The 57,003-nt window shown below is 53.6% G+C and carries 55 protein-coding genes (2 of these 55 only partly in view); 35 read left to right on the plus strand and 20 right to left on the minus strand.

Annotated elements, in window-relative coordinates:
* On the minus strand, nt 1–1,248 hold the 5' portion of the coding sequence (tolC, locus tag ACFX4U_RS10025; RefSeq protein ID WP_017457454.1) for an outer membrane channel protein TolC. 183 nt of this gene lie to the left of the window's left edge; 1,248 of the gene's 1,431 nt are visible here — the first part of the coding sequence; the start codon lies at nt 1,246–1,248; the stop codon falls past the left edge of the window.
* A gap of 206 nt (nt 1,249–1,454) precedes the next feature.
* Here tolC and nudF point away from each other — a divergent pair, with 206 nt between their 5' ends.
* The 7 genes from nudF (at nt 1,455) to ACFX4U_RS10060 (ending at nt 7,952) form a co-directional block, all read left to right on the plus strand.
* On the plus strand, nt 1,455–2,087 hold the full coding sequence (gene nudF / locus ACFX4U_RS10030) for an ADP-ribose diphosphatase (protein ID WP_313509809.1): 633 nt from the start codon (nt 1,455–1,457) through the stop codon (nt 2,085–2,087).
* Complete coding sequence (locus tag ACFX4U_RS10035) at nt 2,084–2,506, plus strand: DUF1249 family protein (RefSeq protein ID WP_017457456.1); 423 nt, start codon at nt 2,084–2,086, stop codon at nt 2,504–2,506. The genes nudF and ACFX4U_RS10035 overlap by 4 nt, the downstream gene beginning before the upstream one ends.
* A gap of 24 nt (nt 2,507–2,530) precedes the next feature.
* Nucleotides 2,531–3,358 (plus strand): 3',5'-cyclic-AMP phosphodiesterase, encoded by an 828-nt coding sequence (gene cpdA / locus ACFX4U_RS10040; protein ID WP_017457457.1) that lies wholly within the window; start codon nt 2,531–2,533, stop codon nt 3,356–3,358.
* Complete coding sequence (gene yqiA / locus ACFX4U_RS10045; protein ID WP_020455283.1) at nt 3,358–3,933, plus strand: esterase YqiA; 576 nt, start codon at nt 3,358–3,360, stop codon at nt 3,931–3,933. The genes cpdA and yqiA overlap by 1 nt, the downstream gene beginning before the upstream one ends.
* A 41-nt stretch (nt 3,934–3,974) precedes the next feature.
* Entirely contained in the window at nt 3,975–5,867 is a 1,893-nt protein-coding gene (gene parE / locus ACFX4U_RS10050) for a DNA topoisomerase IV subunit B (protein WP_017457459.1), read from the plus strand.
* A gap of 134 nt (nt 5,868–6,001) precedes the next feature.
* Nucleotides 6,002–7,222 (plus strand): AAA family ATPase, encoded by a 1,221-nt coding sequence (locus ACFX4U_RS10055; protein ID WP_313509811.1) that lies wholly within the window; start codon nt 6,002–6,004, stop codon nt 7,220–7,222.
* Entirely contained in the window at nt 7,212–7,952 is a 741-nt protein-coding gene (locus ACFX4U_RS10060) for an HNH endonuclease (RefSeq protein ID WP_313509813.1), read from the plus strand. Before ACFX4U_RS10055 ends, ACFX4U_RS10060 begins: the two co-directional genes overlap by 11 nt.
* A gap of 111 nt (nt 7,953–8,063) precedes the next feature.
* Here ACFX4U_RS10060 and ACFX4U_RS10065 read toward each other — a convergent pair whose 3' ends face one another.
* On the minus strand, nt 8,064–8,915 hold the full coding sequence (locus ACFX4U_RS10065) for an AraC family transcriptional regulator (RefSeq protein ID WP_313509815.1): 852 nt from the start codon (nt 8,913–8,915) through the stop codon (nt 8,064–8,066).
* 165 nt (nt 8,916–9,080) lie between these two features.
* Here ACFX4U_RS10065 and ACFX4U_RS10070 point away from each other — a divergent pair, with 165 nt between their 5' ends.
* From ACFX4U_RS10070 to ACFX4U_RS10080, 3 genes are read left to right on the plus strand one after another with little or no spacing between them, the layout of a single operon-like run.
* The gene (locus ACFX4U_RS10070; protein WP_313509816.1) at nt 9,081–10,907 is read left to right on the plus strand and encodes a DUF2264 domain-containing protein; all 1,827 of its coding nucleotides are present in this window, start codon (nt 9,081–9,083) and stop codon (nt 10,905–10,907) included.
* A gap of 58 nt (nt 10,908–10,965) precedes the next feature.
* Nucleotides 10,966–12,225, plus strand: coding sequence for an oligosaccharide MFS transporter (locus ACFX4U_RS10075; RefSeq protein WP_313509818.1), 1,260 nt, complete (start codon nt 10,966–10,968; stop codon nt 12,223–12,225).
* Nucleotides 12,226–12,271: 46 nt separating this feature from the next.
* The gene (locus ACFX4U_RS10080; RefSeq protein WP_313509820.1) at nt 12,272–13,462 is read left to right on the plus strand and encodes a glycoside hydrolase family 88 protein; all 1,191 of its coding nucleotides are present in this window, start codon (nt 12,272–12,274) and stop codon (nt 13,460–13,462) included.
* Nucleotides 13,463–13,501: 39 nt separating this feature from the next.
* Here ACFX4U_RS10080 and ACFX4U_RS10085 read toward each other — a convergent pair whose 3' ends face one another.
* From ACFX4U_RS10085 to qseB, 4 genes are all read right to left on the minus strand, one after another.
* Entirely contained in the window at nt 13,502–13,816 is a 315-nt protein-coding gene (locus ACFX4U_RS10085) for a putative quinol monooxygenase (protein WP_200552272.1), read from the minus strand.
* Between the two features lie 34 nt (nt 13,817–13,850).
* Nucleotides 13,851–14,432 (minus strand): NAD(P)H-dependent oxidoreductase, encoded by a 582-nt coding sequence (locus ACFX4U_RS10090; RefSeq protein ID WP_017457467.1) that lies wholly within the window; start codon nt 14,430–14,432, stop codon nt 13,851–13,853.
* Nucleotides 14,433–14,539: 107 nt separating this feature from the next.
* Nucleotides 14,540–15,886 (minus strand): quorum sensing histidine kinase QseC, encoded by a 1,347-nt coding sequence (gene qseC / locus ACFX4U_RS10095; protein ID WP_349350408.1) that lies wholly within the window; start codon nt 15,884–15,886, stop codon nt 14,540–14,542.
* On the minus strand, nt 15,883–16,542 hold the full coding sequence (qseB, locus tag ACFX4U_RS10100) for a quorum sensing response regulator transcription factor QseB (RefSeq protein WP_313509826.1): 660 nt from the start codon (nt 16,540–16,542) through the stop codon (nt 15,883–15,885). The genes qseC and qseB overlap by 4 nt, the downstream gene beginning before the upstream one ends.
* A gap of 144 nt (nt 16,543–16,686) precedes the next feature.
* On the opposite strand from qseB, the gene ACFX4U_RS10105 reads away from it, so the two are divergent.
* The 5 genes from ACFX4U_RS10105 (at nt 16,687) to ACFX4U_RS10125 (ending at nt 24,222) form a co-directional block, all read left to right on the plus strand.
* A complete protein-coding gene (locus ACFX4U_RS10105; RefSeq protein WP_200552268.1) occupies nt 16,687–17,076 on the plus strand; it encodes a YgiW/YdeI family stress tolerance OB fold protein in 390 nt (129 codons plus the stop codon).
* A gap of 118 nt (nt 17,077–17,194) precedes the next feature.
* Complete coding sequence (parC, locus tag ACFX4U_RS10110) at nt 17,195–19,453, plus strand: DNA topoisomerase IV subunit A (protein ID WP_305734967.1); 2,259 nt, start codon at nt 17,195–17,197, stop codon at nt 19,451–19,453.
* 242 nt (nt 19,454–19,695) lie between these two features.
* Nucleotides 19,696–20,433 (plus strand): 1-acylglycerol-3-phosphate O-acyltransferase, encoded by a 738-nt coding sequence (gene plsC, locus ACFX4U_RS10115; protein ID WP_200552266.1) that lies wholly within the window; start codon nt 19,696–19,698, stop codon nt 20,431–20,433.
* A gap of 71 nt (nt 20,434–20,504) precedes the next feature.
* Nucleotides 20,505–21,917, plus strand: coding sequence for a cell division protein FtsP (gene ftsP / locus ACFX4U_RS10120; protein ID WP_305734968.1), 1,413 nt, complete (start codon nt 20,505–20,507; stop codon nt 21,915–21,917).
* Nucleotides 21,918–22,038: 121 nt separating this feature from the next.
* Complete coding sequence (locus tag ACFX4U_RS10125) at nt 22,039–24,222, plus strand: YgiQ family radical SAM protein (RefSeq protein ID WP_200552264.1); 2,184 nt, start codon at nt 22,039–22,041, stop codon at nt 24,220–24,222.
* 88 nt (nt 24,223–24,310) lie between these two features.
* Here the strand turns inward: ACFX4U_RS10125 and dkgA are convergent, their stop codons facing one another.
* Together dkgA and yqhD are read right to left on the minus strand one after the other, a co-directional pair.
* A complete protein-coding gene (dkgA, locus tag ACFX4U_RS10130) occupies nt 24,311–25,138 on the minus strand; it encodes a 2,5-didehydrogluconate reductase DkgA (protein WP_305734970.1) in 828 nt (275 codons plus the stop codon).
* Between the two features lie 101 nt (nt 25,139–25,239).
* Nucleotides 25,240–26,403: an alcohol dehydrogenase gene (gene yqhD / locus ACFX4U_RS10135; protein WP_313509832.1), complete on the minus strand. Its 1,164-nt coding sequence runs from the start codon at nt 26,401–26,403 to the stop codon at nt 25,240–25,242.
* A 196-nt stretch (nt 26,404–26,599) separates the two neighbouring features.
* Between yqhD and ACFX4U_RS10140 the strand changes: the two genes are divergently transcribed.
* Complete coding sequence (locus tag ACFX4U_RS10140; protein ID WP_349350409.1) at nt 26,600–27,499, plus strand: AraC family transcriptional regulator; 900 nt, start codon at nt 26,600–26,602, stop codon at nt 27,497–27,499.
* Nucleotides 27,500–27,534: 35 nt separating this feature from the next.
* Here the strand turns inward: ACFX4U_RS10140 and ACFX4U_RS10145 are convergent, their stop codons facing one another.
* A complete protein-coding gene (locus ACFX4U_RS10145; RefSeq protein WP_020455265.1) occupies nt 27,535–28,194 on the minus strand; it encodes a DedA family protein in 660 nt (219 codons plus the stop codon).
* A 117-nt stretch (nt 28,195–28,311) separates the two neighbouring features.
* The gene (gene metC, locus ACFX4U_RS10150) at nt 28,312–29,499 is read right to left on the minus strand and encodes a cystathionine beta-lyase (protein WP_305734973.1); all 1,188 of its coding nucleotides are present in this window, start codon (nt 29,497–29,499) and stop codon (nt 28,312–28,314) included.
* Nucleotides 29,500–29,750: 251 nt separating this feature from the next.
* Here metC and exbB point away from each other — a divergent pair, with 251 nt between their 5' ends.
* Together exbB and exbD are read left to right on the plus strand one after the other, a co-directional pair.
* Complete coding sequence (gene exbB / locus ACFX4U_RS10155; protein ID WP_305734974.1) at nt 29,751–30,482, plus strand: tol-pal system-associated acyl-CoA thioesterase; 732 nt, start codon at nt 29,751–29,753, stop codon at nt 30,480–30,482.
* Between the two features lie 6 nt (nt 30,483–30,488).
* Nucleotides 30,489–30,914, plus strand: a complete 426-nt coding sequence (gene exbD / locus ACFX4U_RS10160) for a TonB system transport protein ExbD (RefSeq protein ID WP_017457481.1) — start codon at nt 30,489–30,491, stop codon at nt 30,912–30,914.
* 48 nt (nt 30,915–30,962) lie between these two features.
* Here the strand turns inward: exbD and ACFX4U_RS10165 are convergent, their stop codons facing one another.
* The 3 genes from ACFX4U_RS10165 to ACFX4U_RS10175 form a co-directional block, all read right to left on the minus strand.
* Nucleotides 30,963–31,859 (minus strand): SDR family oxidoreductase, encoded by an 897-nt coding sequence (locus ACFX4U_RS10165; RefSeq protein ID WP_380218638.1) that lies wholly within the window; start codon nt 31,857–31,859, stop codon nt 30,963–30,965.
* Nucleotides 31,860–31,974: 115 nt separating this feature from the next.
* Nucleotides 31,975–32,418 (minus strand): cytoplasmic protein, encoded by a 444-nt coding sequence (locus tag ACFX4U_RS10170; RefSeq protein ID WP_305737550.1) that lies wholly within the window; start codon nt 32,416–32,418, stop codon nt 31,975–31,977.
* Entirely contained in the window at nt 32,411–32,815 is a 405-nt protein-coding gene (locus ACFX4U_RS10175) for a hypothetical protein (protein ID WP_200552259.1), read from the minus strand. Before ACFX4U_RS10175 ends, ACFX4U_RS10170 begins: the two co-directional genes overlap by 8 nt.
* A gap of 102 nt (nt 32,816–32,917) precedes the next feature.
* Here ACFX4U_RS10175 and ACFX4U_RS10180 point away from each other — a divergent pair, with 102 nt between their 5' ends.
* Nucleotides 32,918–33,424 (plus strand): ESA_00282 family adhesion-associated protein, encoded by a 507-nt coding sequence (locus tag ACFX4U_RS10180; RefSeq protein ID WP_305734976.1) that lies wholly within the window; start codon nt 32,918–32,920, stop codon nt 33,422–33,424.
* An 87-nt stretch (nt 33,425–33,511) separates the two neighbouring features.
* The gene (locus ACFX4U_RS10185; protein WP_017457486.1) at nt 33,512–34,006 is read left to right on the plus strand and encodes a TIGR00645 family protein; all 495 of its coding nucleotides are present in this window, start codon (nt 33,512–33,514) and stop codon (nt 34,004–34,006) included.
* A 41-nt stretch (nt 34,007–34,047) separates the two neighbouring features.
* Here the strand turns inward: ACFX4U_RS10185 and ACFX4U_RS10190 are convergent, their stop codons facing one another.
* Nucleotides 34,048–35,088, minus strand: coding sequence for an aldo/keto reductase (locus tag ACFX4U_RS10190; RefSeq protein ID WP_313508060.1), 1,041 nt, complete (start codon nt 35,086–35,088; stop codon nt 34,048–34,050).
* A 166-nt stretch (nt 35,089–35,254) separates the two neighbouring features.
* Here ACFX4U_RS10190 and yghX point away from each other — a divergent pair, with 166 nt between their 5' ends.
* From yghX to hybG, 11 genes are all read left to right on the plus strand, one after another.
* Nucleotides 35,255–36,142, plus strand: a complete 888-nt coding sequence (yghX, locus tag ACFX4U_RS10195) for a YghX family hydrolase (RefSeq protein ID WP_313508061.1) — start codon at nt 35,255–35,257, stop codon at nt 36,140–36,142.
* A 990-nt stretch (nt 36,143–37,132) separates the two neighbouring features.
* Complete coding sequence (locus ACFX4U_RS10200) at nt 37,133–38,782, plus strand: methyl-accepting chemotaxis protein (protein WP_313508062.1); 1,650 nt, start codon at nt 37,133–37,135, stop codon at nt 38,780–38,782.
* Nucleotides 38,783–38,850: 68 nt separating this feature from the next.
* Nucleotides 38,851–39,138, plus strand: coding sequence for a DUF2623 family protein (locus tag ACFX4U_RS10205; protein WP_313508063.1), 288 nt, complete (start codon nt 38,851–38,853; stop codon nt 39,136–39,138).
* A gap of 241 nt (nt 39,139–39,379) precedes the next feature.
* A complete protein-coding gene (gene hybO, locus ACFX4U_RS10210) occupies nt 39,380–40,498 on the plus strand; it encodes a hydrogenase 2 small subunit (RefSeq protein ID WP_305734980.1) in 1,119 nt (372 codons plus the stop codon).
* Nucleotides 40,499–40,500: 2 nt separating this feature from the next.
* Entirely contained in the window at nt 40,501–41,478 is a 978-nt protein-coding gene (gene hybA / locus ACFX4U_RS10215) for a hydrogenase 2 operon protein HybA (RefSeq protein ID WP_313508064.1), read from the plus strand.
* Nucleotides 41,468–42,640 carry a Ni/Fe-hydrogenase cytochrome b subunit gene (hybB, locus tag ACFX4U_RS10220; protein WP_313508065.1) on the plus strand — a complete coding sequence of 391 codons (1,173 nt, stop codon included), beginning with the start codon at nt 41,468–41,470 and terminating at the stop codon, nt 42,638–42,640. Before hybA ends, hybB begins: the two co-directional genes overlap by 11 nt.
* The gene (hybC, locus tag ACFX4U_RS10225; protein ID WP_313508066.1) at nt 42,637–44,340 is read left to right on the plus strand and encodes a hydrogenase 2 large subunit; all 1,704 of its coding nucleotides are present in this window, start codon (nt 42,637–42,639) and stop codon (nt 44,338–44,340) included. The genes hybB and hybC overlap by 4 nt, the downstream gene beginning before the upstream one ends.
* Nucleotides 44,340–44,837 (plus strand): HyaD/HybD family hydrogenase maturation endopeptidase, encoded by a 498-nt coding sequence (locus ACFX4U_RS10230; protein WP_313508067.1) that lies wholly within the window; start codon nt 44,340–44,342, stop codon nt 44,835–44,837. The genes hybC and ACFX4U_RS10230 overlap by 1 nt, the downstream gene beginning before the upstream one ends.
* Entirely contained in the window at nt 44,827–45,306 is a 480-nt protein-coding gene (gene hybE, locus ACFX4U_RS10235; RefSeq protein WP_313508068.1) for a hydrogenase-2 assembly chaperone, read from the plus strand. Before ACFX4U_RS10230 ends, hybE begins: the two co-directional genes overlap by 11 nt.
* A complete protein-coding gene (hypA, locus tag ACFX4U_RS10240; RefSeq protein ID WP_313508069.1) occupies nt 45,299–45,637 on the plus strand; it encodes a hydrogenase maturation nickel metallochaperone HypA in 339 nt (112 codons plus the stop codon). Before hybE ends, hypA begins: the two co-directional genes overlap by 8 nt.
* 7 nt (nt 45,638–45,644) lie before the next feature.
* Complete coding sequence (gene hybG, locus ACFX4U_RS10245; RefSeq protein WP_017457498.1) at nt 45,645–45,899, plus strand: hydrogenase maturation factor HybG; 255 nt, start codon at nt 45,645–45,647, stop codon at nt 45,897–45,899.
* On the opposite strand, the gene fucR is transcribed toward hybG, so the two are convergent.
* From fucR to ACFX4U_RS10265, 4 genes are all read right to left on the minus strand, one after another.
* Entirely contained in the window at nt 45,890–46,600 is a 711-nt protein-coding gene (gene fucR, locus ACFX4U_RS10250; protein WP_313508070.1) for an L-fucose operon activator, read from the minus strand. The genes hybG and fucR overlap by 10 nt on opposite strands.
* Nucleotides 46,597–47,586, minus strand: a complete 990-nt coding sequence (locus ACFX4U_RS10255) for a sensor domain-containing diguanylate cyclase (RefSeq protein ID WP_313508071.1) — start codon at nt 47,584–47,586, stop codon at nt 46,597–46,599. Before ACFX4U_RS10255 ends, fucR begins: the two co-directional genes overlap by 4 nt.
* 132 nt (nt 47,587–47,718) lie before the next feature.
* Nucleotides 47,719–48,582 (minus strand): glutathione-dependent disulfide-bond oxidoreductase, encoded by an 864-nt coding sequence (gene yghU, locus ACFX4U_RS10260; protein WP_313508072.1) that lies wholly within the window; start codon nt 48,580–48,582, stop codon nt 47,719–47,721.
* A 66-nt stretch (nt 48,583–48,648) separates the two neighbouring features.
* On the minus strand, nt 48,649–49,206 hold the full coding sequence (locus ACFX4U_RS10265; protein WP_313508073.1) for a thioredoxin domain-containing protein: 558 nt from the start codon (nt 49,204–49,206) through the stop codon (nt 48,649–48,651).
* Nucleotides 49,207–49,642: 436 nt separating this feature from the next.
* On the opposite strand from ACFX4U_RS10265, the gene ACFX4U_RS10270 reads away from it, so the two are divergent.
* A complete protein-coding gene (locus ACFX4U_RS10270) occupies nt 49,643–50,122 on the plus strand; it encodes a hypothetical protein (RefSeq protein ID WP_313508074.1) in 480 nt (159 codons plus the stop codon).
* 285 nt (nt 50,123–50,407) lie between these two features.
* On the opposite strand, the gene ACFX4U_RS10275 is transcribed toward ACFX4U_RS10270, so the two are convergent.
* Entirely contained in the window at nt 50,408–52,597 is a 2,190-nt protein-coding gene (locus ACFX4U_RS10275; RefSeq protein ID WP_313508075.1) for a TonB-dependent siderophore receptor, read from the minus strand.
* Nucleotides 52,598–52,908: 311 nt separating this feature from the next.
* Nucleotides 52,909–53,136 carry a hypothetical protein gene (locus tag ACFX4U_RS10280; protein ID WP_305734993.1) on the minus strand — a complete coding sequence of 76 codons (228 nt, stop codon included), beginning with the start codon at nt 53,134–53,136 and terminating at the stop codon, nt 52,909–52,911.
* A 341-nt stretch (nt 53,137–53,477) separates the two neighbouring features.
* Between ACFX4U_RS10280 and ACFX4U_RS10285 the strand changes: the two genes are divergently transcribed.
* The 3 genes in view from ACFX4U_RS10285 to ACFX4U_RS10295 are tightly spaced (at most 21 nt apart) and all read left to right on the plus strand, a layout consistent with a single transcriptional unit that may run on beyond the window.
* On the plus strand, nt 53,478–54,494 hold the full coding sequence (locus ACFX4U_RS10285; RefSeq protein WP_313508076.1) for an iron ABC transporter substrate-binding protein: 1,017 nt from the start codon (nt 53,478–53,480) through the stop codon (nt 54,492–54,494).
* Between the two features lie 21 nt (nt 54,495–54,515).
* The gene (locus ACFX4U_RS10290; RefSeq protein WP_313508077.1) at nt 54,516–56,090 is read left to right on the plus strand and encodes an iron ABC transporter permease; all 1,575 of its coding nucleotides are present in this window, start codon (nt 54,516–54,518) and stop codon (nt 56,088–56,090) included.
* A 1-nt stretch (nt 56,091) separates the two neighbouring features.
* A protein-coding gene (locus ACFX4U_RS10295; protein ID WP_313508078.1) for an ABC transporter ATP-binding protein crosses the window boundary here: on the plus strand, nt 56,092–57,003 show its 5' portion. The gene runs 123 nt beyond the window's last position; the window shows 912 of its 1,035 coding nt (coding positions 1–912); the start codon lies at nt 56,092–56,094; its stop codon lies beyond the right edge, outside the window.

Consider the following 57,003-nt stretch of genomic DNA (forward strand, 5'->3'; position numbering starts at 1 on the left):
ATTCAATTGGTTGATCAGGTAATTGTAACGCGCGCTGGAGAGCTGCTGCTTGGCGTTATACAACGTGGTGGTCGCGTCCAGCACATCGACGATAGTACGCGTACCCACGGAGTAACCCGCTTCCATCGCATCCAGAGAACTCTGGGCAGAAACCACCGCCTGTTTGTAGGCGTTGATGCTGCTGATAGAGGCGTTCACGTTGTTAAAAGAGGAACGCACGGTCTGCACCACGTTGCGGTGCGCGCTTTCCAGTTGTTCGCTCGCGCCAACAAAGTTGTACTGCGCCTGTTTCACCTGCGAACTTACCTGGCCACCCTGATACAGCGGCAGGGAGAAGCTCAGACCCACTTTATTCTGGCCGGCGTCAACATCCGGGTTTTGCGCGCTTTTTGAACCGCTGTAAGAGGTGTTAGAGACACCTGTTGAGGCGGTTAAATTGAGCGTTGGCAAATGACCATCTTGCGCCTGGCGAATTTGCTCGCGGGCCAGATCCTGGCTCAAACGCGCCTGCAGCAGCGTCAGGTTACGGTTTTCCGCTTCCTTCAGCAGCGCATTAACGGCTTGCGGTTTATCGGTCTTGAAGTTGTCGACGTTCAGCGAAGCCAGTTGCGGGTAGTAATTACCGGTGACCTGACGCAGCGCTTCCACCATATTGTCGAGGTTGTTGCGCGCGGTCACTTCGTTCGCCAGTACGGTGTCGTACTGCGAGCGGGCGTTTTGCACATCGGTGATGGCGACCAGGCCGACGTTAAAGCGTTGGGTTGTTTGATCCAACTGACGGTAGATCGACTGTTTCTGTGCTTCGGTGTAGGAAAGCGTATCAATGGCGCTCAGTACGTTGAAATAGGCGGTAGCCGTATTCAAAATCAACGTTTGCTGATCGGTCTGCCAGGTGACGTCCTGAATACCGGCGGTTTTTTCCTGCAGCGTCAGGGCGCGCCATTTCGACATATCAAAAATGGTTTGCGTTAACTGCAAGGATGCGCTGGTGACATTCGAATTGACGCCTTTGCTGTCACGGTAGCCATTGGAATAGTCATAATCTGCACCCAAACCAAGCTGAGGCAGTAACGGGCTACGCGCTTCGTTAATCTTTTCAAAAGCAGCATCGCGGTCAGCGGCGGATTTACGCAGATCCGGGTTGCTTAAACGCGCCTGCTGATAAACCTGTAACAGGTTTTCTGCCTGGCTCATGGCGCTGAAGCCGGTCAGGCTCAGGCCGATAAGGAGGGGGAGCAATTTCTTCATTTGCATTCCTTGTTGTGAAGCAGTATTAGCGCTGGTCTAAATTAGAAAAAATAATCGCCGATTCTACCAGATAGTGGCACCGCTTAAGCTTGGCGTAACGTGCCATCGGCGTAAATATGCATCAATCTATCACATAGCACTTGAAACGATAGCTATACAGGCTTGAAATCTACTGTTTTGTCATTATTTCAAAAGAGATGCCGCCCATGAGTAAGCCAGTAACATCCGCAGTGACTTTCACAAAAAACGATGTAGAAATTATTGCACGGGAAACACTCTATAGCGGTTTTTTTTCGCTCGATCTATACCGCTTTCGCCACCGTTTATTCAATGGCGAAATGAGCGGTGAAGTTCGCCGTGAAATTTTTGAACGCGGTCATGCCGCAGTCTTGCTACCCTTTGACCCAGTGCGCGACGAAGTTGTGCTGATCGAACAGATCCGCATTGCGGCGTTTGATACCAGCGAAACCCCATGGTTACTCGAAATGGTGGCCGGCATGATTGAAGAGGGCGAAAGCGATGAAGATGTTGTGCGTCGCGAAGCCATCGAAGAGGCCGGTCTGCACGTTGGTCGTGTGAAAAGAATGTTGAGTTATTTGGCAAGCCCCGGCGGCACCAGCGAGCGTTCTGCCGTGTTGGTGGGCGAAGTGGATGCCACGCAGGCCTCGGGTATTCATGGTCTGGTGGATGAAAACGAAGATATTCGTGTTCATGTGGTGAGCCGGGAACAGGCTTACCAGTGGGTAGAAGAGGGGAAAATCGACAACGCAGCGTCTGTCATTGCCCTGCAATGGCTGCAACTGCATCATGGGAGCTTACGAAACGAGTGGAAAAAATGAAGCGTTATACACCTGACTTCCCAGAAATGATGCGCCTGTGCGAAACCAATTTCGCCCAGTTGCGCCGCTTGCTGCCGCGTAATGACGTAGCGGGCGAAACGGTGAGCTATCAGGTGACCAACGCGCAGTACCGGTTAACGATAGTCGAGTCCACCCGCTACACCACGCTTGTGGAAATTGAGCAGACCGCGCCATCGATTAGTTACTGGAGCTTGCCGTCAATGACGGTGCGCCTTTATCACGACGCGATGGTGGCTGAAGTGTGTTCGAGTCAGCAGATCTTTCGTTTCAAAGCGCGTTATGATTATCCGAATAAAAAGTTGCATCAACGCGACGAAAAGCATCAAATTAACCAGTTTCTGGCCGATTGGCTGCGTTACTGTTTAGCACATGGAGCAATGGCGATTCCGGTTTGTTAGCGTCGTGAAACCTAAGGACACCATTTGGAAAGCCTGTTAAACCTCTCTCTGGCGGGTGAGCCCAGAGTGAGGGTATTACAAATAACTGATTCTCACCTGTTTGCCGAAAAGCATGAAACGTTGTTAGGGGTGAATACCTGGGAAAGCTATCAGGCAGTACTGGAGGCTATCCGCTCTCAGCAGCGTGAATGCGATCTTATTGTCGCCACCGGCGACCTGGCACAGGACCATACCGCTGCGGCTTATCAGCTTTTCGCTGATGGTATCGCAAGCTTTGACGCGCCTTGCGTTTGGCTGCCTGGTAACCACGATTTCCAGCCCGCCATGTACAGCGCGCTGCAGGATGCGGGGATCTCGCCGGCGAAACGCGTTTTTATCGGCGATCACTGGCAAATTCTGCTGCTGGATAGCCAGGTCTTTGGCGTACCACACGGTGAATTGAGCGAGTTCCAGCTCGACTGGCTGGAGAAGAAACTCACCGACAGCCCGCAGCGCCACACCTTATTGCTGCTCCATCACCATCCACTCCCTTCCGGCTGCAGTTGGCTCGATCAACACAGCCTGCGTAACGCGGGTGAGCTGGATAACGTATTACAGCGTTTTCCGCAGGTGCGGTATCTGTTGTGCGGGCATATTCACCAGGAGCTGGATCTCGACTGGAACGGCCGCCGTCTGCTGGCGACGCCATCAACCTGCGTCCAGTTTAAACCGCACTGCGCTAACTTCACGCTTGATACCATCGCGCCCGGCTGGCGCTGGCTGGATCTCTACCCGGACGGAACGTTGCACACAGAAGTTTGCCGTCTGGAAAGCACCCAGTTCAGGCCGGATACCGCTTCAGAAGGTTACTGATGTCCACGCTTCTTTATCTGCACGGGTTTAATAGTTCGCCGCGTTCCGCTAAGGCGACGCTGCTTTCGCAATGGCTGGCGCAGCATCACCCGGAGATCAACGTGATTGTGCCGCAACTGCCGCCTTACCCCGCTGCGGCGGCAGAATTGCTGGAGTCACTGGTGCTGGCGCAGGGCGGAAAACAGCTTGGTATCGTCGGCTCTTCGCTCGGGGGCTATTACGCCACCTGGCTTTCGCAATGTTTCATGTTGCCTGCGGTGGTGGTGAATCCGGCGGTGCGACCGTTTGAATTGCTGGCAGATTATCTTGGCAATAACGAGAACCCCTACACAGGGCAGCAATATGTGCTAGAGTCTCGCCATATTTACGAGCTCAAAGTGATGCAAGTTGACCCGCTCGAAGCGCCGGATTTAATCTGGCTGCTACAACAAACCGGGGACGAAGTGCTGGATTACCGCCAGGCGGTGGCATATTACGATGCCTGCCGTCAGACAGTGGAAGAGGGCGGAAACCATGCCTTTGTGGGCTTTGAGAATCATTTCACACAGATTATCGATTTCCTTGGGCTGCATTGAGCCATCAAGGAAACGATGCGGTCACTATCTACGAACAAACCATGACGCAATCCTATAACGCTGATGCCATAGAGGTACTCACCGGGCTTGAGCCGGTTCGCCGCCGTCCGGGGATGTACACCGATACCACGCGCCCTAACCACCTGGGCCAGGAAGTTATTGATAACAGCGTCGATGAAGCGCTGGCGGGCCACGCTAAGCGCGTGGACGTGATCCTGCACGCCGATCAGTCGCTGGAAGTTATCGATGACGGGCGCGGTATGCCGGTGGATATCCACCCGGAAGAGGGTGTTCCGGCCGTTGAGCTGATCCTCTGTCGTCTGCACGCCGGCGGTAAATTCTCCAATAAAAACTACCAGTTCTCTGGTGGTTTGCACGGCGTTGGCATCTCGGTGGTTAACGCCTTGTCCCGCCGCGTGGAAGTGACTGTCAAACGTGACGGCCAGGTCTATAGCATCGCGTTTGAAAACGGTGAAAAAGTGCAGGATCTGCAAGTGATCGGCACCTGCGGTAAACGCAATACCGGCACCAGTGTGCATTTCTGGCCGGATGAATCCTTCTTTGATAGCCCGCGTTTTTCCGTTTCCCGTTTGACGCATCTGCTGAAAGCCAAAGCCGTTCTTTGCCCGGGGGTTGAGATCACCTTTAAAGATGAGGTGAACAACGCCGAGCAGCGCTGGTGCTACCAGGACGGCCTGAACGATTATTTGTGCGAAGCGGTTAATGGCCTGCCGACGCTGCCGGAGAAACCGTTTATCGGCAATTTCTCTGCTGAAACGGAAGCGGTAGATTGGGCCCTGCTGTGGCTGCCGGAAGGCGGCGAGCTGCTGACGGAAAGCTATGTCAACCTGATCCCCACCATGCAAGGCGGCACGCACGTTAACGGCCTGCGTCAGGGGTTGCTGGACGCAATGCGCGAATTCTGCGAATACCGCAATATTCTGCCGCGCGGCGTGAAGCTTTCAGCGGAAGATATCTGGGATCGCTGCGCTTATGTGCTGTCGGTGAAGATGCAGGATCCGCAGTTCGCCGGGCAGACCAAAGAGCGATTATCTTCTCGTCAGTGCGCCGCGTTTGTTTCTGGCGTGGTGAAAGACGCATTCAGCCTGTGGCTGAACCAGAATATTCAAACGGCGGAACTGCTGGCGGAGATGGCCATCTCCAGCGCCCAGCGGCGTATGCGGGCCGCCAAAAAAGTGGTGCGCAAAAAGCTGACCAGCGGCCCGGCGTTGCCTGGTAAGCTGGCGGATTGTACCGCGCAGGATCTGAGCCGCACCGAACTGTTCCTCGTGGAAGGTGACTCGGCGGGCGGCTCCGCGAAACAGGCGCGCGATCGTGAATACCAGGCGATCATGCCGCTAAAAGGCAAGATCCTGAACACCTGGGAAGTCTCTTCCGATGAAGTGCTGGCCTCGCAAGAAGTACACGACATTTCGGTGGCGATCGGTATCGATCCAGACAGCGACGATCTGAGCCAACTGCGTTACGGCAAGATCTGTATTCTCGCGGATGCGGATTCCGATGGCTTGCACATCGCCACACTGCTTTGCGCATTGTTTGTAAAGCACTTCCGCGCGCTGGTGAAAAACGGCCACGTTCATGTGGCGCTGCCGCCGTTGTACCGTATCGACCTCGGCAAAGAGGTTTATTACGCGCTCACGGAAGAGGAAAAAACCGGTGTGCTGGAGCAGTTAAAACGCAAAAAGGGCAAACCGAACGTGCAGCGCTTTAAAGGGCTGGGCGAAATGAACCCGATGCAGTTGCGTGAAACCACGCTTGATCCGAATACCCGCCGCCTTGTGCAACTGGTGATCAGCGACGAAGACGAACAGCAGACCAACGCAATGATGGATATGTTGCTGGCGAAGAAGCGTTCAGAAGATCGCCGCAACTGGCTACAAGAAAAAGGCGACATGGCGGATATTGAAGCCTGATAAGCACCGTTGCAAAACAAAAAAGGGATGCTTAATGCATCCTTTTTTGTTTTGGTGCTATCAGCGACTTGCGATGACCTAAGAATTATCTTAAGGTTTTTGTTAGTCGATAGGGCAGCGATGAAGGACGCAATATGAACCATATGGATGAGTTAATTCTCAAGTTAAAAGATAATGTTAAACAAGCCAACAGCAGCCAGCAAAATAGCTTTGCGTATATCATCGGTAATAATGGTTCGGGGAAAAGCCGGGCATTAAGAGATATTGCAAAAAAAATAGCAGCAGACCATGGTGACGCAAAAATATTGTGTGTTGCCAATACAGTTTATGACAGGTTTCAAGGTCTTAAAGATAAGCGTATTATTTATCTTGGTATGAGGAACGTCAACAACGCTATCTTTTATGCGAGTATCGGCCGGCAGTTAGCTACCTATTTGACTGCGCCAACGCTTGTGAAAGAACAGCTTGAGAAAATTGAAAAAAATATGCAATTAAAATTCAAGCTTTCAATCACAGAGCAAGGTAAGAAGTATACTGAAGTATTAGATCGCAGGAGAGAGAAAACCAGCATTGATAAAATTATATCCGCTGAGGATGGGAAAAATGTTGAAGCACTTTTTGGCAGTGAACATTTTATTTCTGATTTAAAGCCAGAGCAATCAAAATTCTTGAATACTTTCTTATCGTTAAGGCCAAAAAATATTAAAGTGTTGCTAGAGATGCAACATGGGCAGTACGATTTTGGTGAGTTGAGCAGCGGTGAACAAACCAAGATTTTGACCAGTTTGAAGATCGCACTCAATGCGGAAGATAATTGTGTCATCTTAATTGATGAACCTGAAATCAGTTATCATCTGCACTGGCAAATGACTTTTCACAACGATCTGGAAGAGCTTCTTTCCCGGAATAAAGGTATCTACTGTATTATCGCAACACACTCCCCGGTTGTGGTATCAGAAGCTATGCGACAGAAAAAAACCGATGCAGTTATTATAATGGATAAAGGAAATGAAACATCACCGATTATCTATAAAGATTCCCATGAAATTGCCAAAGAATCTTATGATCGAGTCATTCTCGATTATTTTTATACTTCGCCCTATCGCTCTACTTTTGTGGAGGAGGAAATTGCCAGAACTGTGACAAGCTTGACTCCCGATTCAAGTTCTGCACAGGTTAATGAGGCGGTTGCCAGTCTGAAAAAAATAAAAGAAAAGGTGCAAGGCCTTGGAGGGAAAGAGGGATTAATAAAACAGGCTATTGATATAATTGAAAATATGAAAGAGTGGAATGACTCTATTGCTAATAGGGTGGTAAGCGATAGAGAGAGTCGAGGTGATGATTATGTTGAATAATATAGCGATCACTCAGGATGAGAAAGATATAATAATAAGATTGCAGGCGCTGTTAGCCAGTAATACTCTGAAGCCTTCTGAGGTTTGGACTTGTTTTTCTCTCCCTAAGCGTGAACAATCTTTTTTTTCTGGGCGTCAAAAAAACAAAGTCCAAAAGAAAGAAATATTCACGACGCAGGAGATTAACTGTTTAAAAGAGTTAAAGAAACGTCTGGTTGCCGACTTGCTAAAACATAGTAATAAGCGATGCTGTTATTGCAAGCGTAGTGTTGGCCGTTACGGGAGAAGTTTGCAAATTGAGCATATACGAGGAAAAACATTAAACCCTTCGCAGATGTTTGTCCTCGATAATCTGACCATGGCATGTGTGGATTGTAATCAAACTAAAAGCCATGCCATCGATAAGAATAATATTTCTCACACTATTATTGACCCAAAATCAGCCAATTTTGTTTACACCAATCATTTAAATTATATTCAGATCTCCAGCGCTGATTTTCATTATTTAAAATATAAATGGGTTGATAACTCACTCGGCAAAAACACCTATGAAAAACTCGATTTCCCGTTTCTTGAAAATATGGAAGTACTGGCCAATATTAGCCCCAGAACGGGCGAGTTGATTGACCGGCTGGATCAGAGTATTGCAGAATTTATTGGGCGACCTGAAGCTGAAGACGTTGCTGAATTTATGATGGTGTTAAAGAGAAGAATAATCAGGCAACCCTGATACCTACCTGCTCCAGTTTATCGTGGTGAAGCCGGTATCCAGTTCGCTTCCCGGATGGCGTGACAGAACCATACCTTAGTAAAAAACACAGTCGGTAAAAGTCAGCGCGGTTTAGCGCGAAGAGTTTTTCCTGTATTGCAGCGGCGTTTCGCCAATGCCTTTCTTAAACGCGCTGATAAAGTAAGTCACATCTGAAAAGCCCACTTCGCTGGCGATATGATGAATGGCCAGCGCACTATGCAGTAGCAAGTCGCACGCTTTGCGCAAGCGCAAAGTGTTCAGATACTGGTGAATAGGTTCGCCGGTCTCAAAATGGAAACGGCGCGAGACATAGCTGCGGGATTTGCCCAACTCCTGCGCCAGCCGCGCAAGGCTGAATTTCTGCCGGTAGTTCTCCTCCAGCCAGAACATCACCGGGGTAGCAATGCCGTTGCGTTCATCCGGCAATTTCTGCTTGTCTTCCGGCAACATACTCAACAGATTAAGCAACAAACAGGCGACTTGTTCGCCATTCAGACTGTGGTTCTCGGCAAGCCTCGCGTAGCTGCTAAACAGGTGGTCGATATGCGGGTGAATAGCCGCGACATCCATCACCACCGCCGCGCCACCGCGTAACGCGAGAAGTTGCAAACGCTGGTGATTGTGCGGGAACGCGCGCAGGTTTTGCAGCACGGCGTGGTGATCAACATGAATAATGGTGCGTCGATAAATGGCCTGTGCTTGCTCATCCACCATCACTTTATGGATGGTGAAAGGCGGAAAGAAAAAGAGTCGACCAGGCCGCATGGTGTACTGGCGGTTATCAACCATAACCACGCCAAAACCCTCTTCAACGTACAGCACCTCCAGACACTGGTGCCAGTGGTGATAACGCACGGTGTTGGCGAAAAGTCGGCTAAACGACACCACCGCATCGTTTAAGGTGATCAACTCAAGTCGTTCGTTCTGTAATGGCGTCGTCATAGTGCAACCCATCTCAATTTTTACCCCGCAAGATACATTTATAAACCACGGTTTTAAATTTTCTCAACAGAGGGTTCAGGCAAAGCGTGCCGATGTGACAAAGCTAACATTTCCGGCGGTTGTTCATTAACTATCCTTCAGCCACACCATGAAGGAGAGAACGCTATGCAGGCGGCGGAAGTGAAAACATCAAATCCATTGTCATCCCGCGACGATGTGGTCGGCGCGTTGAAGCAGATGCTGGCGGCGCTGGATAAACAGTTTCCGGAAGGGGCGTCGCATTTCTCGCTGGGAGCCACCAGCGCGCATTACAGCGATGCGATTGCCGAAATGGAAGGGCTGTCCCGCGCGCTGTGGGGGTTGTTTCCATTAATGGCAGGCGGCGATGCAGAACCCTTCAGTCACAAGTATCTGGCTGCGATCAAACGCGGTGTCGATCCGCAAAGCGCGGGCTACTGGGGAGCAACGGAACCCTACGATCAACGGCTGGTGGAGATGGCGGCTTACGGTCTGGGGCTGGCGCTGCTGGGCGATAAATTTACCGCCTTGCTGGGCGAAGCTGATGTCCACAATCTGCACCAGTGGCTGAACCAGATCACCGACGCGCAGATGCCTGACAGCAACTGGAATTTTTTCGCCATCATGGTGCAGCTCGGTTTTAAACGTGCCGGATTACCCTGGGATGCCGCAGCCATTGAACGGCGCTTTAGCATGATGGATGCCTATTACCTTGGCGACGGCTGGTATTCCGATGGTCCTGGCCGGCCAAAAGATTACTACATCTCAATGGCATTTCATTTTTACGGGCTGATTTACGCCACGCTGAACGCAGAAGACGATGCAGCGCGCGCGGCGATTCTCCATGAGCGGGCAACGCTTTTTGCCGAAGATTTTATCTATATGTCAGCGGCGGAGGGCGAATCTGTTCCGTTTGGCCGCAGCCTGACTTACCGCTTTGCGATGGTGGCATTCTGGAGTGCGGTTGCCTTTTCCGGGCTGGAAGTATTTTCTCCAGGCGTGGTGAAAGGGGTTGTCCTGCGCCATCTGCGCTGGTGGTTACAGCAGCCGATTTTCGATCGCGACGGCATTTTAACGCTTGGTTTCGCCTACCCGAACCTTGCGATGTGTGAAGACTACAATTCACCTGGCTCGCCGTACTGGGCGCTGAAAGTTTTTCTGATCCTGGCGCTGCCGCACTCACACGAATTCTGGCAAGCGCCAGAGCTGCCGCTGCCTGCGCTAAACACGCAGCGTACGATTGCACCTGCCGGGCAGATTATTGTCCACAGCGATCGCTCGCGGCATGTCTGGATGCTCACCGCCGGACAACTGGAGCTGAACAATTACGTCAATACCGAGGCGAAATACACAAAGTTTGCTTACTCAAGCCGTTTTGGTTTCACCATCGAACGCGGGCGTTATGGAATTAAACACGCCGCTTGCGACTCGATGCTTTTGCTCAGCGAAGGGGATAATTACTTTCGCGGCCGCCGTGAGTGCGACGAGGTGATTGTGACAGAACAGGCGATTTTCTCGCGCTGGTCGCCATGGTCAGACGTGCATATCGCAAGCTGGCTTATTCCGTGCGGCGACTGGCACCTGCGCGTGCATCGTATTGATTCGGCTCGCCATTTACAAAGCGTAGAGGGTGGATTCGCCGTGCTGAAAGCGCCGCACCGCGACGCGCAGGGCGGTAGCCTGGTGAGCGCGGAAAATGGCGTCAGCGGCATCTTTGAATTACTTGCCACCGCGCCGCGGGAAGCCGACAGCGTGGTCACACCGCCTAACAGCAGCATTATGTTTTCCCCTTGCGCGTCAATTCCGGTGCTGCGTGGAGACATTGCGCCGGGCAGGCAGTGGCAGGCCTGTGCCGTTCAGGCGGCTATTACGGAGCAGGCTTTTGATTTCGTCTTACCGCAGTTGCACATCGAAGAACAGGCGCTGGTGATTAAAAAACCGGGGCAGAAAAATAATATTGTTATTGCCTTTTAATTCCCGGCTACGGCCGGGCTATGAACTCTGAACCCTACATGCTTTCGTCGAGGATAGTATGGAAAAGATCGCGATAAATAATAAAACCGAATATTACAAAATCAGTAGCTTTATCTTTCTCTATTTTTTTACCTGGTCTGCAAGTATCGGCCTGCTGGCTATCTGGTTAGGACAAAAAGCCAATCTTAGCGGTACGGTTATTGGCACAGTATTCGCTATTAACGGGATCTTTTCCGTTATTTTGAAACCGATTTACGGTTACATTCTGGATAAAATAGGCATGAGCAAATACTTGCTCTATTTTGTGGTGCTGATGTCAGCATTAATGGCACCGTTTTTTATCTACGTTTATCAACCGTTATTAATTTCAAATACCCTGCTGGGCATTATTGTTGGCGCTATCTATTTAAGTTTTGCCTGGTATGCGGGTGTCGCCGCCTGTGAATCTTATACCGACCGCTACAGCCGCTTAAACGGCATGGAGTTTGGCCAAATCAGGATGTGGGGCTCGCTCGGTTGGGCGGTAGCGTCCTCGTTCTCCGGCCTGCTGTTTAACCTCTCACCGGCGTATAACTTCATCATGGGATCGGTCGCGTCGCTTATCATGCTGGCGGTGCTGCTGAGCCTGAAAGTCAACGTTAACGCCGCCAACGCCAGCGAGGTGCTGACCAAAGAGAAAATCGCCCCGGCGGATGTCTACGCGCTGCTGCGTAACCGCAAATTCTGGGCATTTTGTCTGTACGTTGCCGGTGTGGCGTGGATGATGTTTATCGCCGAGCAGCAATTCTCCCGCTATTTCGTCACCTTCTTTGATGACGTTCATCAGGGCAACGCGGTGTTTGGTTACCTGGGCACGGTGCAGTCCGGCATGGAATTCGTCATGTATATGGTGATCCCGCTGTTTGTGAATTTCATCGGCGCGAAACGCGGGTTACTAATTGTCGGGTTGGCGGTGGGCGCGCGGTTGATTATTTCCGGACTATGCGAGTCTCATCTGCTTATTTCAGTATTAAAACCGTTATATGGTCTTGAGATTTGCCTGCTGCTGGTATCGGTATTTAAATACATTGCTGAACATTTCGATAAACGCGTTAATGCCACCATGTATTTATTGGGTTACCAGGCAATGTTATATGTCGGTAACGTCGTGGTCTCTTCCCCGGCCGGTATTTTGTATGACCGCATCGGCTTTGAAAATACCTATATTATTATGGGCTGCGTGGCACTGACCTTCACATTAATTTCCCTGTTTACGTTATCGGCTTGCCAAAGTAAATGGCGTCAGCATAGCGCACTGGATATCGCGGGAAATAACTAACGCGTTAACGGCTATTTTAAATTACGCACCAACAAGGAACCGAAATATGTTAAGTAAAATCGTTGAGGAAACGTTACGTGATTATCCCGGCGCACCTGTGGATGCGCAGGTATTTAAAGATGAACTTGATTCTGCGCGTAGCCATACCCTTGAACTGATTCGCCGTCATTTAACGGAATTCGGAGAACACTTTCCTGCCGAAACCTGTGTGCAGGGTTATTACCCGTTAACCGACAATGTCGAGTGGACCACCAGTTTCTGGACCGGGCAGCTTTGGCTGGCGTGGGAAATGAGTGGCGATGAGCAGTTCCGCGCGCTGGCAGAGCGCCATGTGCGCTCATTCGGCCTGCGCATTGCCGGGCGCAGCGACACCAACACCCACGATCTCGGCTTCTTATATACGCTTTCGTGCGTGGCAAGCTGGCGGCTGACCGGCAATCGCGATGCGCGCGGTTTCGCCCTGCTGGCGGCAGAAGCGCTGCTGGAGCGCTTCCATCACAAGGCGCAGATTATCCAGGCGTGGGGCGATCTGCGCGATCCTGAACAAGCCGGGCGGATGATCATCGACTGCAATATGAACCTGCCGCTGCTCTACTGGGCGACAGAACAGACCGGGGAGCGGCGCTTTGCCGATGCGGCGCAAGCCCATGTGCGGCAGGCGGCGAAATACCTGATTCGCGAAGATGCCTCCACGTTTCACACGTACTATATGGATATCAACACCGGTGCGCCGCGTTACGGCAATACGCAGCAGGGCTACGCGGATGATTCCTGCTGGTCGCGCGGGCAGGCGTGGGGGATTTACGGTTTTCTGCTGAGCTTTATCTACACTGGCGATCAAGAGATGGTGGCGCTGTCGAAACGGCTGGCGAACTACTTTCTCAACCGCTTGCCGGAAGATGCGGTGTGCCACTGGGATCTGGCGCTGGTCGGCACCGATGCGTTGCGCGATTCGTCATCGGCGGCGATTGCCGTCTGCGGGCTACTGGAGCTGGTTAAGCATCTGCCCGTTACCGATCCGGACAGAGAACGCTACCAGCAGTGGGCAATGCGTATTATGTCATCGCTTAATAAGCACTATCTGGCGGGGAAAAACGAACCGACTAACGGGCTGCTGAAACATTCCGTATATCATCTGGCGAGCAATAAGGGCGTTGATGAGTGTAGTAGCTGGGGGGATTACTTCTATGTGGAAGCGCTGATGCGCTTTTCGCAGAGCTGGAAACTCTACTGGTAAAAGCAGTGTCCCTCTCTGTAAACGGAGAGGGACAAACGCTTAGAGACCCGCTTCCAGGATGCGGATATGCGTCTCAAGCACGTCGCCTTTTACCGCTTCGCTCCACGCTTTCATATGCGGTGTCTGCAGGTGCGCTTCAAGGTGTGCGACGCTTTCCCACAGTTCCACCATCATGATGGAGTCCGGCGCGGTCGCCTGAAAACTTACGTTAGCCGCATGATCGACCAGCGGCGCGTAGCCGTGGCAACCCGCTTCCTGCAACACGACCGGTACAATCTTGGCGAATTCATCAAGTACCGCCTGGCGGTGATGCTGTCCTGGACGGGTACGGATTTCTGCAATTACTGTCAACATGATTAACCTACTCCCTATAAGTCCAGCTTCACAGTTAAGCAAAAATCTCACTCAGATGCTTGCGATATTCTGCGATATAGCGTGGCACGTCCGGCATTTTAATCACGTCATTCACGATAAAGGTTGGCAGTGCATCCATACCCAGGAACTGGTTCGCTTTATGGAACGGCAGGTAAACCCCGTCAACGCCCACGCCGTGGAAGAACTGTTCTTCATCCGTAAAGGCGTCCATCGGCGCGTTCCAGGTCAGCGACAGCATGTAGGTTTTGCCCTGAATCAGGCCGCCAGAACCGTATTTTTTCGAAGCGTCAGAACGCGTGCGACCGTCGCTGGCGTACAGCGAACCGTGGCCTTCGGTGAACACGTCGTCCATATACTTTTTTACTGTCCACGGTGCACCCATCCACCAGCCTGGCATCTGCCAGATAATGGTGTCAGCCCACAAGAAGTTCTCTACTTCTGCTTTGATATCGTAATCGCCGTCGGTACGTACGGTTTTAACATCATGCCCGGCGTCGCGCAGAAAACTTTCCGCGACCTCGGTCAGGGTGTCATTCAGTTGGCCGTTAGAGTGCGCGAATTTTTTCGCACCGTTGATAATTAAGATATTGCTCATGAGAAATCCTCGGTTAAATGCGTTTGACGGCGATTTTAACCGCATCAACGGTGCGGAAAAATTGGCAAAACGTGCAAAGACTTTTGCTTGAGCCGCAATAAACCTCGCTACCAGCTCACCTGCGCGATAAACCCGCCTTGCGGATGATTGCCAAATGCGACGCGCATGTGATGCAGTCGGGCAATGCGTTGCACAATTGATAACCCCAGCCCACTACCGGTTTGCGTTTGTCCCGGCGGGCGGTAAAAACGCTCGCCAATGCGCGCCAGCGCGTCATCGTCAATACCGGGGCCATTATCGCGAATGCTGAATTCAGTAGCGTCCAGCGTCACATCGACCACGCTGCCTGGTGGGCTGTAGCGAATGGCATTATCCAGCAGGTTACGCACCAGCAAACTCAGCAAAAGCGGTTGCGCCTGGCGGCTGACCGCAAGGGCATTGAGATGCAGACGTATATCGATATCTGCTTGCTGCGCTGTCGGGTAAATCTCCATTACCGCCGATTGCAGCAGGGAAGCCAGCGAAACCTCTTCGACGTCAGCAAGGTTGCTCAGGGAGTCCAGCCGGGAGAGCGTCAGTAATTGATCCACCAGACGCGTGGCGCGATCGATCCCCACGTGCAACTGGCTAAGGGCTTTTTGCTGTGCGGCGGGATCGTCATCGGAAAGCTGCGCGACCTCGGTTTGTACTTTCAGCGCCGCCAGCGGGCTGCGTAACTCATGGGCGGCATCGGAAGTAAAGCGCCGTTCACGCTGCATCATGCTCTGCGTACGATCAAAGAGTTGGTTCAGCGCGTCCACTAACGGGCGCACTTCATTGGGAACGCCTTCGCTACTGAGCGGATCGGCACGATCCGGCGCCCGTGAGCGCAGCGCCTGCGCCAGTTTTTTCAGCGGTCGCAATTCAAGGCTCAGCAATACGATCAATAGCGCCAGCATCAGCGGCAGGGCGATAAGCCACGGAGTGAGCTGCGAGGTGATGATCTCCAGCGCCATCTCGTGGCGATAATCCCACTCCTGGCCGACTACCACACGGAATTTCCCGTTCGGCGCAGTGAGCCACAGAAAACGCCATTGATCGTCATCATCACGTAGCTGCCCGTTATCAAACCCTTCCCGCCGGTAGTTATAGGGGATCTCTTTGCCGTTTTCGCCATCGTGCAGCAGCATATTGCCGTCGGTTGAGTAGATAGCGAAAGCCAGCGCATCATCATCCAGATGTCCGTGTTTGATCTTCTTTTTACCGAGCGCCGGCGCGGCGTTTTTTAGCGGCTCAAACTCCATCACGCTCAGCCGTTTGGCGAACAGCATTTGCTGGGTATCAAACAGTTTGTCGAGTTTATCGCGGGTTTGCTGCCAGGCAACGAGACTGGCGCTGAGCCAGGCGACCATCGACAGCAGCAAAAACAGCATAGTCAGGCGCAGGCGTAAACTCAGCGGGCGGGTCAGTTTCATGCGTCTCCCAGGGTATAACCGATGCCATGAACGGTGCGGATAAACGCCGTACCGAGCTTGCGGCGTAAATGGTGTACATGCACTTCCACCGCGTTGCTGGTGACCTCGTCATCCCAGGTATAAAGTTTCTCTTCGATTAATTTACGCGGCAGAACGCGCCCGGCATTGCGCAGCAGCAGCTCCAGCAGGGCGAACTCTTTCGGTTTTAGCGCCAGCGTTTCGCCGTCAAGCGTGGCGACCAGATTACCGGGATCGAGCGTGACGTTGCCGTGGCGCAGCAGGCTTTGCGTATGCCCGTGGCGGCGGCGAATAAGCACTTCCAGCCTTGCCGCCACTTCAACCAGCGCGAACGGTTTGCACAGATAATCATCTGCGCCCAGCCGCAACCCCTCAACGCGCTGGTCGATGGCATCGCGCGCGGTGAGGATCAGCACCGGTTCCGCGCGCTTTTGTTCGCGCCAGTCGCGCAGAATATCCAGCCCGTCGATGCCCGGCAGCGTTAAGTCGAGGATCACCGCATCATACGGCGCGCTAAACAGAGCTGCCTTGCCTTGTTTGCCATCGGTAAACCAGTCGACGCTGAAGCCTTTTTTGCCCAGCCCGGCTTTTAAACCGTCGCCGATGAGCGTGTCATCTTCCACCAGTAAAATGCGCATTTTGCCTCCTTTTACTCCATGTTATTGGCAGTAAAACCGCTGCTGGTCGACAATGTACAGCGGAAATAAATCTTTTTTCCCGTTAAGAAGTCGTTAAGGAGTGACGGGTTAAATGGACGTTAACCATCGTAAGGGAGATAAAACATGAAAAAGATTGCTGCACTTGTCGCTGTTCTCACACTTTGTTCCGCGCCCGTTTTCGCGGCGAATCCTGGTGGCTTTACCGGACCGGGTGCAACCTCGCAGAGCGGCGGTTTTACCGGGCCGAACGGCAGCAAAGCCACCGTTGAAAGCGCGAAATCACTGCGCGACGACGCCTGGGTGACGCTGCGCGGTAATATTGTCGAGCGCATCTCTGATGATACCTACCTGTTCAAAGATTCGACCGGCACCATCAATGTCGATATCAACCACAAGCGCTGGAACGGCGTGACCGTTGGGCCACAAGATACGGTGGAGATCCAGGGCGAAGTCGATAAGGACTGGAATTCAGTTGAAATCGACGTCAAAGAGATCCGCAAAGTCACTCAGTAAGCGCTAAACGCGCGTGAAAAAATCGCTCATCGCTATGACTCCTCGCCGCAGATAAGGTAGTATCTGCGGCAATATTGCCGCCGCACAGGCGGGCGCATACGTTGAGGAATCACGATTAATGAGCGATATGGCAGAGCGCCTTGCGCTGCATGAATTTACGGAAAACGCATACCTGAACTACTCCATGTACGTCATCATGGATCGTGCGTTGCCGTTTATCGGTGATGGCCTGAAACCCGTTCAGCGTCGCATCGTTTACGCAATGTCAGAACTGGGGCTGAACGCCAGCGCGAAGTTCAAAAAATCCGCCCGTACCGTGGGCGACGTGCTGGGTAAATACCATCCGCACGGCGACAGCGCCTGCTATGAAGCGATGGTGCTGATGGCGCAGCCGTTCTCCTACCGTTACCCGCTGGTCGATGGCCAGGGCAACTGGGGGGCGCCGGACGATCCGAAGTCCTTTGCGGCGATGCGTTACACCGAATCCCGTCTGTCTAAATACGCCGAGCTGCTGCTGAGCGAACTGGGGCAAGGCACCGTTGACTGGGTGCCGAACTTCGACGGTACGATGCAGGAGCCGAAAATGCTGCCTGCGCGCCTGCCGAATATCTTGCTCAACGGTACGACCGGTATTGCCGTAGGTATGGCGACGGATATCCCGCCGCATAACCTGCGCGAAGTGGCTAACGCGGCGATCACCCTGATCGAACAACCGAAAACCACGCTCGATGAGCTGCTGGATATCGTGCAGGGGCCAGACTACCCGACTGAAGCGGAAATCATCACCTCCCGCGCTGAAATCCGCAAAATCTACCAGAACGGTCGCGGTTCGGTGCGTATGCGCGCAGTGTGGAAAAAAGAGGATGGCGCAGTCGTCATTACCGCGCTGCCGCACCAGGTTTCTGGCGCGCGCGTGCTGGAGCAAATCGCCAGCCAGATGCGCAATAAAAAGCTGCCGATGGTCGATGATTTGCGTGACGAGTCGGATCATGAAAACCCGACGCGTCTGGTGATCGTGCCGCGCTCCAACCGCGTGGATATGGAGCAGGTGATGAACCACCTGTTCGCCACTACCGATCTGGAAAAAAGCTACCGTATCAACCTGAACATGATCGGCCTGGATGGCCGCCCGGCGGTGAAAAACCTGCTGGAGATCCTCACCGAGTGGCTGGCGTTTCGTCGCGATACCGTGCGCCGCCGCCTGAATCACCGGCTGGATAAGGTGCTCAAACGCCTGCATATCCTCGAAGGTTTGCTGGTGGCGTTTCTCAATATCGACGAAGTGATCGAAATCATCCGTACGGAAGATGAACCGAAACCGGCGTTGATGTCGCGCTTCGGTATCAGCGAAACGCAGGCGGAAGCGATCCTTGAGTTAAAACTGCGCCATCTCGCCAAACTGGAAGAGATGAAGATCCGCGGCGAGCAGGACGATCTTGCAAAAGAGCGCGATCAGCTGCAGGCGATCCTGGCCTCTGAGCGCAAGATGAACAACCTGCTGAAAAAAGAGCTGCAAGCTGATGCCGACGCATTTGGCGACGATCGCCGTTCACCGTTGCATGAGCGCGAAGAAGCGAAAGCGATGAACGAGCATGATATGCAGCCGTCTGAGCCAGTGACTATTGTGCTGTCACAAATGGGCTGGGTGCGCAGCGCCAAAGGCCACGACATCGACGCGCAGGGGCTGAGCTACAAAGCGGGCGATAGCTGGAAGTCTTCCGTAAAAGGCAAGAGCAACCAGCCGGTGGTGTTTATTGATACCACCGGGCGCAGCTACGCCATCGATCCGATTACGCTGCCTTCCGCACGCGGTCAGGGCGAGCCGTTAACCGGTAAGCTGACGCTACCGCCGGGGGCGACCGTTGAGCATATGATGATGAGCAACGAGGATCAAAAATTGCTGATGGCGTCCGATGCGGGTTATGGCTTCGTTTGTACCTTCAATGACTTAGTGGCGCGTAACCGGGCCGGTAAGACACTGATCAGCCTGCCGGAAAACGCCAAAGTGATGCCGCCGCTGGAGATCGAGAACGACAGCGACATGCTGCTGGCGATCACCGCCGCAGGCCGTATGTTGATGTTCCCGGTCAGCGAGCTGCCGCAATTGTCGAAAGGTAAAGGCAACAAGATTATCGGTATCCCTTCCGCTGATGCGGCGTCAGGCGCAGATAGCCTTGCACATCTCTATTTGCTGCCGCCACAAAGCACGCTGACCATTCACGTGGGTAAACGCAAAATTAAACTGCGCCCGGAAGAGCTGCAAAAAGTGCAGGGCGAGCGCGGGCGTCGCGGTACGCTGATGCGCGGCCTGCAAAAAATTGACCGTGTCGAGATTGACGCGCCTTCCCGCCCGGGTGCGGGCGACAGCGAAGAGTAATCTTCGCCGCCAGGCTCCCCACCTTCCCGGTGGGGAGATCTTTCTGAGAAAATTTCCCGTAAAAGCGTTGTTAATTCGTGCATTGCGATTAACAATACGTTTTTTTAAAGGCCGCACACCCTACTGCGGCCTTTAAAAAAATAGCCCAGGCCCGCTGCGGGTCGACGGCGACACAGCCAGTTTCAGCGTGATGGCGCTGGCGTGTATATAATGCTCAAAGGTATGGGCTTCAGAGGTTTGTTATGCTATTCATTTTTCGCGTCATTATTGTCGTCATCTACTCCATTCTGGTGTGCGTATTCGGCTCTCTCTATTGTTTACTCAGTCCGCGTAATCCTAAACATGTTGCCACCTTCGGCCATATGTTCGGTCGCCTTGCGCCGGTTTTTGGTTTGAAAGTCGAAACCCGTCTGCCGCCAGGCGCGGAAAAGTTCGGTAACGCTATCTATATTGCGAACCACCAGAGCAACTACGATATGGTGACCGCCTCCAGCATTGTGCTGCCGCCAACGGTCACCGTCGGTAAGAAAAGCCTGCTATGGGTGCCGTTCTTCGGCCAGCTTTACTGGCTGACCGGTAATCTGCTTATCGATCGCAACAATCGTGCAAAAGCGCACGGCACCATTGCCGAAGTGGTGAAACAGATCCAGAAACGCAATATTTCTATCTGGATGTTCCCGGAAGGCACCCGCAGCCGCGGTCGCGGTTTGCTGCCGTTTAAAACCGGCGCGTTTCATGCGGCGATTGCCGCCGGTGTTCCGATTATTCCGGTGTGTGTTTCCAACAATGCGAACAAAGTTAACCTTAACCGTCTGCGCAACGGGCTGGTGATTGTCGAGATGCTGCCGCCGGTAGATGTTTCGCAATTTGGTAAAGATCAGGTACGCCAGTTGGCGACGCACTGTCGCGAACTGATGGCGGCCAAAATTGCAGAGCTCGATAAAGAAGTTGCAGAACGCGAAGCAACCGGCCGGGTTTAATCTGTTTTATTTCGCAACACCGCAGGAGAGAAAACCTCCGGCGCATTGAGTCAGTTTTACACGGAGCAAATATGTCACTCAGTCGGCGTCAGTTTCTTCAGGCATCCGGGGTTGCGCTTTGTGCAGGCGCGGTACCGCTGAGGGCAAATGCTGCCGGGCCGCAACCGCCGCTGCCCATTCCTCCACTGCTGGAATCCCGGCGCGGCCAACCGCTGTTTATGACCTTACAACGCGCGCACTGGTCGTTTGCCACAGGCACACGGGCGCAGGTTTCCGGCATCAACGGGCGCTATCTCGGGCCGACAATCCGCGTCTGGAATGGCGATGACGTTAAGCTGATTTACAGCAACCGGCTGGCGGAAAACGTGGCGATGACCGTGAGCGGTTTGCAGGTGCCAGGCCCGCTTATCGGCGGCGCGGCGCGCATGATGACCGCCAATAACGACTGGGCACCGGTACTGCCGATCCGCCAGAGTGCGGGGACGTTGTGGTATCACGCCAATACGCCGAACCGCACCGCGCAGCAGGTGTATAACGGCCTCGCCGGGATGTGGTTGGTCGAAGATGAGATCAGCAAAACGCTGCCGATCCCTAAGCACTACGGCGTAGATGATTTCCCGGTCATTATTCAGGATAAACGGCTGGATAATTTCGGCACGCCGGAATATAGCGAGCCGGGCAGCGGGGGATTTGTCGGTGATACGCTGATGGTCAACGGTGCGCAAAGTCCGTATGTCGAAGTCTCTCGCGGCTGGGTGCGTCTGCGTCTGTTAAATGCTTCAAACTCTCGCCGTTATCAATTGCAAATGAGCGATGGTCGCGCACTGCATGTCATTGCCGGCGATCAGGGTTTTTTGCCTGCGCCAGTCTCGGTTAAGCAGCTTTCGCTGGCACCGGGCGAGCGGCGCGAAGTGCTGGTGGATATGACCAACGGCGATGAAGTGTCGATCACCTGCGGTGAAGCGGCGAGCATTATGGATCGCCTGCGCGGCTTCTTTGAACCGTCGAGCATTTTGATCTCCACGCTGGTGTTGACGCTGCGACCAACCGGCCTGCTGCCGCTGGTCACCGACACGCTGCCGATGCGCTTGTTGCCGTCCGATATTCAGGCCGGTACGCCAACCCGCAACCGCGACATCACCCTGGGTAGCGATCCGGGCATTAACAGCCAGCTATGGGATACGCAGCGTATCGATATTACCGCCCAGCAGGGCACCTGGGAGCGCTGGACGGTGCGTGCGGAGATGCCGCAATCGTTCCATATGGAAGGCGTGATGTTCCAGGTGCGCAACGTTAACGGCGCGATGCCTTTCCCGGAAGACCGGGGCTGGAAAGATACGGTCTGGATTGACGGTCAAGTGGAGCTGCTGGTGTGGTTTGGTCAGCCTTCATGGCCGCACTTCCCGTTCCTGTATCAAAGCCAGACGCTGGAAATGGCCGATCGTGGTTCCGTGGGGCAACTGCTGGTGAACCCCGCGCCATAACTGACCTGGCCTGGTGGCTACACGCTTATCAGGCCTTGACAAAATCCTCCTTCATTTCGTGCAAGTTTACGGCGTATAATCGCCGCCCTTTGATGATTTTTTTACCACTTTTGGAAGCAAGATGAGCGCAATATCCCTGATCCAACCGGATCGTGACCTTTTCTCATGGCCCCAGTACTGGGCGGCCTGCTTCGGCCCCGCGCCGTTTTTGCCGATGTCGCGCGAAGAGATGGATCAACTTGGCTGGGATAGCTGCGACATCATTCTGGTGACGGGTGATGCCTATGTCGATCACCCGAGTTTCGGTATGGCCATTTGCGGTCGTATGTTGGAAGCGCAGGGCTTTCGCGTTGGCATCATCGCCCAGCCGGACTGGAACAGCAAAGACGACTTTATGCGCCTCGGTAAACCGAACCTGTTTTTCGGCGTGACCGCTGGCAACATGGACTCGATGATCAACCGCTACACCGCCGATCGTAAGCTGCGCCATGACGATGCCTACACACCGGATAACGTCGCCGGTAAACGCCCGGATCGCGCGACGCTGGTTTATACCCAGCGCTGTAAAGAGGCGTGGAAAGATGTGCCGGTGATCCTCGGCGGTATCGAAGCCAGCCTGCGCCGTACCGCGCATTATGATTACTGGTCCGATACAGTGCGTCGATCGGTGCTGATCGATGCCAAAGCCGACATGCTAATGTTCGGCAACGGCGAGCGCCCGCTGGTGGAAGTAGCGCACCGCCTCGCTGCCGGTGAACCGATCGGTGAAATCCGCGACGTGCGTAACACCGCGATCATCGTCAAAGAAGCGTTGCCTGGCTGGAGCGGCGTTGACTCTACGCGCCTTGATACGCCGGGCAAAATCGATCCGATTCCGCATCCTTACGGCGATGATCTGCCGTGTGCCGATAACAAACCGGTTGAGCCGAAAGCGCAGGAAGCAAAACGCGTTACCGTTCAGCCGCCGCGCCCGAAACCGTGGGAGAAAACCTACGTGCTGCTGCCTTCCTTTGAGAAGGTGAAAGCCGACAAAGTGCTCTACGCGCACGCGTCGCGCATTCTGCACCACGAAACGAACCCCGGTTGCGCCCGTGCGCTGCTGCAAAAGCATGGCGATCGTTATATCTGGATCAACCCTCCGGCGATCCCGCTGTCGACCGAAGAGATGGACAGCGTTTTTGCGCTGCCTTACAAGCGCGTGCCGCACCCGGCATACGGTAACAGCCGTATTCCGGCCTACGAGATGATCCGCTTCTCGATTAACATCATGCGCGGCTGCTTTGGTGGCTGTTCTTTCTGCTCGATCACTGAGCATGAAGGGCGCATTATTCAGAGCCGCTCCGAAGACTCGATCATCAACGAGATCGAAGCGATTCGTGACACGGTGCCCGGTTTTACTGGCGTTATCTCCGATCTTGGTGGGCCAACCGCCAACATGTATATGTTGCGCTGTAAATCACCGCGCGCTGAACAGACATGTCGTCGTCTCTCCTGTGTTTATCCGGATATCTGTCCGCACATGGACACCAACCACCAGCCGACGATCGATCTCTATCGCCGTGCCCGCGATCTGAAAGGTATCAAAAAGATCCTGATCGCTTCTGGCGTGCGTTACGATCTGGCGGTGGAGGATCCACGCTATGTGAAAGAACTGGCGACGCACCACGTCGGTGGTTATCTGAAGATTGCCCCGGAGCATACCGAAGAGGGGCCGCTGTCGAAGATGATGAAACCGGGAATGGGCAGCTACGACCGCTTTAAACAGCTGTTCGACACCTATTCTAAAGAGGCGGGTAAAGAGCAGTATCTGATCCCGTACTTTATCTCTGCGCACCCCGGCACGCGCGATGAAGATATGGTGAACCTGGCGTTGTGGCTCAAGCGTCACCGTTTCCGCTTAGATCAGGTGCAGAACTTCTACCCGTCACCGCTGGCTAACTCGACGACCATGTATTACACCGGGAAAAACCCGCTGTCGAAGATCGATTACAAGAGCGAAGAAGTGGTGGTGCCGAAAGGGGATAAACAGCGGCGCCTGCATAAAGCGCTGCTGCGTTATCACGATCCGGCTAACTGGCCGCTGCTGCGCCAGGCGCTGGAAGCGATGGGTAAAAAGCACCTGATTGGTTCACGCCGTGAATGCCTGGTGCCAGCGCCGACGCTTGATGAAATGCGCGAAGCGCGACGCCAGAATCGCCAGTCGCGCCCGGCATTAACCAAGCACACGCCGATTGTGCATCAGCGCAGCAATGGTAAAAACACCGCCGCTGCGCCGGCGAAGAAAAAAGCCTCACGCGTGCGTTAAGCACATAAAAATCCCGGCGAGATGCCGGGATTTTTGTTTTCTGTAGACAAAAAGCCACAATGACAGCGCTGTGGCCTGCTGGAAAAACTTAACCCCCGAACTGATCCGGGTCCGGCCCCAGCCGTTTACCGGCGTCCAGTTTGGCGATCTCCGCCAGCTCGTCTTTATCCAGGCGGAAATCCCAGACGTTAAAGTTCTCGGCGATACGCGCCGGGGTGACCGATTTCGGGATCACCACCAGACCGCTATCAAGATGCCAGCGGATCACCACCTGAGCAGGCGTTTTGCCGTATTTATCTGCCAGATCGCGAATAATTTTCTGATCAAACACCCCTTCGCCGCCCTGCGCCAGCGGGCTCCAGGACTCGGTCTGGATTTTATGCGTCGCGTTCCAGGCATGCAGTTGCCGCTGCTGCATCAACGGGTGCAGTTCGATCTGGTTAATAACCGGGATCACGCTGGTTTCATCAATGATCTTTTGCAGGTGGTGGATCTCGAAATTACACACGCCGATACTTTTTACCAGCCCCTGTTTTTGCAGTTCGATCATGCCTTGCCAGGCCTCAACGTAATGATCGATAGCCGGAACCGGCCAGTGCATCAGATAGAGATCGACGTAATCCAGTTGCAGCTTTTTCAGGCTGGTTTTCAGCGCTTCGGCGGGATGTTTTTGATCGTCATTCCACAACTTGGTGGTAATAAACAACTCCTCACGCGGTACGCCTGCGCTGGCTAACGCTTTGCCAACGCCCTCTTCGTTCTGGTAGGCGGCGGCGGTATCAATGGAGCGATATCCTACCTCCAGCGCCTTTTGGATAGCGGTTATCACTTCCTCGTTGCTCGCTTTCCACACGCCAAGACCCAGTTGCGGCATCAGGTTGCCGTCAGAAAGCTTAATCACGGTTGGATGTGTCATGCATTTCTCCTTTGAATAAGCTTACCGGGACGAGCCCGGTAAGGTGATGTGCATTAAGTGTGGTCGAAAAAACCAAAAACGGAAGGCGGGGCAATGAGACCTTAACGTGCCGCTTCGTAAATACGACGGCTCACATCCAGCGTGATATCCTGGCGCTCGCCCAGTTTTGTCATGCCGTGTTCTTCCAGTTTCGCCAGCAGCGCCGGAATGGAACTACCGTCCAGGCCATAACCGGAAAGGCGGGTCGGAACGCCCATCTGCTCGAAGAAGTTGCGCGTGGCTTCAATCGCCGCGTCGATACGCTCGTTCTCAGAACCGTCTTTGATGTTCCAGACGCGCTCTGCGTATTGCAGCAGTTTTTCGCGTTTAGTATCGCGTTTCTCATTCCACAGTGCAGGCAGAACCACCGCCAGCGTCTGGGCGTGGTCAAGACCATGCATCGCCGTCAGTTCGTGGCCCAGCATATGCGTAGCCCAATCCTGCGGCACGCCCGCGCCAATCAGGCCGTTCAGCGCTTGTGTCGCCGCCCACATCACGTTGGCGCGCACGTCGTAGTTTTCCGGCTCCTGCAAGGCTTTCGGGCCTTCTTCAATCAGCGTCAGCAGAATGCCTTCGGCAAAGCGATCCTGGATTTTGCCATCGACCGGATAAGTGACGTACTGCTCAACGGTATGAACAAATGCGTCAACCACGCCGTTCGCCACCTGGCGTGGCGGCAGGGTATAGGTGTAGACCGGATCCAGCACCGCGAAGACCGGCTGAACGAACGGGGAGTGGAACGCTTGTTTGTCGCCGGTCGCTTTACGCGATACCACTGCGCCTGCGTTGGACTCGGAACCGGTCGCCGGCAGCGTCAGCACAGAACCCATCGGGATCGCGCTTTTAATTTCGCCGCCGCGCGTTTGCAGGATGTGCCACGGATCAACGCCCTCGGCATAGTGAGCCGCAGCAGCGATAAACTTAGTGCCGTCCAGCACGGAACCGCCGCCGACTGCCAGCAGGAAGGTGATGTTTTCGTCTTTAACGACCTGTACCGCTTTCATCAGCGTTTCGTAGGTCGGGTTCGGTTCGATGCCGCTGAATTCAAGCACATCCAGCCCTTGCAGCGCGCTGTAAACCTGGTCGAGCACGCCGTTTTTCTTCACGCTGCCGCCACCGTAGGTGATCAGTACGCGGGCACCTGCCGGGATTTGCTCACGCAGATTGGCAATGGCACCTTTGCCGAACAGAATGCGGGTCGGGGTATGCAGATTAAAATTGTTCATTGCTCGTTCCCTTCTTATTGAGGTGAAAAAAGAGTGTGGCGGTGATTTGCCCAATGGCGATTATTGTGGGCGCGGGCTGGCGCGCTCTCAATGCACATTCCTGCCGATGTCTTGCCTGTTTCTCCTTGTGACTGGAGAAAAAGCACAAAAGTTTGCACACTGTACGGGTCGAAATAGCCTGCCGGAGTGGCGAGAAATGAAGCGTGAAGAGATTTGCCTGCAGCTCACTGAAAAGATTAAACGATTGAAAGGGAATGAAAATAGGCTCAATGCACTGCTGCCGGATATCCGCTTACTGTACGGTACTCAGCCGGGAACCCGTACACCGGTCATGTACCTGCCGGGCATCGTTTTTCTCTTTTCCGGTCACAAAATTGGTTATATCAATGAAAGAGTCTTTCGTTATGACACCAATGAATATTTACTGCTGACCGTACCGCTGCCGTTTGAGTGTGAAACCTTCGCCACGCCGGAAGTACCGCTGGCGGGGATCCGTCTGAATGTCGATATCCTGCAATTGCAGGAGCTGCTGATGGATATCGGCGAAGATGAACATTTTCGCCCGGACGTGGCGGCAAGCGGCATTAACTCAGCGGTGTTATCAGAAGAGATCCTCTGTGCCGCTGAGCGTTTGCTGGATGTGATGGAACGTCCGCTGGATGCGCGTATTCTCGGCAAACAGATTATCCGCGAAATGCTTTACCACGTGCTAACCGGGCCGCGTGGCGGTGCGCTGCTGGCGTTAGTCAGCCGCCAGACCCACTTCAGCCTGATAAGCCGCGTGCTAAAACGCATTGAAAGCCAGTACACGGAAAACCTCAGCGTCGATCAACTGGCGGCGGAAGCCAATATGAGCGTTTCGGCGTTTCACCATAACTTTAAATCGGTGACCAGCACCTCGCCGCTGCAATACCTGAAAACTTACCGCCTGCACAAAGCGCGCATGTTAATGGTGCACGATGGCATGAAAGCCGGAGCGGCGGCCATGCGCGTTGGCTATGAAAGCCCGTCGCAATTTAGCCGCGAGTTTAAGCGCTATTTTGGCCTGACGCCGGGAGAAGATGTGGCGAGAATTCGCATGATGCAGGGAATGTAAGACTTCCCCTCTTCATGGCGAAGAGGGGAAACGCGTTACGCGTTGCAGTATTTTTTCTTCAGCACCACAGTGACAGCGCCAACCAGGCCGACAACCAGCAGGAACACCGGCAGCAGCATCAGGAAGGTCATCACCTGATCTTCATGGCGTTTCACAAACGGGATCATGCTGATGGCGTAGCCCAGCGAGGTCACCGCGCCGACCCACAGCAGCCCGCTCAGCCAGTTAAATAACTGGAAACGGCGGTTAGAGAGGCCGGAGATGCCCGCCATCGTCGGCAGCAGGGTGCGGATAAAGGCCAGGAAACGCCCCGCCAGCAGTGCCAGCAGACCGTGACGGTCAAACATATAGGTCGCCCGCTCGTGATATTTAACCGGCAACTGCGAGAGCCAGCTTTTCACCACGCGCGTATTCCCAAGCCACTTGCCCTGGATATAGCTCAGCCAGCAGCCGAGACTGGCGGCGGAAGTTAGGATGGCTAACGTCGCGACGAAATCCATGCAGCCGCGCGCAATCAACGCACCAGCAAGCAGCAGCAAACTGTCACCGGGTAAAAACGAAGCAGGAAGCAGACCGTTTTCTAAAAAGAGGGTGGCAAACATTACTAAATAAACAACACCCACAACATGTGGATTTGCCAGCGCAGCAAAGTCGTGATGCCAGAGCGCAGCAATAATATCTTGAATAACAGCCATGGACTTTCCCGTGGAACCGCGTAGAGGAGGCTATTGTACTCCAGTTCGCCTGAAACACCTTGATCGGGGGCGCAAGAAACAGAGAATTTTCTGAATACTTACGCCCGTAAGCTTGGTTTACACGATGCGCTGAAAGCCCGCCACTAAATCCTCAATCAGATCGTCAACATTCTCTAAACCAATGTGCACTCGGATTAATGTGCCGGTGAAATCCACGTCACCGTCCGGGCGAATCGCCGCCAGCTGTTCTGGCTGGTTGGCGAGTATCAACGACTCGTAACCGCCCCACGAATACGCCATGCTGAATAGCGAGAAATGGTCGAGGTAGTTGGCTAACTCTTCATTACTTAAGCGCTTATTCAGCACAAACGAGAACAAGCCGCTGCTACCGGTAAAATCCCGCTGCCAGAACTCGTGGCCTTTGCTGCCGGGAAGCGCCGGGTGATTCACGCGCGCCACCTGCGGATGTGCGGCCAGCCATTCGGCAATTTTCAGGCTGCTTTCGTGGTGCTGACGCAGACGAACGCCCAATGTGCGCAGGCCACGGCTGGTCATATACGCCGTGTCGGCATCCACCATTTGCCCCATCAAATAAGCGTTTTCGCGCAGTTGTTCCCAACAGCGGGCGTTGGATACCGCCGTACCGATCATGCCGTCGGAGTGACCAATCAGATATTTGGTTGCCGCCTGAATCGAGATATCAATATCGAATTCCAGCGCCTTAAACAGCACGCCCGCCGCCCAGGTGTTGTCGATCATGATAATGGCTTCTGGCGCAACGCTTCGCACCGCCTGCACAATCGCCGGAACATCGTGGACTTCCATGGTGATTGAGCCGGGCGATTCCAGGAACACCACTTTGGTGTTCGGCTGAATCAGCCGCACAATGCTGGAACCGATCATCGGGTCGAACCAACTGGTGGTGACGCCGAGTTTGGCGAGAATTTTAGTGCTGAAATCCTGGCTGGGTTCATAGGCGGTGTTGGTCATCAACACATGATCGCCTTGTTCAACAAACGCCAGAATGGTATTTGCCACCGCCGCAGCGCCGCAGGGGAACAGTGCGCAGCCCGCGCCGCCTTCCAGTTCACACATCGCGTCTTGCAGCGAAAAGTGCGTAAGCGTACCGCGACGGCCGTAAAACAGCTCGCCGTTGGCGCGGTTACGCGTCGCGTGTTTTTTGGCTTCAACGGTGTCGAATACCAGTGAAGAGGCGCGCTGGATAACGCTATTCACCGACCCTTGCGTGTATTTTTTGCTGCGCCCTGCGTTAACCAGAGCGGTATCAAGATGCTTTGCCGTCATTCTCGCTCAACCTGTTTTTATACGTCTGGATGTCCAGACTACCATGATTGTTGGCGGATGCCTCGCAGTGTTGTGCCGGTGAGTGAATTTTTTCCAGAAAATGTTCAATGGAGTCTGTTTACTGCGTAAGCGCAAAGAAAATGACTTTTAATTCAGGCACTCTGCAAATACTAATGAGAACTACTATCAATTCGACGACTTTTTGATATCATGGCGCACAGATTTTGTGATTTGCGTCTCGGAGATACACTGTGGGTAATAATTTGATGCAGACGGATCTATCCGTGTGGGGCATGTACCAGCATGCCGACATCGTTGTGAAGGTGGTGATGATCGGCCTGATTCTGGCGTCTGTCGTCACGTGGGCGCTTTTCTTCAGCAAAAGTGTTGAGATGATTTCACACAAGCGCCGCCTCAAGCGTGAGCAGCAGCAGTTAGCTGAAGCCCGCTCTCTGGATCAGGCGAGTGAAATTGCTTCCGCTTTCCACGCGCGCAGCCTGAGCACAATGTTGATCAACGAAGCCCAGAACGAACTGGAGTTATCCGCAGGCAGCGAAGATAACGAAGGCATTAAAGAGCGCACCGGTTTTCGTCTCGAACGCCGTGTTGCCGCCACCGGTCGCCATATGGGGCGCGGGAATGGCTATCTGGCAACGATTGGCGCAATCTCGCCGTTTATTGGTCTGTTTGGTACCGTTTGGGGCATCATGAACAGCTTCATCGGTATTGCGCAGACGCAAACCACCAACCTCGCGGTTGTCGCGCCGGGCATCGCGGAAGCGCTGCTGGCAACGGCTATCGGCTTGGTTGCTGCTATCCCGGCGGTGGTGATTTACAACATCTTCGCCCGTATGATCGGCAGCTATAAAGCGACCCTCGGCGATGTTGCCGCGCAGGTTCTGCTGCTGCAAAGCCGCGATCTGGATCTGGCTGCCAGCAACGCTCAGCCGGTTCGCACCGCGCAAAAATTACGAGTAGGTTGATTCGTCATGGCAATGCGTCTTAATGAAAACCTGGACGATAACGGCGAAATGCACGAAATCAACGTCACGCCGTTTATCGACGTGATGTTAGTGCTGCTGATTATCTTTATGGTGGCCGCGCCGCTTGCCACGGTTGATGTGAAAGTTAACCTGCCGGCATCAACCAGCCAGCCGCAGCCGCGCCCGGAAAAACCGGTTTACCTGTCGGTAAAAGCCGATAACACCATGTTTATTGGTAACGATCAGGTTACCGATGAAACGATGGTTAACGCGCTCAATACGCTAACCGAAGGTAAAAAAGACACGACTATCTTCTTTCGCGCGGATAAAACCGTGGATTACGAAACGATGATGAAGGTAATGGATACGCTGCATCAGGCGGGCTATCTGAAGATCGGTCTGGTGGGCGAAGAAGTCGCGAAAGCGAAGTAATACTGAATCAATTAAAAAGCTGGCGAATGCCAGCTTTTTTTATGCCTGTTATCCTAGGTGTTCGCCGCCTGTCACGCCATGCACTTCGGCGGTGACGTAGCTTGATTCCTGGCTCGCCAGATAGACATAAATCGGTGCCAGTTCCGCAGGCTGCCCGGCACGTTTCATTGGCGTTTGCTGGCCAAACTGCGGCAGTTTCTCCTGAGGTTGCCCACCAGCAATTTGCAGCGCTGTCCAGATTGGGCCGGGGGCTACGATGTTAACGCGGATCCCTTTTTCCGCGACCTGCTTCGCCAGTCCCCGGCTGTAATTGAGGATTGCCGCTTTGGTTGAGGCGTAGTCCAGCAGATGGGTACTCGGTTGATATGCCTGAATAGACGATGTGGTAATAATGCTCCCGCCCGCTGGCAGCAGCGGCACGGCTTCCTGGGTTATCCAGAACAGCGCAAAAACGTTAACGGTGTAGGTTTGGGTAAATTGCTCCGTTGTCAGGTTGGCAATCTCTTCCACGGCAGTCTGTTTACCCGCTACCAGCGCCAGAATATCCAGCCCGCCAAGCTGCTCTTTTGCCTTGTGCGGCAAAGAGCGGGCAAAAGACTCATCGGTCAGGTCACCGGGAATTAACACCGCTTTGCGCCCGGCAGCTTCGATTTGCGCTTTCACCTGCTGCGCGTCTTCCTCTTCCGCAGGCAAATAGTTGATGGCGACATCTGCGCCTTCGCGCGCATAGGCAATAGCCGCCGCGCGACCAATACCGGAATCGCCACCGGTCACCAGCGCTTTGCGATCTTTTAGCCGCCCGCTACCGACGTAGCTGTTCTCGCCGCAGTCGGGAACGGGATCCATCTTCGACTGAACGCCTGGCGTTGGTTGCCGCTGTTTCGGGTATTCGCCAGTGTAATACTGCGTGGTGGGATCCTGCATTTTCGTCTGGTTATTCGCCATTACGTACCCTCCATATCGGTTGTTGAGTACTTAAGGGTAGAAGCCTGAGCTGAAAATGCAGACTAATTCAGGATTATCTTGAGGCGAAGGTGTACAAGCGTGGGAGAGGTAAGGGCTATTTAGTGTTTGCGGCTCGCTTCGCCGCCGCTTCTTCTTCCAGTGCCACGGTCGTAACATTCGAGGTACGATATTCGCCATCGCTTAGTTTGCGGCTCAGGCGTAACGTCGCGGTTTCGCGGCTCAGAATGTACTGATAGTTCGCCTCCAGGCGCCCCATGATTTTATCCCGCAACTCTGGTTTTTGCGCGATGATGGCGTCGATGACAGCGCCATAAATCTCTTCTTTCACCTGCAGGGGATAGATTTCGCGACGGTTCTGCCATTTCAGGCGCACCAGCGCCGCAGGAATAGAAATCAGTTCACGCGCGATTCGCTGAATAGTTTCGTTTTTGCTTAATATCAGGGCGTCTTTATTTTGCTTTAAGATAAATTCATCACTTTTTTTCTCTTCTAAAGCTAAATAAACGTTATTATTTTCGACCTCTTTCACGTTATTCATCCCCGAACTTATAAAACATTGGCGTATCTTTTTCTCGGGTAATGAGATTAAGCCAAATCTCATTACCTGCTTCATTTATTTGCTGAGTTTTATCCGCAATTATTTGGCTTAATGTTTGGGCATCTATCTCGCCTTCCGCTTGTAAATCATTAAGTAAACGCGCGAAAGTCTCGATTTTTACCACACACAATAGCCGCTCTTTTATATGGCGGTCGCGTTCTTCCAGCAGCATATTTCTCGACTGCCCGGTACGGCTGGCATTCGCTAATATATCGTTAGCATGTTCAGCGAGTGTTCTTTTACCCTGAGTTAAATTAGGCTCTTTTCCTTCTTCTCCAGGCTTGGTTTCAACGGCAGAAATGTGAAATCGTGCCGGGACAAGATTCTCGGGAAGCATTTCCAATGTCCTTTAATATCAACAGGGAAGAGGGTGTTCAGGCGTGAGGTTCGTTGACAATATCATGGCGCACTTTTAAAATCAAAAAAAAGGAGCCTGCTCATGAACAGTATTTTTTATTCTGTTATTGCTTTATTGCTGCTGACGGGCGGCGTTCTTTTATTGATGCGTGAGTACAATAAAAAAGCTCCCCTTAGTGAAATTGACACTCTGCCTTTACCACCGCAACCGTTGTCAAAAGAGGAAGGGGAAGATCATTTCTCCGCGTTAATGAATGCGATTACGCCAGTGTGGTACTGGCGCGTTAATCATGAATATATAGATTTTCTTCATGCGACAATTAAGCGCATGAATATGGCGGAATTAAATAGTACGCCTGGGTTATTTGAAGCGCAGCGTCGCTGTAGCGATCTCAATTCAGCGGTGTATAAGTATTACGACAATATAAAGAAGCGCTGCGTAAATGGTGAAAAAGTACCGCATTCGGATCTGGATGTGCTCAACCTGCGTCAGTGTTTTCGTGAATTCAGTATGGAAGCGTATCCGGCGCTGGTCGTGCTGGTATGGCCAGAGAACCAACGACCGTGGGTCAACCCCGAAGAGGTGTAGTGCCGTGTTGCTTTAGTGTTGCAAATTGTTTGCCCGGCTGGGATATACTGAGCGCCGGTTTAGCAATCTGAAGAGACTTTACGCAACATGGAACGCTTTCTGGAAAACGCAATGTACGCTTCGCGCTGGTTGCTCGCCCCGGTTTACTTCGGCCTCTCCCTTGCCCTGCTTGCGCTGACGGTAAAATTCTTCCAGGAGATTTTTCACGTCCTGCCCAATATCTTCAACCTGGCGGAAGCGGATCTGATCCTGACGCTGTTGTCGCTGGTGGATATGACGCTGGTGGGTGGTTTGCTGGTGATGGTGATGTTTTCCGGCTATGAAAATTTCGTCTCACAGCTCGATATCGCCGAGCATAAAGAGAAGTTGAACTGGCTGGGCAAAATGGACGCCACATCGCTGAAAAACAAAGTCGCGGCGTCGATTGTCGCCATTTCGTCGATTCATCTGCTGCGCGTGTTTATGGATGCCAAAAACGTCCCGGATAACAAACTGATGTGGTATGTGATTATCCACCTGACGTTTGTACTTTCCGCTTTTGTGATGGGCTACCTGGACCGGTTAACCCGCCATCAACACTGAGTTCATTGCCGGGCCGCGTCCTGCCGCCCGGCATTACCTTTTTACTTATCTGAAGAAGCCTGCCACAAATTCAGCTCGCCATCGGCAATGTGTTTGTCGATCTGCGCCAGTTCCTCGCTACTAAAATTGAGGTTGTTCAACGCCTGAACGTTCTCTTCAAGCTGTTCCGGACGGCTCGCGCCAATCAGCACCGACGTGACTCGCGCATCTTTTAACAGCCAGCTCAGCGCCATTTGCGCCATCGACTGACTACGGCGTTGCGCCATGTCATTGAGCAAGCGCAAGCTGTTGAGGTTGCTCTCTGTCAGCATTTTCTCCGTCAGGCCGCGTACTTTTTTGCCTTCACGCTGCATGCGCGAACCTTCCGGAATACCGTTCAGGTATTTGCCGGTTAGCAGCCCTTGCGCCAGCGGAGTAAAGGCGATGCAACCCACGCCGTTATCTTCCAGCGTATCCAGCAGGCCGGTTTTGTCCACCCAGCGGTTCAGCAGGTTGTAAGAGGGCTGGTGGATAAGCAGCGGGATTTTCCACTCACGTAACAGCGCCGCCATTTGCTGTGTGCGTTCGGTGGAATAGGAAGAGATGCCGACATACAGCGCTTTACCGCTCTGCACGGCCTGCGCCAGCGCGGATGCCGTCTCTTCCATTGGTGTTTTTTCATCAACCCGGTGCGAGTAAAAGATATCCACGTATTCGACGCCCATCCGCTTCAGGCTTTGATCGAGGCTGGCGAGCAGGTATTTGCGTGAACCGCCAGAACCGTACGGACCTGGCCACATATCGTAACCGGCTTTGGTGGAGATAATGATCTCGTCGCGGTATGCGGCAAAATCCTCACGCAGCAAGCGGCCAAAATTCTCTTCCGCGCTGCCTGCTGGCGGCCCGTAGTTATTGGCTAAATCAAAGTGGGTAATGCCGAGGGAAAATGCTTTGCGCAGCAAGGCACGCTGTGAGTCCAGGGCGTGTCCGTGACCAAAACTGTGCCACAGACCGAGAGAAAGCGCGGGCAGTTGCAAGCCGCTCTTGCCGCAGTAACGGTACTGCATCTGTTCGTAGCGATTCGGGTTGGCGAAGCCAGGCATGATGTCTCCTATCTTTTTAATCTTATCGATGAAAATTCGAAACAACGTTTCTATCTTACGTCTGTTTTCTGCACATCAAAAGATGAGGTTGTGTCTGGATGTTTTTTGAGCGAAAAGCGGAGCGCTATGCTTTGCTTAGAGAGGCATACATAGACGGAGATAAACGATGACGCGGTTAACAGCGAAAGATTTCCCGCAGGAGTTGCTCGATTACTACGACTACTACGCACACGGCAAGATCAATAAGCGAGAGTTTTTACAGCTGGCGGGCAAATATGCGGTCAGCGGTATGACGGCGCTGGCGCTGTTCAACTTATTGAAACCGAACTACGCGCTGGCAACGCAGGTGGAATTCACCGATCCGGACATTCATCCTGAATACATCACTTATCCGTCGCCAAACGGGCATGGCGATGTGCGTGGCTACCTGGTTAAACCGACAAAAGCGCAGGGCAACGTGCCGGCAGTGGTGGTGGTACATGAAAACCGTGGGCTAAATCCGTATATCGAAGATGTGACTCGCCGCGTCGCCAAAGCAGGTTACATTGCGCTGGCACCGGATGGTTTAAGCTCCGTGGGCGGCTACCCAGGTAACGATGATGAAGGTCGCGCATTGCAGCAGAAAGTTGACCCGACAAAACTGATGAATGATTTTTTTGCCGCCATCGAGTTTATGCAAAAGCATCCGCAGGCGACGGGCAAAGTGGGGATCACCGGTTTTTGCTATGGCGGCGGCGTGTCAAACGCAGCGGCGGTGGCTTACCCCGAACTGGCGTGCGCGGTACCTTTTTATGGTCGGCAACCTCCGGCGGCGGACGTGGCGAAAATCAACGCGCCGCTGTTGCTGCATTACGCGGCGCTGGACAAGAACATCAACGAAGGCTGGCCTGCTTATGAACAGGCTTTAAAGGCCCATCAAAAAGTTTACGAAGCGTGGGTTTATCCCGGCGTTAACCACGGTTTTCACAACGATTCAACGCCGCGATACGATAAGGCGGCGGCCGAATTGGCCTGGCAACGCACCCTGGAGTGGTTCAAAAAGTATCTCGCCTAGTGGCTGTAATGTTGGCAGGGATGCCGAAAATATAAAAAAGTTTAATATCTCGAATTTTCTTTATTTAACGACGTTAATTAACTGCATAAGCAATGATTTCCAGCTTTTTAAGTTAGAAATGCAGAAAAATAGATAATTAACGCAATGCCATTGGTTTTCTGGCTTTTCCTGGCAGGCAAAAAAGCGTTTTTAATTTACTTTAGGCACCCGTTCTTTCTGCGAAAATTCCTGGGAAAGCGGCTAAAAAAACGGCGCGGCCTAAATCGTTGCGGGCTATTCATAATATTTATCAATGTATACAAAAATAATCGTTTGTAGAGGTTTTGTCTCCGCACTCATTGCATGACCGGGCAACGAGCGCGAGCCGCAGCACCTCTACATACCGCGATATGATTGGATTTTAACATTTCCCCTTGTATCTTTATCTGCCTGACTATCGGGTTATGTTGCATAAAAAAACATCTTTTTTAACATCACTTCACAAGCATTTAAAGCTTGCTTAACTCTTATTTTTTTAACTTTTTCAGCGAATGATTAGTGATATTTATCGGTGTTTTTAAAATGGCGATATTAACCATTATCGCTATGTTAAAGCGTGATTTTTATATCGTTACCCAATGTCATTTTTATTTATTAATTATGGTTTTTAATTTTATGGCACAACGTTTTAAAAATTGACGTTCTTTCCTGTTGCCATATTTGTGGTCGTTTTTATAATAAAGTATTAAATGAAAATATCGTTTAATATTAGTTGGTTATGCTGTTATTTGTTAGCATATTGCGTCGGCATTAACCGCATTTACGGTGAAATAAAGTTAGCAGAATAATCGTTTTGGCGGCGGCTCAAGTGGCAGAAGAAAGAGAAAAGATCAACGCTGTTTTCATACAAAAATTTTTAGGTGGACATTTAATATTTTCCGCACCTTGCCGATAAATGGAGATAACTCTCGCCCGCAGGCGAGAAAGCACCATTACCGCAAGGACAATATTATGAATATGCTTCGTAACTTTACTATACGAGCCGTGATGCTGGTGATCCTCGGGATCTTCGGCGTGCTGTGGTCTGGCGTCGGCTTGTATAGTGTTTTTTCTCTGTCAAAAGTCGCAGATGGCAATGACGTCGATCGCCAGCTTGTGACGCAAATGACTCTTCTTAGCCAGGGTAATGATCAGTACTTCCGATTTGTTACTCGTCTTAGCCGTGTGATGGAAGCCAAAGCTGCGGGTGGCTCGCCAGATATGGCTCCGGTGCAACAGGCGCTGGACACCATGTCGCGTAAATTGACGGAGTTTAAAGCCGTATCGCCGGGCCCGATGGATCCCAAAGTATCTGAACAAGTGATCGCCGCCTGGCAGGCGCTGCTGGATCAAGGGGTAACTCCGCAGATGCAGCTGGCGCAGCAAGGTACGCCAGACGCGTACCGCCAGCAGGCCAACAATGTTACGCCGGGTTTGAGCCGCAGCTTTGGTACGGCGACAGAAAGCTTTAATAAAGCGGCCAGCAGCAGCCTCGATGAAACACGCGTGATGGTCGATGCGCGCACCAGCACCACGCGTGTCGCGATTATTACGGCAATGGTGATTGGCTTGTTAATTCTGCTGTTCACCGACCGCTATCTGGTCGCCATGCTGGTGAAACCGCTGAACCGTATTCGTGCGCACTTCAGCCTGATGGCGCAGGGCGATCTCAGCCAGCCGCTGGAAGATATGGGACGTAACTGCGTGGGTCAGGTGATCCCGCTGCTGTTAGCAATGCAGGATAGCCTGCGTGAAGCGGTGAGCAGCATTCGCCACGGCAGCGAGAATATCTGGCGCGGTGCGTCCGAAATCTCCACCGGCAATAACGATCTCTCTTCTCGTACTGAAGAGCAGGCTGCGGCGCTGGAACAAACCGCTGCCAGCATGGAAGAGCTGACCTCAACGGTAAAACTGAACGCGGATAACGCCAACCAGGCTAGCGAACTGGCACAAGTGGCGTCGACCACCGCCAGCAAAGGCGGCGCGCTAGTAAAAGAAGTCATCAGCACAATGGATGGCATCTCTGACAGCTCGAAGAAAATCGCCGAAATCACCAACGTGATTAACAGCATCGCCTTCCAGACCAACATTCTTGCGCTTAACGCCGCCGTGGAAGCCGCGCGGGCGGGTGAGCAAGGTCGCGGTTTTGCGGTGGTCGCAGGTGAAGTGCGTAACCTCGCCAGCCGCAGTGCCGGCGCGGCGAAAGAGATCGAAACGCTGATCGCGGATTCTGTTTCCCGCGTAGAGAAAGGCGCGAAACTGGTCAATGACACCGGCACCACCATGGAAAGCATTCTGCGTGCGGTGAGAGAAGTGACCACCATTATGAAAGAGATTGCTTCTGCGACGGATGAACAGAGTAAGGGTATTTCTCAGGTGGGCGTGGCAATTACTCAGATGGACAGCGTAACGCAGCAGAACGCCGCGCTGGTGGAAGAGATTTCCGCCGCCGCAGCCGCGCTGGAGCGCCAGACCGAAGAGTTGCAGCGTTCCGTGCAGCAGTTCCGCCTTTCCAGTGACGAGCAGCAGAAACCTGCGGCCACCGCGCTGGTAAAACCGGATTTATCGCGCGGCGCACCGCGTAAAGCAGCAACGTCTTCGGATGAGTGGGTCGCGTTTTAATCAGCGCTATCGCCGCCACGAAAGATCGTTATATAATTTTTTATATAACGATTGTGGGGGTGATAACGATGGACAACCATTTTGGTAAGGGCTTGATGGCCGGGCTGAATGCGGCGCAGGCGGACAGCGCCAGTAACGTGGCGCATTTCTGCCCGGACTATAAGCGTGGTTTTGTACTCGGGTTTTCGCATCGGATGTTTGAAAAAACGGGCGATCGTCAACTCAGCGCGTGGGAAGCAGGCATTCTTACGCGTCGCTACGGGCTGGATAAGGACATGGTGATGGATTTCTTTCGTGAGGGCCACTCCAGCACTGTGATCCGATTTTTTATGGCGGGTTACCGTCTCGAAATCTAAAAATAAGCTTTGCTCAATATGTCGTTCTCTTTTGTGAAGGTCACTTTTGTCGAGGGTGACTTTCATTTTTTTTGCCGTTTTGTGCCCCTAAGCCCCTCATTTTTCTGTGACTACTGCAACACTCTCCGGCTTTTTGCATAATACCCTTGTTTTTTATGTGATTATTTGTCGGGGCGATCGCAGCATTCATCTGCCAATCAGGTGGAGAATAATCCTAGTCCAGGCTAAGGGATAACAATAAATGGCAGGAGAGAACCAACAATTTGCGTCTCATGGCGTGAGCCGTCGTGATTTTATGAAACTGTGTGCTGCACTGGCGGCGACCATGGGGTTAAGCGGCAAAGCCGCTGCCGAAATGGCCGAAGCTGTCAGTCATCCCCAGCGTCCACCCGTTATCTGGATTGGCGCGCAGGAGTGCACAGGCTGTACCGAATCACTGCTTCGCGCGACCCACCCCACGGTAGAAAACCTCGTGCTGGAAACCATTTCGCTGGAATACCACGAAGTGCTTTCTGCCGCGTTTGGTCACCAGGTTGAAGAGAATAAACACCGGGCGCTGGAGCAGTACAAAGGCCAGTACGTGCTGGTGGTCGATGGCTCGATTCCGATGAAAGACGGCGGTGTTTACTGCATGGTGGCCGGCGAACCGATTGTCGACCATATTCGTAAAGCGGCGGAAAACGCGGCGGCGATTATCGCCATTGGCTCCTGCGCCGCCTGGGGCGGCGTGGCGGCGGCGGGCGTTAACCCGACCGGCGCAGTCAGCCTGCAAGATGTGCTGCCTGGCAAAACGGTGATCAACATTCCCGGCTGCCCGCCAAACCCACAAAACTTTCTTGCCACGGTGGCGCATATCATCACCTTCGGCAAACCTCCGGCGCTTGACGCCAAAAACCGTCCCCGCTTTGCCTACGGGCGCTTAATTCACGAGCATTGCGAACGTCGACCGCATTTCGATGCCGGACGTTTTGCGAAAGCGTATGGCGATCAGGGGCATCGCGAAGGCTGGTGCTTGTATCACTTAGGTTGCAAAGGCCCGGAAACCTGGGGCAACTGCTCAACGTTGCAGTTTTGCGATGTGGGCGGTGTCTGGCCGGTTGCCATTGGTCACCCGTGCTACGGCTGCAACGAAGAGGGGGTTGGCTTTCACAAAGGCATCTCCCAGCTTGCGCATGTGGATAACCCTACGCCGCGCGCCGCGAAACCAGACGTCAACCTGAAAGAGGGCGGCACCGTGTCGGCAAGCGCTGTCGGTTTGCTGGGCGGCGTCGTAGGTCTGGTGGCGGGTGTCGGCGTGATGACCGTGCGTGAACTGGGTCGCCAGCAGAAGAAAAACGACACGGATTCACAGGGAGACTAGCCGTGAACAGACGTGATTTTCTCAAAGTGGCGTCAGGCGGGGCGCTGCTGGTGGGGGGATCGTCCGCGAGTTTTGCCGCCGCGCAAAACCGCCCGCCGATCCCCGGCGCGCTGGGGATGTTATACGACTCCACGCTCTGTGTCGGTTGCCAGGCCTGTGTGACGCGTTGTCAGGAAATTAACACGCCGCAACGCAACCCACAGGGCGAGCAAACCTGGTCGAATAACGACAAACTTTCGCCCTATACCAACAACATTATTCAGGTCTGGCACAGCGGCAGTGGCGAAAACAAAGACCAACTGCGCGACGGCTACGCCTATATCAAAAAGCAGTGCATGCACTGCGTGGATGCCAACTGTGTTTCCGTCTGCCCGGTGCAGGCACTGAAAAAAGACGCCAAAACCGGCATTGTTCATTACGATGCCAGCGTCTGTACTGGCTGCCGCTACTGCATGGTCGCCTGTCCGTTCGATGTGCCGAAGTATGACTACAACAACCCCTTCGGCGCGCTGCATAAATGCGAACTCTGCAACCAGAAAGACGTGGCGCGCCTGGATAACGGCGAGCTGCCCGGGTGTGTGGAAGTGTGCCCGGCGGGCGCAGTGATTTTCGGCACGCGCGAAGAACTGCTCGCCGAAGCCAAAAAACGTCTCACTATGAAACCTGGCTCTGAATACCGCTATCCGCGCCAGACATTGAACACCAACGATACCTATCTGCATAACGTGCCCAGCTACTACCCGCATTTGTACGGCGAGAAAGAGGGCGGCGGCACGCAGGTGCTGGTGCTGACCGGCGTTCCTTATCAGGAGCTGGGGTTGCCGGCGCTTGCCGACCTGGCAACCGGCGCACGCTCAGAGCACGTTCAACACACGGTTTACAAAGGGATGATGTTGCCGCTTGCCGTGCTGGTTGGGCTGACCGCACTGGTGCGCCGCAATACGCGGGACAACCATGACGGAGGCGATCATGAGTCATGATCCACAAGCGATGGGCGGCAAACTGCTGAGTAAACCGGTGCTGCTGTTCGCCCCGCTGATCGTGCTGTGCGCGATCTTTATCCTCAAACGTTTGATCTTCGGGCTCGGATCGGTCTCGGATCTGAACGGTGGTTATCCGTGGGGGATCTGGATCGCGTTTGATTTGCTGATCGGCACCGGCTTTGCCTGTGGCGGTTGGGCGCTGGCGTGGGCAGTGTATGTCTTTAACCGGGGCGACTATCACCCGCTGGTGCGCCCGGCGCTGCTGTGCAGCCTGTTCGGTTATTCGCTGGGCGGCTTGTCCATCACCATCGACGTTGGTCGTTACTGGAACCTGCCTTACTTCTATATTCCCGGCCATTTCAACGTCAATTCAGTGCTGTTTGAAACCGCGGTCTGTATGACGATTTACATCGGCGTGATGGCGTTGGAGTTCGCACCGGCGCTGCTGGAAAGGCTCGGCTGGAAGGTTTCGCTGCGCCGTCTCAATAAAGTGATGTTTTTCATTATCGCGCTTGGCGCGCTGCTGCCGACCATGCACCAGTCGTCGATGGGCTCGTTGATGATTGCCGCCGGATATAAGGTTTACCCGCTGTGGCAGAGCTATGAAATGCTGCCGGTTTTCTCGCTGCTGACCGCGTTTATTATGGGCTTCTCAATTGTCATTTTCGAAGGCTCATTAATGCAGGCCAGCCTGCGTGGCAACGGGCCGGATGAAAAACGTCTGTTTGGCAAACTGATCACCATCCTGAGCGTACTGTTAGCGCTGTTCCTGGTACTGCGTTTGGGAGAGATCACGTGGCGTGACAAATGGCATTACGCCTTTGCCGGTGATTTTTACAGCCTGATGTTCTGGCTGGAAATGGCGCTGCTGGCTTTGCCGCTGCTGATCCTGCGTGCGCCGCGTCTGCGCCGTGATTCCCGCTTTTTGTTCCTTGGCGCGTTGAGCATGCTGCTCGGCTGTGCGCTGTGGCGGCTCTCTTATTCGCTGTTGGCCTTTAATCCCGGCAACGGCTACCACTACTTCCCGACAGCGGAAGAGTTATTGATTTCCATCGGTTTTGTGGCAATTGAAGTCTGTGCGTACATCTTACTGATACGTCTGTTGCCGATTATTCCTCCGTTAAAAACATCTGCGCGACATGAGGCGAGTAAAGCATGAGTCAACGTATCACCATTGATCCGGTCACCCGTATTGAGGGTCATTTACGCATTGATTGCGAAATTGAAAACGGCGTTGTATCAAAGGCCTGGTCGTCAGGAACCATGTGGCGCGGGATGGAAGAGATTGTCAAAAACCGCGACCCGCGCGACGCATGGATAATCATGCAGCGCATTTGCGGCGTTTGTACAACAATCCACGCCATTGCCTCGGTGCGAGCGGTAGAAAGCGCGCTGGAGGTGAAGGTGCCGCGTAACGCCCAGTACATCCGCAACATCATTCTGGCCGCCCACTCGATTCACGATCATATCGTCCATTTCTATCAGCTTTCGGCGCTCGATTGGGTCGATATCACCAGCGCGCTGAATGCCGACCCGGCGAAAGCCGCCGCGCTGCTACAGGGGCTTTCCGACTGGCCGCTTAACAGTGAAAACGACTTCAAAGCGGTGCAGGAGAAGATCAAAGCGCTGGTCGCCAGCGGCCAACTGGGCATTTTTGCCAATGGCTACTGGGGCCACCCGGCAATGAAGTTGCCGCCGGAAGTAAATCTGATTGCCGTCGCCCACTACCTGCAAGCGCTGGAGTGTCAGCGCGACGCTAACCGCATTGTCGCGCTGCTTGGCGGTAAATCGCCGCACATTCAGAACCTGGCGGTGGGCGGGGTTGCCAACCCGATCAATCTTGATGGCATCGAAGTGCTGAACCTTGAACGCCTGATGTACCTCAAGTCGTTTATCGACAAGCTGGAAGGGTTTATCGAGCAGGTTTATAAAGTCGACACGGCGGTGATTGCGGCGTTTTACCCGGAATGGCTCACGCTCGGTAAAGGCGCGGTGAACTACCTGAGCGCGCCGGAATTCCCCACCGACGCCAACAACGGCAGTTTCCTGTTTTCTGGCGGCTACATCGAAAATGCCGATCTTAGCACCTACCGTGAAATCAACACCCACACCGATCCTTTCCTGATTAAAGGCATTCAGGAGAGCGCGAAACACGCCTGGTATAAAGACGACGCGCCGCAGGAGCCGTGGCAGGGCACCACGCTGCCGCAGTACACCGGCTGGCAGGAAGAGGGCAAATATTCCTGGGTTAAATCACCCACTTTTTACGGCAAAACGGTCGAAGTGGGGCCGCTCGCCAATATGCTCTGCAAGCTGGCGGCAAAACATCCGGCAACGACGGAAAAATTGCATGACATCACCGCCATTTACCAGAAACTCACCGGCAAAACGGTGGCGGTGGAGCAACTGCACTCTACGCTGGGGCGCATTATCGGGCGCACGGTTCATGCCTGCGAGTTACACCAGGTCTTGCAGCAGCAGTATCAGGCACTGATAGATAATATCGGCAAAGGCGATGTGCAAACCATTAGCCATACGGAGATCCCCGCCAGCGGCGAGTTTAAAGGCGTTAGCTTCCTTGAAGCGCCGCGCGGCATGCTCTCCCACTGGATCGTTATCAAAGACGGCAAAATCGATAACTACCAGGCCGTAGTGCCGTCAACCTGGAACGCCGGGCCGCGTAACTTCAACGACGACGCCGGGCCGTACGAGCTGTCACTGGTGGGTACACCAATTGCCGATCCGCAAAAACCGCTGGAAGTGGTGCGCACCGTTCACTCGTTCGACCCCTGTATGTCGTGCGCGGTACACGTGGTGGATGCCGACGGCAACGATGTGGTGTCGGTGAAGGTGCTGTGATGTCGATTTTAGTGTTAGGCGTAGGCAACATTTTGCTTACCGATGAAGCGATTGGCGTGCGGGTGGTGGAAGCGCTTGAGCAGCGTTACCGCCTGCCGGAGCATGTTGAGGTGCTGGATGGCGGCACGGCGGGCATGGAGCTGCTTGAGGCGATGGCTAACCGCGATCATCTGATCATCGCCGATGCGGTGGTCAGCCGCAAAAGCGAGCCGGGTGCCGTTATCTGCCTGCGCGATGACGACGTGCCAACGCTGTTCAGCAATAAAATTTCGCCGCACCAGTTGGGGTTATCGGATGTGCTGTCGGCGTTGCGCTTTACCGGGGAGTTTCCGAAAAAACTGACGCTGATTGGTATTATTCCGTCCTCGCTGGAGCCGCATATCGGCCTGACACCGCTGGTGGAGGCGAGCCTGGACACCGCGCTACAGGCGGTGCTGGCGGCACTGCGCGAATCCGGCGTGGAGCCTGTTTTACGGGAGACCGAATATGCAGGATGAGGTGATAGGGTTCGACGTTTCGCCGCACCGCGAAGTGCAGGCGGCTTTTATGGCGATTGCCGAGCAGGAGATGCACAGTCTGCCGTTTGTCCATGCAACGATGCCGGTGTATGTCACGCCGTTCACCCGCTTTGAAGAACAGTGGCTGGGCTGTGTGCTGACGCCGTGGATGCTGAGCGTGCAAATCTACCCCGGCCCGCAGCAGTGTTGGCCTCGCCGCCCGGTGAGCCAGCGGCTGGGGCTGCGATTGCCCTATGGCGAAATGACCTTTACCGTCGGCGAATTAGCCGCATTGGGGCAATACCTGAGCTGCTCACTGATGTCGCCGCTGGATCGGGGATTGTCTGTTGATGCTGGCATTGCGCTTGCCGATAACTGCCTGAAAATGGCGCTCTCGTTGCCGGTCACCGATGCCGCGGTAAGCCGTCGCGCGTTGCTGCAAGGACTGCGGGACAAAGCGCATGCATGAGTTATCCCTGTGCCAGAACGCGGTGGAGATCATTGAACAGCAGGCGCGGCAAAATGGCGCGAAGCGCGTGACGGGCGTATGGCTGGAAGTGGGCGCGCTGGCTTGTGTGGAAGAGAGCGCGCTGCGGTTTGGTTTTGATATCGCCTGCCGCGAGACGCTGGCGCAGGGGTGCACATTGCATATCCTGCATAAACCGGCGCAAGCCTGGTGCTGGAACTGTAGCCAGACGGTGAAAACCGAACGGCACGATGAGTGCCCGCTCTGCCACTGCCCGACGCTGCATATTGAGCGCAGCGACGGCGTGCAGATCAAAAGTATCGAAGTGGAGTAAAGCAAAGATGTGTATAGGCGTACCGGGTCAGGTGGTGGCCGTTGGCGATGATTTTCATCAACTGGCGCAGGTGGATGTGTGCGGCGTGCGTCGCGACGTCAATATCGCGCTGGTGTGCGAGGATTCACCGCGTGAATTGCTGGGGCAATGGGTGCTGGTGCATGTCGGTTTCGCCATGAGCGTGATTGATGAACACGAAGCGCTGGCGACGCTGGAAGCGCTGCGCAACATGGAAATCGAAGCGTTTGCCCCTCAGCGCTGAGGCGCGTCGATGTTGGCGTCGGTCACCATCTGCGTGACCTGCGACAAATTGCCGATCTTCGCTTCGCTGGCGCGATAGAATTTACTCTTATCAATTAACAGCAATGATTGCTGCGCCCGGCGTAACAGCTGGGCTTTGAACGCCGCATTGTGGCGGGTGGAATCCCACATATCGCCGCGCGCATCCACGCCTTCGCAGGAGAAGATAAACAGATCAATCTCCAGCGATTTCAGAAGACTGGCGAGAGCCGGATTCACGTAGCAACGCTCCGTGCGCGCCAGTCGGCCGCCCGAGCAGATAAGCTCAATCTGTTCGCGCCGCGCCATCTCCTGGCACACCGGCAGACTGTTAGTCAGCACCGTCAACGGGATATCCGGTAACTGCCGCGCCAGATGAAAACAGGTGGAGCTGGCATCCAGCGCCAGCGTCATCCCGGCTTCTATCCAGTTCAGTGCGTGGCGGGCGATGTCGGCTTTATCCGCATAATGGCTTTTTAGCCGGGTGCGAAATGGTTCCCCGCCATCATGCATTGTGCGCGCCAGACCGTGGCGACGCACAATTTTCCCCGCCGTTTGCAGCGCGTTCAGATCGCGGCGAATGGTTTCAATACTGACATTCAACTGCACCGCCAGCGCCTGGGTTGTGATGCTGTGCTGGCTGGTGAGAAGCTGCAGAATCGCTTGCTGGCGCGCGTGCTTCATGGCGTTTCCTCATGATGCTGCGGCGAGAGCGAAATCAGTATTTTGCCGATGGCCGCGCCGTTTTTACCGGTGTGCTTAATGTGATACATCGCGCGATCGGCACGCATCAGCGCATTAACGAAATCATCCCCGGCTTGCACTTCATCAATGCCTATCGATGCACCCACCGACGCCTCGCCATTATCCAGCTCGAAGGGGCTGAGGATGGCACGCAAACAGCTATGCGCCGTGCTGTTAATCAGCAGGCTGTTGAGCGCAAAGGGCAGCAACAGAACAAACTCATCGCCGCCAAGCCGCCCGATGACGGTTCCCTCCGGGCAGGCAGCGCGCAGGCGCTGGCTGAGCTGGATCAGCAACTCATCGCCGCTGCGGTGGCCAAACGTATCGTTTACCGCTTTGAAATCATCCAGATCAATAAATGCCACACACAGCGGCCCGGCGAGATTGAGTTCAGCAAAGTGTTGCAGTAGCGCATGACGGTTCGCGAGGCCGGTCAGCGGATCGTGGTTGGCAAGCAGAGCCAGTTGCTCTTCGTACTGCTTCTCTTTGGTCATATCAATGTGCGTGCCGGTCACTTTCAACGGCGCGCCGCTGGCGTCCCGGTCGGTGACGCGACCGCGATCGAGCACCCAAGTCACGGTACCGTTTTTATGTCGCATGCGGTGCAACGCTTCGTAAAACGGCGTTTTGCCATGCAAATGGTCATAAAACGCATCCAGCACCTGTTGCCGGTCATCTTCATGCAGGTGTTCGCGCCAGACATCAAAGTGGGCGCTCAGCGCTTTGGGTTGATAGCCAAGCATCGAACCCCAGCGGCGGTTAAAGATAATGAGCTTGCCGCTTGGCACATCCAGTTGCCACAAACACAGCCCGGTGCCGTCGAGCGCGGCGCTGAGTTTATTGCGCGCATCGCGTGCGATCCGCACCAGCCGGGCGTTGTGCTTCTTCAGATTCTGGATCTGCTGTTTTAACGCGGTTTCAGACATTTGGCGGGCTACGGGTAAATAAAAGGCATTCTTACGAGTTATTTCGGTTATGTAAATATGGTGTGAAAAAAAGAGCAGAAGGTGTGGTGAATGGCGGGAGAAACCGGGCGGAATGCCGCCCGGTGGGCAAGATCAGGCGTTGCGTTTATCTTCAGTTTGCGTGTCGAAATCGCTGGCGTCGTGGCGCTCATGCAGTTGCTCACTCGGCTCGCCGAACGTGCGGTTAACCATGCGCCCACGTTTCACCGCCGGGCGCTCTGCAATCGCTTTCGCCCAGCGCTGGACATTTTGGTAACTGCCCGCGTCGAGGAATTCCGCTGCATTATAGACATTGCCCAGTACTACGTTGCCGTACCACGGCCAGATCGCCATATCGGCGATGGTGTACTCATCCCCGGCAACAAACGTGTGCTGCGCCAGTTGCTTATCCAGCACGTCCAGTTGACGTTTGGCTTCCATGGTAAAGCGGTTGATCGCGTACTCGATCTTCACCGGCGCATAGTTATAGAAGTGGCCAAAACCGCCGCCGAGGAAAGGTGCAGAACCTTGCAGCCAGAACAGCCAGTTCAGCGTTTCGGTGCGTTTAGCCGGATCTTTTGGCAGGAAATGACCGAATTTTTCCGCCAGATAGAGCAGGATCGCGCCGGATTCAAACACTCGCGTTGGCGGTGTGGTGCTGTGATCGCGCAGCGCCGGGATTTTGGAGTTCGGGTTAACCTCGACAAAACCGCTGGAGAACTGATCGCCTTCACCGATGCGAATCAACCACGCGTCGTACTCTGCGGCACTGACGCCTTTCGCCAGTAACTCTTCCAGCATAATGGTGACTTTCTGGCCGTTCGGCGTACCGAGCGAATAGAGCTGTAGTGGGTGTTTGCCGACCGGCAATGCTTTGTCATGCGTTGGACCGGAAACCGGGCGGTTGATATTGGCAAACGCGCCGCCGCCGGATTTATCCCACGTCCAGACTTTGGGGGGCTGATAGTTGTCTGACATTTTGGCCTGCCTTTTCGTTGATGTGTTAAAGAAGTTAAGCGCCTGCAAAGCAGTGTAGCAGTCGTCTCAGGCGAGAATACGTTGCGCCCAGACCTCGATGTCGTCGCCGCTACCGAGATCGGCCTGCACCAGCCCGTTAACCATAAAGGTTGGCGAAACATGGATGCCATTCTGGCGTGCGTATTTGCTGTGCCATTTGATCTCGGTTTGCAGCGCCGGACGAGCAAAAGCCTCTGCCAGTTGCACTCCGCTGTACTGTTCGATGCGTTCAATGATTTGCTGCGGCGTTGTATGCATATTCGGGCCGCTGCAGTGGTCGGTAAATTCAAACTCTTCGCGATGATCGGCAACCGCTTGCAGTACTTTGTGCGCGGCGTTTTTGCCGTCCGCAAGCGTCGATGCCGCGAGAATGCAGCGGATAATCACACCGGAAAACAGATGCCACGGCTGTGATTGCAGGCGGATTTTCACCGTGACGTTATCCTCGCCGACCTGTTTTAGCAGCGCGTCCAGTTTGTTAAACGCGCGTACAGAAAAAGGGCAAGTAGGTTCGATAAATACCTCGAACGTACGTGGGCCGTGACCCCAACTGAGCGGGGCGGCATGTAGCGGTTGTTGGCTCATTTTCACTCCTGATATTTAATATTTTTTCGCGTTTCAAAGAGTAGCAGCATGCCGCAGGCAGGGAAAAGGCAGCTTTGCTGCCGATGCGGTTAAACAGTAAAGCGGTTGCGTTATTTTGCTGAGGAGGGCGTTAAAACGTTGCACGCTGACATGGAAATTCGTTTGTTAAAATTTAGTGATAAAAATGGGTGGCGCTTCTGCTTTTAATTATAAGACCTGACTTAACGTATATTTTTTAATATCCAGCTGATTTAAGTAAAATTATTGTTTTATTAAATATCGCGTGCTTATTTAATTTTTGTATGTAAATTATCCTGTTTCAGCGCTATTTGTTATTAATCTGTTTCTTTTGCCTGTCGATAATCGTTATGAGGATCTTTTTTTCGGCTCAGGCAGAGTCATTTGGCGGAATATCTGGTCATTGATAGCGGAGATAATGATGCAGGAGATTCAGGCGATTCAGGCAAGCCCGCACCTTGCCACAATAAAAGAAAACACAAACCATAAATCGGCGGCTCATACGGACAGTGGCGCGGCAAATAGCGCTTCGCATGATGAGAGCACCAAAGTGACGCTCTCAAGCCGCGCAGAAAAGCACAAACACAGCAATGAGATAAAAGCCGAGCAGCAGGTTCAGGAAAAGAAAAAGGTGGAAAATCATGAAATTGATTATTCACTGGCGATGACCGGTATTCCTCAATTCGGCGGACGGCTGGTGACCATCGTTAAATATCCGGACGGCAGAACGGAAATGATTGATGCGTTTTCAGGTAAAAAAGTGACGCAACAAGAGTTAGCCACGGCGCAGCTACAGAAAGAGAAACGTGTGGCTGAGCAACACAAACTGGACGCAAAAGTGGTCGTGCAGCAAGAACAGGTAACGGCGGGCGAATCTGAGCCGACGGATATGCAATAACGATCTTAAGTAAATCCTGTCTTATTTCAGGGTTATTAACGTTAGCTGTATTAATCCGGTATCCATATCCGGACCTTATATTTAGCGGTTGTTGTTTCAATATATCTTATATTACGTAGTCGCTGGCCGGGAAATAGAGTCGCTGTAGTCATGTATTTGGCTTAAGGCAAAAATAACACGATATATTTTCAGCAAAATAATGGCTGAGGATATCGGTTTTTCTGCGTTTTTATTGGGCGTGAATAAAACGGAATATGCCGCCTGAAATACAGGCGGCAGATCTCATCAGAACAGAACGGAGTAATTCAGGCCAAAAGTACGACCGCGGCCTTTATAGGTATATAAACCCGCTGCGCCATAAGTTGGGCTGTATAAACCCGGTGCACGTTGGCCCCATGCGGTGGTGTAATCTTCGTCCAGCAGGTTTTCAACGCTAAAACTCAACTTACCGACAGGCAGAAGATAACTGCCGAGCAGATCAACAGTGTTGTACCCGTCAATATGTTTCCCATCGGCGTCAGAAAGATCAAATGTCTGCGTGCTTTGCAGGCGTAGCGTCCAGTCGCCTGGCGCCCAGTTGACCCACGCGCTCATCTTCGACGGGCTGGCGCTATCCACGGTCAGTTTCTGCCACTTACCATCGACGCGGGTTTGCGACTTGATGGCGTTAAAGTTCGCGCCGGTGCTCCATTCGCTGTCGCTAAAGAAGTAATCGACCTGGCCTTCCACACCGTAAATACGACGCTGATCATCTTCAATATTGATGGTCATGTCGCTTTTGTTGATGTTGATGGTTTTATCCGAAAGCGAGTAGTACGCGGCGATCTGCGTACGCAGGCTATCGCCAGTGTAGCGCCAGCCCAGCTCGTAGGCATTCACTTTAATACCGTCCAGCTTCGAATCGTTCACGTTGACGCTGTTAACCAGACGGTAGTGACCGTTTTCCAGCTTGTAGGTGCCGGAACCGTAATATTTCGCCAGATCCGGAATTTCGAAGCCTTGAGAGAAGTTAAACCACAGCTGCTGGCGTTCGCTCAGGTGACCAAGGATGCCAGCGTTGAACAGCAGATTGTTGTAATCCGTTTTGCCGCCAGGCACGGCGTCCGCCGAGGTTGCTTTGCCGGTGGCGATGGCTTGCTGCTGCGCGTAGCCGACAAAGTCATCGACTCTGTTTTCCGTGTACTGGTAGCGCACGCCGCCGCTCAGGGTGATGGCCGCAATGTCATAGCTGCTTTGCAGGAACGGCGCGAGGTTCGTGATGCTGTAGCCGGGATAGCGCCCGACGTTATAAGCGTTATCCAGTTTCATGCCGCCGCTGGCGGCAGCTTTGCTGAGATTGAAAAACTGCTGGTTGGCATCGAACGTTTCATGTTCGGCGTCCACGCCCCAGGTCAATGTCAGATCTTCCAGCGGCTTGCTGTTAAGGGTGAGTTTGCCGCCGTAGAAATCAGTTTTTTGCTGCGATGCGCCGATGCTGGTCACCGAGCCGCCGGAAAGTGTCGGGAAGGGGTAATACGTCAGGCTTTCGTCACGGTAGTAAATCTGTGCCAGTAAATCCTGGCCCCAGAAATCGCTGTTGGCGTATTGCAGGTTAATTAAGTGGCGTTCGGTGCCAGGGATGCGGTCGGAATCAAGATTACTTTTGTTGTAAGCGTCGCCGGAGCCGCGCACCGCCGAGAAGTTTTCGCCAAGGAAGAGACCGTGCTTACCGTCAGACTGGCTTTTGTAATACTGCGTGGTGAGCTGCAACTGCTGATGATCGTCAATATTCAGCGTGCCGGTTCCCATTACGTCCAGGCGGTCTGAATACTGCAAACCGGTTTGCGTGTTATCAATATTCACTTCATTGCCTTTGCCGTCATACCAGCCGCCATAGCGCTGGTACGCCACGGAAAGACGACCTGAAGCGTTATCGTTACCGCCGCTGACCGCGGCCGCGATGTTCTCGTCGTGATCGTTATGGCTGTTAAAACCGCTTTTCGTGCCGGTCTGGAACTCAACCTCGGTTTCCGGCTGGCCTTTTTTGGTGACGAAATTGATTAAACCGCCGGTGCTTCCGCCGCCGTACAGCGATGTCGCGCCGGAAATCACTTCGATGCGCTCGATGTTAAACGGATCGATAGCATCGAGCTGGCGGCTGTCGCTGCGAGACGAGTTCAGACGTACTCCGTCCACCATCACCATCATTGAACGGCCGCGTAAATTCATGCCGTAATTAGTGCGTCCCTGGCTGCTGACGTCCATGCCGGGAATTAACTGCGCCAGTACCTCTTTTAACTCTTTTCCACCCTGAACCTGCTGCTCAATTTCAGCCTGTTCAATGACCCAAGTGGTTTGCGCCATATCCGTAACGCTGTGGTTTGCGCGGCTGGCGGCAACCACCAGCGTCTCTTCTTTTTGACCTTCCGCCGAGGCGTGAGCGGAAAACATCATCAATAAACAAGGATTTAATGCCCAAAGATAACGAGATTTCATTGTTATGGTGATCCTGATTTAACAGAAGTACGGCGGCGCTGATCCTCCCGAGCCGCAAGCAATATCGCCATTTGTTGATAGCGATTATCAAGATGATATGAATTATCGTTACCATGTAAATGTTTTGTGTAAAAAATGTGGAAATAAACTAGTGATTTCCATAGGGTTTTTAGGGGTTTTGAGTGTGTACTGGAGCAGACAAAGGGCGGGGAGGGCACCGGGTTCGATAATAATACCGCCCGGTATAATAAGGTTGCTGGTATTTATTGGCTGAAGCGTTAACGGTAAGTGAAAAGGTATTTTAGCGTGGTTTAGCGCTTCGTTTTGTTATGTTTTTCTTTAAAATCCGCAATCGCCTGATTGATGTTATCTGTTTCGATAGCATCTACTTTTTCGCCTTCGAAAAAGACTTCATAGTTGCCAGAAACATATTTAAAGGTAAATATCTTACCCTGATAACGCACGCGCTTTTCTTTTACAGACAATCCCCTGCTGCGCATAGCCACTTTTGCCATTGTATCTATCTTTTTATTTTTCATAATTATTTGTCTTACCTGTGCAGGTTGTTTTGCGATGTTTGGTATTAAACCCACTCAATCTGATGTTAATTTGTTATTCACTGAAAAGATAGCCACGGTTGTCTGATTCGCTGGATTGATAATATATGAAACATTTAACCTGATGTTAAGGTTGTCTTAATCTTTAGAGTATCTCGCCATTGTGGACTGGTGAATTAATTCATTTTTTAATTTTTGATGATATTTAATTTCAAACTCAATCTTTTGATAATAATTTTGATTCTCATTTCATTTCCACTACGATTAAAATCCAGCCCGGCTCGTATGTGCTGACTATTACACATAATTTAAAAGGAATGATGATGAAGAACCGCTTTTTGCCGCTCTGTTCACTTGCACTGGTCATCTCTTCAGTTTTTGCCGCTCCCGTGGCGTTCGCCGCCGACAACGACGACGGTATCGTGGTCTATAACGCGCAGCACGAAAACCTGACAAAATCCTGGGTCGACGAATTCACCAAAGAAACCGGCATCAAAGTCACGCTGCGTAACGGCGGCGACACGGAGCTGGGTAACCAACTGGTGCAGGAAGGCAACGTTTCACCTGCCGATGTGTTCCTGACGGAAAACTCCCCGGCGATGACGCTGGTTGATAACGCCGGACTTTTTGCGCCGCTCAATGCGGATACGCTGAAACAGGTCCCGGCTCAGTTCCGCCCGGCGCATGGTCGCTGGATTGGCATTGCCGCGCGCAGCACCGTTTTTGTCTATAACCCGACGAAACTTTCTGCTGCGCAGTTACCTGCATCGATCATGGATTTAGCCAAACCGGAATGGAAAGGCCGCTGGGCGGCGTCGCCTTCAGGCGCTGATTTCCAGGCGATTGTCAGCGCGATGCTGACACTGAAAGGCGAAAAAGCCACGCTGGACTGGCTGAAAGCGATGAAAACTAACTTTGTGCCTTACAAAGGCAACAGCACGGTGATGAAAGCGGTCAATGCCGGGCAAATCGACGGTGGCGTGATTTATCACTACTACTACTTTGTCGATCAGGCTAAAACCGGCGAGAACAGCAAAAATACCCAGCTTCACTACTTTAAACATCAGGATCCGGGCGCGTTTGTCAGCATCTCTGGCGGCGGCGTTTTAGCGTCCAGCAAACACCAGAAACAGGCGCAGGCGTTTATCAAATGGATAACCGGCAAGCAGGGTCAGGAGATGTTGCGCACCAACACCGCGTTTGAATACGCAGTAGGAGAAGGCGCTGCTTCCAATGAAAAACTGGTTCCGCTGGCGCAATTAGACGCACCGAAAGTGGAACCCTCTGCGCTTAACAGCAAAAAAGTCAGCGAGTTAATGACCGAAGCCGGTCTTTTGTAATCACGCAGGAATGAGTGCCTGATGTCCAGTTTAAGTCTCCCGGCGGCAAGCAATGCGGCCAGCCAGGCCGCCCGGCACCGTCCTTCGCGGGTGCTGGTGGTATTTGCCCTTTTTGTCGCAGCACTTGCCTTACTGCCCGTTGGGTTTGTCATCGGTGTCGGTATTGATACCGGCTGGGCGACGGTGCAGGCGCTCATTTTTCGCCCGCGTGTGGGTGAGTTGCTCGTCAACACTTTTTGGCTCATTGCACTTGCGGTACCCGCCAGCGTCGCGCTTGGCACGTCGCTGGCGTGGCTCACCGAACGGACGTCGCTGCCCGGAAGGCGCTTGTGGGCCGTGCTGGCGGTTGCGCCGCTGGCGATCCCGGCGTTTGTGCAAAGCTATGCCTGGGTGAGCGTTTTGCCCGCGTTTAACGGATTACCTGCGGCGGTGTTTATCGCTGTGCTGGCCTATTTCCCGTTTATTTATATGCCGGTCGCTGCGGTGTTGCGCCGCCTCGACCCCAGCCTTGAGGATGTTGCGGCATCGCTTGGCACTCCGCCGTGGCGGATCTTCTTTCGCGTGATCTTACCCCAGCTTCGGCTGGCGCTTTGCGGCGGTGCGCTGCTGGTGGCGCTGCACTTACTGGCGGAATATGGCCTGTTTGTAATGATCCGCTTCGATACCTTCACCACCGCGATTTACGATCAGTTCCAGTCAACGTTCAGCGGCCCGGCCGCCAATATGCTCGCCGGTGTGCTGGCGCTCTGCTGCCTGGCGTTGCTGCTGCTGGAGACGGCGGCGCGCGGCAAAGCGCGCTATGCGCGAGTGGGCTCAGGTTCAGCGCGTAAGCAACAACGCCGCGCGCTTGGTCGCTGGAGCTGCTGGTTGGGGTTATTGCTGGCGGCGTGCACGGTGGCGCTGTCATTCGGTACGCCGATTGCGGTGCTTGGCCGCTGGTTGTGGCTTGGCGGGTTCGATAACTGGCACCGCGCCGATCTCTGGCTTTCACTGCGCCAGACTCTTTTTCTGGCCGTTTGCGGGGCGCTAATCACCACCGCGTTCGCCATTCCGACGGCGTGGCTCTCGGTGCGCCATCCGCGCCGCGTATTCCGCTTGCTTGAAGGCTGTAATTACATCACCAGCGCATTACCCGGCATTGTGGTGGCGCTGGCGCTGGTTACCGTGACCATTCATTACGCGCGCCCGATTTATCAGACTGAAGTGACGCTGTTTCTCGCCTGGTTGTTGATGTTTATGCCCAGAGCGTTAATCAATTTACGCGCCGGGATTGCGCAAGCGCCGGTCGAGCTTGAGCAGGTGGCGCAAAGCCTTGGCACCTCGCCTGGCAGAGCGCTGGTGAGTGTCACACTGCGGCTGGCTGCACCGGGCGCCTCTACCGCGGCGGCATTAGTCTTTCTGGGCGTGAGCACCGAACTGACCGCCACGCTGCTGCTTTCCCCGCTCGGCACGCGCACGCTGGCGACAGGGTTCTGGGCGCTGACCAGCGAGATCGATTACGTGGCGGCTGCACCTTATGCGTTGCTGATGATTTTGATTTCCTTGCCGTTGACCGGCCTGCTGTATAAGCAATCACAAAAACTTTCGGGTCTTTAAGATGTTAGAACTGGCAACAATTTCGAAAAGCTTTGCCGCCGCGCGCGTGCTGGATGACGTGAATCTGGTTATTCCTGCGGGTAGCCGCACGGCGATTGTCGGCCCGTCCGGGTCGGGGAAAACCACCTTGCTGCGTTTGATCGCCGGGTTTGAAATGCCGGACAGCGGGCGCATTGTGTTGCAGGGAAAAACGTTGTTTGGCGATGGTCAGTTTGTCCCGGCCCACCAACGCAACATTGGCTTTGTACCGCAAGAAGGGGCGTTGTTTCCGCATCTTCGCGTGGGAGAAAATATTGCCTGGGGGCTTAAAGGTTCGCGCCACGAGAAGCAACGCCGTGTCGACGAGTTAATGGCGATGGTGTCGCTGGACAGCAAACTGGCGGCGCGCTGGCCGCATGAAATCTCCGGTGGTCAGCAGCAACGTGTGGCGCTGGCCAGAGCGTTGGCGCAGAAACCGGCGCTGATGTTACTCGACGAACCGTTTTCGGCGCTGGACACCGGCTTGCGCGCCGCCACGCGTAAAGCGACGGCGGATTTGCTGACTGACGCGGGCGTCGCCTCCATTCTGGTCACACACGATCAGAAAGAGGCGCTCTCCTTCGCCAGCCAGATTGTGGTGATCCGCCACGGTCGCTTTGCGCAGGTGGGATCGCCGTTCGCGGTCTATTCGCAACCGGTTGATGAGGAGACGGCGCTGTTTTTGGGCGATGCGCTGATTTTATCTGCCGATGTGGCGCGAGGACGTGCGCACTGCCTGCTTGGCGATGTGGCGGTGGATAACCCCGCGCTTTCTGGCGCTCATCGCATTATGTTGCGCCCGGAGCAGGTGAGTGTGGTGCCGTGCGATGAGCATCAAACCTACCCGCAGGCGCACATTATCGATATGGATTTTGCCGGATACCTTTCGTCATTG

The sequence above is a fragment of the Kosakonia sp. YIM B13588 genome (assembly GCF_042788165.1).
GTDB classification, from domain to species: Bacteria; Pseudomonadota; Gammaproteobacteria; order Enterobacterales; family Enterobacteriaceae; genus Kosakonia; species Kosakonia sacchari.

Coding starts and splice junctions, on each gene's coding strand:
- nudF (WP_313509809.1), top strand. CDS start 1,455: ATGAGTAAGCCAGTAACATCCGCAGTGACTTTCACAAAAAACGATGTA.
- ACFX4U_RS10035 (WP_017457456.1), top strand. CDS start 2,084: ATGAAGCGTTATACACCTGACTTCCCAGAAATGATGCGCCTGTGCGAA.
- yqiA (WP_020455283.1), top strand. CDS start 3,358: ATGTCCACGCTTCTTTATCTGCACGGGTTTAATAGTTCGCCGCGTTCC.
- parE (WP_017457459.1), top strand. CDS start 3,975: ATGACGCAATCCTATAACGCTGATGCCATAGAGGTACTCACCGGGCTT.
- ACFX4U_RS10055 (WP_313509811.1), top strand. CDS start 6,002: ATGAACCATATGGATGAGTTAATTCTCAAGTTAAAAGATAATGTTAAA.
- ACFX4U_RS10060 (WP_313509813.1), top strand. CDS start 7,212: ATGTTGAATAATATAGCGATCACTCAGGATGAGAAAGATATAATAATA.
- ACFX4U_RS10065 (WP_313509815.1), bottom strand. CDS start 8,915: ATGACGACGCCATTACAGAACGAACGACTTGAGTTGATCACCTTAAAC.
- ACFX4U_RS10070 (WP_313509816.1), top strand. CDS start 9,081: ATGCAGGCGGCGGAAGTGAAAACATCAAATCCATTGTCATCCCGCGAC.
- ACFX4U_RS10075 (WP_313509818.1), top strand. CDS start 10,966: ATGGAAAAGATCGCGATAAATAATAAAACCGAATATTACAAAATCAGT.
- ACFX4U_RS10080 (WP_313509820.1), top strand. CDS start 12,272: ATGTTAAGTAAAATCGTTGAGGAAACGTTACGTGATTATCCCGGCGCA.
- ACFX4U_RS10085 (WP_200552272.1), bottom strand. CDS start 13,816: ATGTTGACAGTAATTGCAGAAATCCGTACCCGTCCAGGACAGCATCAC.
- ACFX4U_RS10090 (WP_017457467.1), bottom strand. CDS start 14,432: ATGAGCAATATCTTAATTATCAACGGTGCGAAAAAATTCGCGCACTCT.
- qseC (WP_349350408.1), bottom strand. CDS start 15,886: ATGAAACTGACCCGCCCGCTGAGTTTACGCCTGCGCCTGACTATGCTG.
- qseB (WP_313509826.1), bottom strand. CDS start 16,542: ATGCGCATTTTACTGGTGGAAGATGACACGCTCATCGGCGACGGTTTA.
- ACFX4U_RS10105 (WP_200552268.1), top strand. CDS start 16,687: ATGAAAAAGATTGCTGCACTTGTCGCTGTTCTCACACTTTGTTCCGCG.
- parC (WP_305734967.1), top strand. CDS start 17,195: ATGAGCGATATGGCAGAGCGCCTTGCGCTGCATGAATTTACGGAAAAC.
- plsC (WP_200552266.1), top strand. CDS start 19,696: ATGCTATTCATTTTTCGCGTCATTATTGTCGTCATCTACTCCATTCTG.
- ftsP (WP_305734968.1), top strand. CDS start 20,505: ATGTCACTCAGTCGGCGTCAGTTTCTTCAGGCATCCGGGGTTGCGCTT.
- ACFX4U_RS10125 (WP_200552264.1), top strand. CDS start 22,039: ATGAGCGCAATATCCCTGATCCAACCGGATCGTGACCTTTTCTCATGG.
- dkgA (WP_305734970.1), bottom strand. CDS start 25,138: ATGACACATCCAACCGTGATTAAGCTTTCTGACGGCAACCTGATGCCG.
- yqhD (WP_313509832.1), bottom strand. CDS start 26,403: ATGAACAATTTTAATCTGCATACCCCGACCCGCATTCTGTTCGGCAAA.
- ACFX4U_RS10140 (WP_349350409.1), top strand. CDS start 26,600: ATGAAGCGTGAAGAGATTTGCCTGCAGCTCACTGAAAAGATTAAACGA.
- ACFX4U_RS10145 (WP_020455265.1), bottom strand. CDS start 28,194: ATGGCTGTTATTCAAGATATTATTGCTGCGCTCTGGCATCACGACTTT.
- metC (WP_305734973.1), bottom strand. CDS start 29,499: ATGACGGCAAAGCATCTTGATACCGCTCTGGTTAACGCAGGGCGCAGC.
- exbD (WP_017457481.1), top strand. CDS start 30,489: ATGGCAATGCGTCTTAATGAAAACCTGGACGATAACGGCGAAATGCAC.
- ACFX4U_RS10165 (WP_380218638.1), bottom strand. CDS start 31,859: ATGGCGAATAACCAGACGAAAATGCAGGATCCCACCACGCAGTATTAC.
- ACFX4U_RS10170 (WP_305737550.1), bottom strand. CDS start 32,418: ATGAATAACGTGAAAGAGGTCGAAAATAATAACGTTTATTTAGCTTTA.
- ACFX4U_RS10175 (WP_200552259.1), bottom strand. CDS start 32,815: ATGCTTCCCGAGAATCTTGTCCCGGCACGATTTCACATTTCTGCCGTT.
- ACFX4U_RS10180 (WP_305734976.1), top strand. CDS start 32,918: ATGAACAGTATTTTTTATTCTGTTATTGCTTTATTGCTGCTGACGGGC.
- ACFX4U_RS10185 (WP_017457486.1), top strand. CDS start 33,512: ATGGAACGCTTTCTGGAAAACGCAATGTACGCTTCGCGCTGGTTGCTC.
- ACFX4U_RS10190 (WP_313508060.1), bottom strand. CDS start 35,088: ATGCCTGGCTTCGCCAACCCGAATCGCTACGAACAGATGCAGTACCGT.
- yghX (WP_313508061.1), top strand. CDS start 35,255: ATGACGCGGTTAACAGCGAAAGATTTCCCGCAGGAGTTGCTCGATTAC.
- ACFX4U_RS10200 (WP_313508062.1), top strand. CDS start 37,133: ATGAATATGCTTCGTAACTTTACTATACGAGCCGTGATGCTGGTGATC.
- ACFX4U_RS10205 (WP_313508063.1), top strand. CDS start 38,851: ATGGACAACCATTTTGGTAAGGGCTTGATGGCCGGGCTGAATGCGGCG.
- hybO (WP_305734980.1), top strand. CDS start 39,380: ATGGCAGGAGAGAACCAACAATTTGCGTCTCATGGCGTGAGCCGTCGT.
- hybB (WP_313508065.1), top strand. CDS start 41,468: ATGAGTCATGATCCACAAGCGATGGGCGGCAAACTGCTGAGTAAACCG.
- hybC (WP_313508066.1), top strand. CDS start 42,637: ATGAGTCAACGTATCACCATTGATCCGGTCACCCGTATTGAGGGTCAT.
- ACFX4U_RS10230 (WP_313508067.1), top strand. CDS start 44,340: ATGTCGATTTTAGTGTTAGGCGTAGGCAACATTTTGCTTACCGATGAA.
- hybE (WP_313508068.1), top strand. CDS start 44,827: ATGCAGGATGAGGTGATAGGGTTCGACGTTTCGCCGCACCGCGAAGTG.
- hypA (WP_313508069.1), top strand. CDS start 45,299: ATGCATGAGTTATCCCTGTGCCAGAACGCGGTGGAGATCATTGAACAG.
- hybG (WP_017457498.1), top strand. CDS start 45,645: ATGTGTATAGGCGTACCGGGTCAGGTGGTGGCCGTTGGCGATGATTTT.
- fucR (WP_313508070.1), bottom strand. CDS start 46,600: ATGAAGCACGCGCGCCAGCAAGCGATTCTGCAGCTTCTCACCAGCCAG.
- ACFX4U_RS10255 (WP_313508071.1), bottom strand. CDS start 47,586: ATGTCTGAAACCGCGTTAAAACAGCAGATCCAGAATCTGAAGAAGCAC.
- yghU (WP_313508072.1), bottom strand. CDS start 48,582: ATGTCAGACAACTATCAGCCCCCCAAAGTCTGGACGTGGGATAAATCC.
- ACFX4U_RS10265 (WP_313508073.1), bottom strand. CDS start 49,206: ATGAGCCAACAACCGCTACATGCCGCCCCGCTCAGTTGGGGTCACGGC.
- ACFX4U_RS10270 (WP_313508074.1), top strand. CDS start 49,643: ATGATGCAGGAGATTCAGGCGATTCAGGCAAGCCCGCACCTTGCCACA.
- ACFX4U_RS10275 (WP_313508075.1), bottom strand. CDS start 52,597: ATGAAATCTCGTTATCTTTGGGCATTAAATCCTTGTTTATTGATGATG.
- ACFX4U_RS10280 (WP_305734993.1), bottom strand. CDS start 53,136: ATGAAAAATAAAAAGATAGATACAATGGCAAAAGTGGCTATGCGCAGC.
- ACFX4U_RS10285 (WP_313508076.1), top strand. CDS start 53,478: ATGAAGAACCGCTTTTTGCCGCTCTGTTCACTTGCACTGGTCATCTCT.
- ACFX4U_RS10290 (WP_313508077.1), top strand. CDS start 54,516: ATGTCCAGTTTAAGTCTCCCGGCGGCAAGCAATGCGGCCAGCCAGGCC.